At 43.8% G+C, this 42245-nt stretch carries 44 protein-coding genes and 1 other annotated feature; of the genes, 5 read left to right on the top strand and 39 right to left on the bottom strand.

All coding sequences use genetic code 11. The features are described 5' to 3' along the window. The 10 genes from Q1J64_RS13650 to gpr all read right to left on the bottom strand — a co-directional run. The coding region (locus tag Q1J64_RS13650) for a 16S rRNA (uracil(1498)-N(3))-methyltransferase (protein WP_301109642.1) at window positions 1–735 on the bottom strand (735 nt) is incomplete at its 3' end. A gap of 3 nt (window positions 736–738) precedes the next feature. Next, on the bottom strand, window positions 739–1683 hold the full coding sequence (gene prmA, locus Q1J64_RS13645) for a 50S ribosomal protein L11 methyltransferase (protein ID WP_301109640.1): 945 nt from the start codon (window positions 1681–1683) through the stop codon (window positions 739–741). A 15-nt stretch (window positions 1684–1698) separates the two neighbouring features. Continuing rightward, window positions 1699–2820, bottom strand: a complete 1122-nt coding sequence (gene dnaJ / locus Q1J64_RS13640; RefSeq protein ID WP_301109639.1) for a molecular chaperone DnaJ — start codon at window positions 2818–2820, stop codon at window positions 1699–1701. A gap of 388 nt (window positions 2821–3208) precedes the next feature. Continuing rightward, window positions 3209–5038, bottom strand: a complete 1830-nt coding sequence (dnaK, locus tag Q1J64_RS13635; RefSeq protein WP_301109638.1) for a molecular chaperone DnaK — start codon at window positions 5036–5038, stop codon at window positions 3209–3211. 38 nt (window positions 5039–5076) lie between these two features. Continuing rightward, a complete protein-coding gene (grpE, locus tag Q1J64_RS13630) occupies window positions 5077–5655 on the bottom strand; it encodes a nucleotide exchange factor GrpE (protein WP_301109636.1) in 579 nt (192 codons plus the stop codon). Further along, window positions 5652–6707, bottom strand: a complete 1056-nt coding sequence (gene hrcA, locus Q1J64_RS13625) for a heat-inducible transcriptional repressor HrcA (RefSeq protein ID WP_301109635.1) — start codon at window positions 6705–6707, stop codon at window positions 5652–5654. The genes grpE and hrcA overlap by 4 nt, the downstream gene beginning before the upstream one ends. A 90-nt stretch (window positions 6708–6797) precedes the next feature. Continuing rightward, entirely contained in the window at window positions 6798–7937 is a 1140-nt protein-coding gene (gene hemW, locus Q1J64_RS13620; RefSeq protein ID WP_301109634.1) for a radical SAM family heme chaperone HemW, read from the bottom strand. A 76-nt stretch (window positions 7938–8013) separates the two neighbouring features. Beyond that, window positions 8014–9837, bottom strand: a complete 1824-nt coding sequence (gene lepA, locus Q1J64_RS13615) for a translation elongation factor 4 (RefSeq protein ID WP_301109633.1) — start codon at window positions 9835–9837, stop codon at window positions 8014–8016. A gap of 83 nt (window positions 9838–9920) precedes the next feature. Next, window positions 9921–10721, bottom strand: coding sequence for a stage II sporulation protein P (spoIIP, locus tag Q1J64_RS13610; RefSeq protein ID WP_301109632.1), 801 nt, complete (start codon window positions 10719–10721; stop codon window positions 9921–9923). A 56-nt stretch (window positions 10722–10777) separates the two neighbouring features. Then, window positions 10778–11815: a GPR endopeptidase gene (gpr, locus tag Q1J64_RS13605; RefSeq protein WP_301109631.1), complete on the bottom strand. Its 1038-nt coding sequence runs from the start codon at window positions 11813–11815 to the stop codon at window positions 10778–10780. 195 nt (window positions 11816–12010) lie between these two features. Here gpr and rpsT point away from each other — a divergent pair, with 195 nt between their 5' ends. Beyond that, window positions 12011–12262: a 30S ribosomal protein S20 gene (gene rpsT, locus Q1J64_RS13600; protein WP_301109630.1), complete on the top strand. Its 252-nt coding sequence runs from the start codon at window positions 12011–12013 to the stop codon at window positions 12260–12262. 60 nt (window positions 12263–12322) lie between these two features. Here rpsT and holA read toward each other — a convergent pair whose 3' ends face one another. Continuing rightward, complete coding sequence (gene holA / locus Q1J64_RS13595) at window positions 12323–13330, bottom strand: DNA polymerase III subunit delta (RefSeq protein ID WP_301109629.1); 1008 nt, start codon at window positions 13328–13330, stop codon at window positions 12323–12325. A 104-nt stretch (window positions 13331–13434) separates the two neighbouring features. Between holA and Q1J64_RS13590 the strand changes: the two genes are divergently transcribed. Both Q1J64_RS13590 and Q1J64_RS13585 read left to right on the top strand, forming a co-directional pair. Then, the gene (locus Q1J64_RS13590) at window positions 13435–13596 is read left to right on the top strand and encodes a hypothetical protein (RefSeq protein ID WP_301109628.1); all 162 of its coding nucleotides are present in this window, start codon (window positions 13435–13437) and stop codon (window positions 13594–13596) included. A 145-nt stretch (window positions 13597–13741) separates the two neighbouring features. After that, complete coding sequence (locus Q1J64_RS13585) at window positions 13742–13876, top strand: YqzM family protein (RefSeq protein ID WP_153722282.1); 135 nt, start codon at window positions 13742–13744, stop codon at window positions 13874–13876. Between the two features lie 63 nt (window positions 13877–13939). Here the strand turns inward: Q1J64_RS13585 and Q1J64_RS13580 are convergent, their stop codons facing one another. From Q1J64_RS13580 to Q1J64_RS13530, 11 genes are all read right to left on the bottom strand, one after another. Next, a complete protein-coding gene (locus tag Q1J64_RS13580; RefSeq protein ID WP_301109627.1) occupies window positions 13940–16204 on the bottom strand; it encodes a DNA internalization-related competence protein ComEC/Rec2 in 2265 nt (754 codons plus the stop codon). A 17-nt stretch (window positions 16205–16221) separates the two neighbouring features. Then, window positions 16222–16785, bottom strand: coding sequence for a ComE operon protein 2 (locus Q1J64_RS13575; RefSeq protein ID WP_301109626.1), 564 nt, complete (start codon window positions 16783–16785; stop codon window positions 16222–16224). Window positions 16786–16799: 14 nt separating this feature from the next. Further along, window positions 16800–17441, bottom strand: coding sequence for a helix-hairpin-helix domain-containing protein (locus Q1J64_RS13570; protein WP_301109625.1), 642 nt, complete (start codon window positions 17439–17441; stop codon window positions 16800–16802). A gap of 72 nt (window positions 17442–17513) precedes the next feature. Continuing rightward, complete coding sequence (locus Q1J64_RS13565) at window positions 17514–18254, bottom strand: class I SAM-dependent DNA methyltransferase (protein WP_301109624.1); 741 nt, start codon at window positions 18252–18254, stop codon at window positions 17514–17516. Beyond that, on the bottom strand, window positions 18251–18595 hold the full coding sequence (gene rsfS / locus Q1J64_RS13560) for a ribosome silencing factor (protein ID WP_153722277.1): 345 nt from the start codon (window positions 18593–18595) through the stop codon (window positions 18251–18253). The genes Q1J64_RS13565 and rsfS overlap by 4 nt, the downstream gene beginning before the upstream one ends. 3 nt (window positions 18596–18598) lie before the next feature. Next, window positions 18599–19171 carry a bis(5'-nucleosyl)-tetraphosphatase (symmetrical) YqeK gene (yqeK, locus tag Q1J64_RS13555; RefSeq protein WP_301109623.1) on the bottom strand — a complete coding sequence of 191 codons (573 nt, stop codon included), beginning with the start codon at window positions 19169–19171 and terminating at the stop codon, window positions 18599–18601. Next, complete coding sequence (locus Q1J64_RS13550) at window positions 19146–19730, bottom strand: nicotinate-nucleotide adenylyltransferase (protein ID WP_301109622.1); 585 nt, start codon at window positions 19728–19730, stop codon at window positions 19146–19148. The genes yqeK and Q1J64_RS13550 overlap by 26 nt, the downstream gene beginning before the upstream one ends. Window positions 19731–19740: 10 nt before the next feature. Further along, entirely contained in the window at window positions 19741–20031 is a 291-nt protein-coding gene (gene yhbY / locus Q1J64_RS13545; RefSeq protein ID WP_301109621.1) for a ribosome assembly RNA-binding protein YhbY, read from the bottom strand. Window positions 20032–20033: 2 nt separating this feature from the next. Further along, window positions 20034–20861, bottom strand: coding sequence for a shikimate dehydrogenase (gene aroE / locus Q1J64_RS13540; protein WP_301109619.1), 828 nt, complete (start codon window positions 20859–20861; stop codon window positions 20034–20036). 25 nt (window positions 20862–20886) lie between these two features. Beyond that, window positions 20887–21987, bottom strand: a complete 1101-nt coding sequence (yqeH, locus tag Q1J64_RS13535; RefSeq protein WP_301109618.1) for a ribosome biogenesis GTPase YqeH — start codon at window positions 21985–21987, stop codon at window positions 20887–20889. Between the two features lie 2 nt (window positions 21988–21989). Next, complete coding sequence (locus Q1J64_RS13530; protein WP_301109617.1) at window positions 21990–22505, bottom strand: YqeG family HAD IIIA-type phosphatase; 516 nt, start codon at window positions 22503–22505, stop codon at window positions 21990–21992. Between the two features lie 155 nt (window positions 22506–22660). On the opposite strand from Q1J64_RS13530, the gene sigK reads away from it, so the two are divergent. Continuing rightward, window positions 22661–23362 carry an RNA polymerase sporulation sigma factor SigK gene (gene sigK / locus Q1J64_RS13525; protein ID WP_301109616.1) on the top strand — a complete coding sequence of 234 codons (702 nt, stop codon included), beginning with the start codon at window positions 22661–22663 and terminating at the stop codon, window positions 23360–23362. 221 nt (window positions 23363–23583) lie between these two features. On the opposite strand, the gene mtnN is transcribed toward sigK, so the two are convergent. From mtnN to cymR, 15 genes are all read right to left on the bottom strand, one after another. Beyond that, the gene (gene mtnN, locus Q1J64_RS13520; RefSeq protein ID WP_301109615.1) at window positions 23584–24276 is read right to left on the bottom strand and encodes a 5'-methylthioadenosine/S-adenosylhomocysteine nucleosidase; all 693 of its coding nucleotides are present in this window, start codon (window positions 24274–24276) and stop codon (window positions 23584–23586) included. A 41-nt stretch (window positions 24277–24317) separates the two neighbouring features. Beyond that, window positions 24318–25001 (bottom strand): YrrS family protein, encoded by a 684-nt coding sequence (locus Q1J64_RS13515; protein ID WP_301109614.1) that lies wholly within the window; start codon window positions 24999–25001, stop codon window positions 24318–24320. Between the two features lie 112 nt (window positions 25002–25113). After that, window positions 25114–25590 carry a transcription elongation factor GreA gene (greA, locus tag Q1J64_RS13510; protein ID WP_301109613.1) on the bottom strand — a complete coding sequence of 159 codons (477 nt, stop codon included), beginning with the start codon at window positions 25588–25590 and terminating at the stop codon, window positions 25114–25116. Between the two features lie 207 nt (window positions 25591–25797). Then, a complete protein-coding gene (gene udk, locus Q1J64_RS13505; RefSeq protein ID WP_301109612.1) occupies window positions 25798–26433 on the bottom strand; it encodes a uridine kinase in 636 nt (211 codons plus the stop codon). Between the two features lie 25 nt (window positions 26434–26458). Beyond that, complete coding sequence (locus tag Q1J64_RS13500; RefSeq protein ID WP_301109611.1) at window positions 26459–27094, bottom strand: O-methyltransferase; 636 nt, start codon at window positions 27092–27094, stop codon at window positions 26459–26461. A 274-nt stretch (window positions 27095–27368) separates the two neighbouring features. After that, complete coding sequence (gene mltG, locus Q1J64_RS13495) at window positions 27369–28505, bottom strand: endolytic transglycosylase MltG (RefSeq protein ID WP_301109610.1); 1137 nt, start codon at window positions 28503–28505, stop codon at window positions 27369–27371. Between the two features lie 97 nt (window positions 28506–28602). Beyond that, the gene (locus Q1J64_RS13490) at window positions 28603–28893 is read right to left on the bottom strand and encodes a DUF1292 domain-containing protein (RefSeq protein ID WP_301109609.1); all 291 of its coding nucleotides are present in this window, start codon (window positions 28891–28893) and stop codon (window positions 28603–28605) included. Window positions 28894–28904: 11 nt separating this feature from the next. Further along, the gene (gene ruvX, locus Q1J64_RS13485; RefSeq protein WP_301109608.1) at window positions 28905–29324 is read right to left on the bottom strand and encodes a Holliday junction resolvase RuvX; all 420 of its coding nucleotides are present in this window, start codon (window positions 29322–29324) and stop codon (window positions 28905–28907) included. Then, on the bottom strand, window positions 29321–29593 hold the full coding sequence (locus tag Q1J64_RS13480) for an IreB family regulatory phosphoprotein (protein ID WP_301109607.1): 273 nt from the start codon (window positions 29591–29593) through the stop codon (window positions 29321–29323). The genes ruvX and Q1J64_RS13480 overlap by 4 nt, the downstream gene beginning before the upstream one ends. 89 nt (window positions 29594–29682) lie before the next feature. Beyond that, a complete protein-coding gene (gene alaS, locus Q1J64_RS13475; RefSeq protein WP_301109606.1) occupies window positions 29683–32316 on the bottom strand; it encodes an alanine--tRNA ligase in 2634 nt (877 codons plus the stop codon). Between the two features lie 41 nt (window positions 32317–32357). After that, window positions 32358–32563, bottom strand: a binding site (T-box leader). A gap of 39 nt (window positions 32564–32602) precedes the next feature. Further along, complete coding sequence (recD2, locus tag Q1J64_RS13470; RefSeq protein ID WP_301109605.1) at window positions 32603–35026, bottom strand: SF1B family DNA helicase RecD2; 2424 nt, start codon at window positions 35024–35026, stop codon at window positions 32603–32605. 27 nt (window positions 35027–35053) lie between these two features. Then, entirely contained in the window at window positions 35054–35719 is a 666-nt protein-coding gene (locus tag Q1J64_RS13465; RefSeq protein ID WP_301109604.1) for a tetratricopeptide repeat protein, read from the bottom strand. Window positions 35720–35731: 12 nt separating this feature from the next. Beyond that, window positions 35732–36850: a tRNA 2-thiouridine(34) synthase MnmA gene (mnmA, locus tag Q1J64_RS13460; protein WP_301109603.1), complete on the bottom strand. Its 1119-nt coding sequence runs from the start codon at window positions 36848–36850 to the stop codon at window positions 35732–35734. Between the two features lie 22 nt (window positions 36851–36872). Continuing rightward, window positions 36873–38021, bottom strand: coding sequence for a cysteine desulfurase family protein (locus Q1J64_RS13455; RefSeq protein WP_301109602.1), 1149 nt, complete (start codon window positions 38019–38021; stop codon window positions 36873–36875). A 14-nt stretch (window positions 38022–38035) separates the two neighbouring features. Further along, a complete protein-coding gene (gene cymR / locus Q1J64_RS13450; RefSeq protein WP_301109601.1) occupies window positions 38036–38455 on the bottom strand; it encodes a cysteine metabolism transcriptional regulator CymR in 420 nt (139 codons plus the stop codon). 127 nt (window positions 38456–38582) lie between these two features. Here cymR and Q1J64_RS13445 point away from each other — a divergent pair, with 127 nt between their 5' ends. After that, window positions 38583–39878 (top strand): replication-associated recombination protein A, encoded by a 1296-nt coding sequence (locus Q1J64_RS13445; protein ID WP_301109600.1) that lies wholly within the window; start codon window positions 38583–38585, stop codon window positions 39876–39878. Window positions 39879–39901: 23 nt separating this feature from the next. Here Q1J64_RS13445 and Q1J64_RS13440 read toward each other — a convergent pair whose 3' ends face one another. Further along, window positions 39902–40744: a tyrosine-type recombinase/integrase gene (locus Q1J64_RS13440; RefSeq protein WP_301109599.1), complete on the bottom strand. Its 843-nt coding sequence runs from the start codon at window positions 40742–40744 to the stop codon at window positions 39902–39904. A gap of 317 nt (window positions 40745–41061) precedes the next feature. Next, window positions 41062–41805 (bottom strand): alpha/beta fold hydrolase, encoded by a 744-nt coding sequence (locus tag Q1J64_RS13435; protein ID WP_301109598.1) that lies wholly within the window; start codon window positions 41803–41805, stop codon window positions 41062–41064. Window positions 41806–42245 lie beyond the last annotated feature (440 nt).

Here is a 42245-nt window from a genome sequence, read left to right as displayed (position 1 = left end):
AAATTCATAAGACATAGCGGACAATAAATATAAAGGCGCCGTTTCCGTTCGTAGTATTCTAGGTCCAAGCGATACGGCAAGAAATCCTGCTTCCTGTAGCATTTCTGCTTCCTCTCTTGCCAATCCGCCCTCCGGTCCGAAAACAACTAATATCGACTGTTTATGATACACGTTTTTCAGCCGGTCTGCAATCTTATGAGGAATATCACTTTTTGCATCTTCTTCGTCTGCGAACAGTTTGACGTCAAAGTTGGCAGCTGATTCAATCAATTGTTTCAGATTGTGGACCGAATGAATTTTCGGTATGTAATTGCGATGGCACTGTTCGGCTGCTTCTTTTGCGATTTTTTGTAGACGTTCTATTTTTTTACCGCTTTTCGAAGCATCCCATTTAACGATTGAACGCCCGGCTGCAAAAGGAATTAGAGCAGTCATTCCAAGCTCTGTTCCTTTTTGCGTGATTAGATCCAGCTTATCACCTTTCGGAAGACCGCAGGCTAGCGTCACTTGAATGGGCATTTCAGCATCCTGTCCGAGCTCGCGCTGCTTTTCGACGACTACGTGGTTATCTGTGATTTCATTAATGACCGCCACAGCTGCAGTTCCGTTATAAACCGTAATGATTTCATCCCCGGGAGTCATTCGCATTACTTTGACGATATGCTTGAAATCTTCTCCGGCTACGGACAGAGTATTTTGCTCATCAAAAGAGTTTTCTATAAAATATCGCTGCAAGGTTTACTCACGCCCTTTACGCGCAATGATGGCTACCCAGTCTTCCATAAGTACCGTCTCAACGATTTCAAATCCTTTAGAAATTAAATCATCACGCACTTCATCACGTTTTTGTCCGATAATACCAGACGTAATGAATAAGCCGCCTGGTTTGACGAGATCAAATGCATCTTTTGAAAACGACATGATGATGTCTGCCAGAATGTTTGCGATAATCAGATCAGGCGGTTCTTCTATTGAATCCAAAAGATTACCTTTAAGAACAGTGATGCGGTCCTCCACATGGTTATACGCAACATTTTCCTGCGCCGCGCGGACTGCCACTTCATCTAAATCAAGTGCAGTAATTTGTTTAGCACCAAGCAATGCCGCTCCTATTGCAAGTACACCCGATCCTGTACCGACATCGACAATTGTCTGCTCGGGCTCCAGATATTTCTCCAGCGCCTGCAAGCAAAGAACAGTTGTTGGATGTGTACCCGTACCGAATGCCATGCCAGGATCTAATTCGATGATTAATTCATCCGTTTCAACAGGCGTATACTCTTCCCAAGTAGGCACAATGGTAAACCGCTGCGAAATTTTCACCGGATGGTAATATTGTTTCCATGAATTCGCCCAGTCCTCTTCATCGACCTCAGTTATGCCAATGGTAAATTTGCCTGGATCCAATGAAAATTGACGAAGTCCTTCAATTTCCAGCTCCAGTTCCTGAACAGTTTCATTAATGAAACTGTTGACAGGCAGATAGGCTTTAATGACGACTCCTTCATTTGGGAAATCGTCCCGATCCAGTGCATACATCTCTCCAAACTGATTGACACGTTCTTTATCAGGTTCTTTGGAGTCTTCAATAATGACGCCGCTTGCTCCCGCTTCGTGCAGGATATTTGCGACAGCCTCAGTTGCCTCGTGCGTAGTATGGACGGAAACTTCAGACCATTTCACAGCTCTTCAATCCTTTCATTCGCCTTTGAAAGTACGCTTGATTTTATCAAAGAATGAACTGGAGTACTCATCAGGTGTTTCTCCCTCAATAGAAGCAAACTCTCGCAGCAATTCTTTTTGTTTCTCAGTCATTTTCTTCGGTGTTACTACTTTGACAATTACGTGCTGATCACCAATTCCGTGACCGTGTACATTCGGAACTCCTTTACCGCGCAACCGGAAATTTGTGCCGTTCTGTGTACCTGCAGGAATTTTCAATTTCACTTTCCCGTGTACAGTAGGAACTTCCAATTCATCTCCGAGTGAAGCCTGCGGGAATGTCAATGAAAGCTCGAGGATAATATCGTCTTCCTCACGAATGAACTTCTTATGTGGACGTACATTAAAGACAATATATAAGTCCCCTGGAGGTCCGCCGTTAATTCCAGCTTCACCCTGTCCGCTGACACGCAGACGCTGTCCCTGGTCGACACCTGCCGGAATGGATACTTCAATTACTTTCTTTTTATTCACACGACCTTTGCCGTGACACGTCTCACATTTTTCAGGAATAATTTTACCGGTTCCCTGACAAGTAGAACATGTTCTGCGGTTGACCACTTGGCCGAACGGTGTGTTCTGTGCAACAGAAATTTCACCCGAACCCTTACATTCTGTACAAGTCTTCACACTAGTACCTTTTTTAGCGCCGGTTCCGTCACATGTATCACAAACTTCTTCACGCGGAATTTCGATTTCAGTCTTTTTGCCGAAAATCGCGTCCATAAAGTCCACTGTCATTGTATATTGCAGGTCGTTTCCTTTTTGCGGTGCGTTCGGATCGCGTCTTCTTGCGCTGCCGCCGAAAAATGTGCTGAATATGTCTTCGAAGCCAAAGCCTTCAGCACCGCCACCGCCGAAACCACCAAACCCTTGATTCGGACCTTCATGGCCGAATTGGTCGTAGTTCGCACGCTTACTCTCGTCACTCAGCACTTCAAATGCTTCAGTAACCTCTTTAAACTTCATTTCAGCATCCGCTTCTTTGTTTAAGTCTGGATGGTATTTTTTAGAAAGCGATCGATATGCTTTACGTATTTCTTCTTTTGTGGCGGATTTAGAGACACCCAACACGTCATAGTAATCTCGTTTACTCATTCATTTGCACCCCTTGTCGCATTTTATCTGTGGCCCATTGTACCACGTGGAAAATGAATTGTGTTAACAAACGAAAAAGTCAAAGCCGGAATTTCGGACTTTGACTTTTCCGTCAAGATTTATATAAGTTGAATTTCAAAACTTGTATTGCAGCAGATACTTAGTTCCGTTGATTGCCGTTCCAGACGGACGCTTTTTCGCTTCGCTCCCCTAAGTTGTCATCACTTGTCGGGCTGATCCTTCCAGAGTGCGTTTAGCTGTGGGCTGCGAAGTGAGTCCTGCAGCTATTGCCGCAGGACGCGGCAATAGCTGCTTTGCACTACAATCAACTGAGCAATATTTACAATGCATGGTTACTAGTCTAAAACGTTAATTCAACTTAAATATTTTATTTATTCTCTTTGTCGTCTACTTCTTCAAAGTCTGCGTCGACTACATCGTCTTCTGGAGTACCTTGCCCTGCACCTTCAGCTGCTTGCGCTTCTGCTGCAGCCTGCTCGTACAATTTAACAGAAAGTGCCTGAACCAAACCGTCGAGTTTTTCTTTCTTCGTACGGATTTCTTCAAGATCTCCTGATTCATTAGCAGCTTTCAACTCGTCCAATGCATCCTGAGCTTCTTTGATTTCTGCTTCGTCTACTTTACCTTCAAGATCTTTCAGCGTTTTTTCAGCCATGAACACTAACTGGTCCGCTTCGTTGCGTAATTCAGCTTCTTCTTTACGCTTCTTGTCGTCTTCAGCGTGTGCTTCAGCGTCTTTTACCATTTGTTCAATTTCTTCGTCAGATAAGCCTGATGAAGACTGGATTGTAATGTTTTGCTCTTTCTGTGTTCCAAGGTCCTTCGCTTTAACGTTTACGATACCGTTTTTGTCAATATCAAAAGTTACTTCGATTTGTGGAACACCGCGTGGTGCCGGTGGAATATCAGTCAATTGGAAACGGCCAAGCGTTTTATTGTCTGTCGCCATCGGGCGCTCACCTTGCAATACGTGAATATCTACTGCCGGCTGATTATCTGCTGCAGTCGAGAATACTTGCGACTTACTAGTAGGAATTGTTGTGTTGCGATCAATTAGTTTTGTGAAGACAGAACCCATTGTCTCAATTCCTAATGAAAGTGGTGTAACGTCAAGCAATACTACGTCTTTAACGTCACCAGTCAAGATTGAACCTTGAACTGCAGCACCCATCGCTACTACTTCGTCCGGGTTAACGCCTTTGAACGGCTCTTTTCCTGTTGCTTTTTTAATTGCTTCCTGTACAGCAGGGATGCGTGTTGATCCGCCGACAAGGATTACGCGGTCGATATCAGATGGAGAAAGATCTGCATCTTTTAACGCCTGACGTGTAGGAACCATTGAGCGTTCTACTAAACCAGCTGTTAATTCATCAAATTTACCGCGTGTCAATGTGATTTCCAAGTGAAGAGGACCTGCATCTCCAGCAGTGATAAACGGCAGTGAAATCTGAGTAGAAGTCACACCTGACAAATCTTTCTTCGCTTTTTCGGCTGCATCTTTCAAACGCTGCATTGCCATTTTGTCTTTTGAAAGGTCAATCGCATTCTCTTTACGGAATTCCTGTACCAGATAGTCGATGATGATATCATCAAAGTCGTCTCCGCCAAGTTTGTTGTCACCTGCTGTAGAACGAACCTGGAATACACCGTCGCCTAACTCAAGGATGGAAACGTCAAATGTACCGCCACCCAGGTCATATACAAGAATCGTTTGGTCTTCGTCTGTTTTATCCATACCGTAAGCAAGTCCTGCAGCTGTTGGCTCGTTAATGATACGCTCTACTTCAAGACCAGCAATAGTTCCTGCATCCTTTGTTGCCTGGCGCTGTGCATCGTTAAAGTAAGCAGGCACTGTAATAACTGCTTTCGTTACTTTTTCCCCTAAGTAGTCTTCTGCATAGCCTTTCATGTATTGAAGGATCATTGCAGAAACTTCCTGTGGTGAATACTCTTTGCCGTCTGCTTCTACTTTGAAGTCAGATCCCATATGTCTTTTAACAGACATGATTGTGTGTGGATTTGTAATGGACTGGCGCTTTGCCACTTCCCCTACTTGACGCTCGCCATTTTTAAACGCAACGACTGAAGGAGTTGTACGGTTACCTTCTGGGTTTGGAATAACTTTCGCTTCTCCGCCTTCATATACTGCTACTACTGAGTTTGTTGTACCTAAGTCAATACCGATAATTTTACTCATGTGTGATTTTCCTCCTAGTTTTCATCAAATAATGTAAGTTACTCGTTTACTCTTACCATGGAAGGCCGCAGAACGCGTTCTTTCAGCTTATACCCTTTTTGCAGTTCTTCCAAAACAATTCCAGACTCTTTTGTTTCATCGTTTCCTGTCATCACAGCCTGGTGGAAATTTGGATCAAATTCCTGATCTTTTGCTTCGATTTCTTCCAAGCCTTCTGATTTCAGTGCTTCTACTAATGAACGATAGACCATGTCCATTCCAGTAAGAATCGACTGGCTTTCTGCTTCTTTCACTTCCACAGAAAGTGCGCGTTCAAAGTTATCCAGAACAGGAAGAACGTTCACCATTACGCTTTGCGATCGATAAGTCTGAAGCGCCTGGTAATCAAGTGAAGCACGTCGTTTGACGTTCTCCATATCAGCCAGCACACGTAATTTCTTGCTTTCCTCTTCTTCAAGCGCTTTTGTCAGTTCGTCTATTTTTGCTGTAAGTAGTTCTGTTTCACTGAGTTCTTCGGCAGGTTCATTCTGCTGTTCAGTTGTTTCTTCCAGAATTTGCTCTTCATCAGAACCAGTCTCATTCTGATCGTTTGGTTGGAGTTCTTCTTTTTCAGTCACGTGTCTTGCCCCCTGTCTGCTTCTTGTCCGATCGTCAGCCGGTGTAGTGCAGAAGATAAATCACTACTTAGAATATCAAGCAAAGTGATGACTCTTCCGTAATCCATCCGTTTCGGACCAATAATTGCAATGGAACCTTCCATATTCTCACCTGCTGAATAAGTAGAAGTGATTACACTGTAATCTTCCATATCAATTACTTTGTTCTCGGAACCAATGCGAACGTGGATCCCCTGGTCGTTCTTTTGAAACAAAGCCATAGCGGGATTTCCTTTTTCCATCAGTTCAAAGAATGCCTTCATTTTTTGAAAGTCATGAAATTCAGGCTGTTTCCACATATTCAATTTACCACCGAAATAAAGTCGTTCTTCAGGCTCGACTGCAACAGCATGCTGCAGAGAACTGAATAATTTCTCGGCTTGGTGAATATGTTGCTGAAATACATGTTTTGCTTCTTGTAGCAGCTTTTGCTGAAGCTGTACAAGAGAGGTGCCTATCAGGCGTTCATTTAAAATATTGACCGTCTTTTCAATATCAGAGGCAGACAGTCCTTCTGGAACGTCGAAAATTCGATTCTCCACATGGCCATTGTCCGTTACGATAATCGCAACAGCTTTCTTCTGATCCAATGGAACAATTGAAAATTTCTTTACAGCATGCGTCGAAGTATCAGGGCCGAGCAGGATGGAAGTATAATTCGTCAGTTCAGACAAAATCGTTGCAGATTTCCGAATTAATTCTTCTGACTCTCCTACTTTTTCCTGAAATACAGTTCGCAACTGTATACTGTCTTCCAAATTCAAGGTCTGTGGCTGTAATAAATGATCCACAAAAAAACGATAACCTTTTTCAGATGGAATCCTTCCAGATGATGTGTGAGTCTTTTCTAAATAACCCATATCCTCCAGATCTGCCATGTCATTCCGTATTGTAGCTGAACTGTATGGCGCTTCCGGTTTCTTTGACAGCTGTCTGGAACCAACGGGCTGGGCAGACTCAATAAAATCTTTCACCGTCAATTGCAGTATGAGTAATTGTCTGTTTGTCAACATGATCATCACTCCTGTTAGCACTCATTAACTTCGAGTGCTAATACTACTCATAATTTATCAAATTATAATTTGCATGTCAACGAATCAAACTCAGTCTTCGAGCAAAAATTGTTCGAAGACATTATTGCCCTGAAAAATACCGTTTCTCGTTAGGTATAGCCGATCATCCTTCACTTGCAGTAATCCCTGTTTTTGCATCTTTTCAATTGGTGCGCCAAAGACTTCTTCAATAGGCTTATTAAATTTCTGTTCGAAAAGAGGAATTGAAACGCCCTGGGTTTTCCGGAGCCCGAGGAACATTTCTTCTTCCATTGATTCTTTCCGGGTCACTTCATGTGTGTTCTTGATCGGCAACTCATTCGATGCCAGTCTTTCAATATAATGTTTCAACGGACCTACATTAGCGTATCTGTGGGAACCCAGGTAACCGTGGGCCCCCGCTCCAATTCCAGCATATTGAGAGTTTTCCCAATAGATCAGGTTATGAAACGATGGATAGCCCGGAATTGCAAAATTACTAATTTCGTACTGCAGCCGGTTTGCTTCATTCATACGATCCATAACCATAGCGAACATTTCCGCTTCGGCATCTTCTCCAGGCAGAGGTAACTTTCCTTTGGTCATGCGGTTATAGAAGACCGTTTTCGGCTCCACTATTAATGAGTATGCGGAGTAATGTGGCAAATCTAGCGCCAGAGCACGATCAAGAGTTTCTTCCCATTCTTTAACGGTCTGTGTAGGTAAGGCATACATTAGATCAAGGCTAATGTTTTCAAACCCAACAGAACGCGCTGATTTAATCACACGTTCCACGTCATCTGTGGAATGCGTCCTGCCAATTTGATGCAGCAGTCTCTCATTGAATGACTGCACGCCAATCGACAGCCGGGTAACGCCTTTCTCTTTTAAAACGGCAAGCTGAGCTTCAGATAGATCGTCGGGATTCGCTTCTGTTGTGAATTCACGCAGTGACTCGACATCTACGAAGTGTGCGACGATTGTCAGTAAGCGGTCCAGTTGCTTAACATTGAGTGCAGTTGGTGTTCCGCCACCAAGAAAGACAGTTTCCACCTGTTCGAAAGAATGCCCCGCTTCCTGCATGAGACGGAACTCGTCACCAATTGACTCGATATATTGATCTACAGGCTGATTTTTTAAAAACACTTTATTGAAATCACAGTAATGGCAGATTTGCTGGCAAAATGGGATATGAATATACACACCACGCATGCTTGTAACTCCCTTTTATTTAAGTATGTAAACAGCAAAAAGAGGGCGTTTTTTTGCCCTCTTTGCAACTGTCTGTTTAGTCTTCATCCATCTTCAGAACCGCCATGAATGCCTCTTGAGGCACTTCTACCGATCCTACTTGTTTCATCTTTTTCTTTCCTTCTTTTTGTTTCTCAAGAAGTTTACGTTTACGGGAAATATCTCCACCGTAACATTTAGCCAAAACGTTCTTACCCATCGACTTGATAGTAGAACGGGCCACGATTTTTTGACCGATGGCCGCCTGTACAGGCACTTCAAACTGCTGTCTCGGAATGAGAGACTTTAACTTTTCTACGATTGCTTTTCCGCGCTCGTAGCTGAAGTCATTGTGGACAATGAAACTTAACGCATCGACATGCTCGCCGTTCAGCAAGATATCCATTTTCACGAGTTTCGAACGTTTATAGCCAATCAGCTCGTAGTCAAGAGATGCATAGCCCTTTGTACCGGACTTCAACTGGTCGAAGAAGTCGTAGACGATTTCCGCGAGTGGCAGTTCATAAATAACGTTTACACGCGTACTGTCCATATAATCCATTGTAATGAAATCACCGCGTTTGTGCTGACATAACTCCATAACAGCCCCTACATAGTCGTTAGGCACCATGATAGACGCTTTCACATAAGGCTCTTCTACAAAATCAACTTTTTGTGCAGTCGGCATCATAGACGGGTTATCAACATTCATGGTAGAACCGTCCGTTAAATTCACTTTATAAATTACGCTTGGCGCTGTTGTAATTAAATCGATTTTAAATTCACGTTCGATCCGCTCTTGAATGATCTCCATATGCAACAGACCGAGGAAACCACAACGATAGCCGAAACCAAGGGCCTGAGATGTCTCTGCTTCGTATTCCAAAGCGGAATCATTCAGTTCCAGTTTCTCCAACGCTTCACGCAAATCATTGTATTTTGATGTGTCAATCGGATACAGTCCGCAGAAAACCATTGGATTCATGCGGCGATAACCAGGTAATGGCTCGCTTGCAGAGTTTTCTACTGTTGTCACCGTATCTCCGACGCGCGTATCTCCAACGTTTTTAATAGACGCAGATAAGAAACCAACATCCCCTACAGTCAATTCATCACGCATAGATATTGTTGGGGTAAAAACACCTGTTTCAAGAACTTCAAATTCTTTTCCTGTTGCCATCATACGAATTTTGTCGCCAGGTTTTACCCTGCCTTCTACAATTCGTATATTAACAATAACGCCTTTATACTGATCATAATGCGAGTCAAATATCAGCGCTTTCAAAGGAGCATTCGGATCTCCTTCAGGGGCGGGTACTTTTTCAACAATTTGCTCTAAAATTTCTTCGATACCGATACCCGCTTTGGCAGAAGCCAGAACCGCTTCTGATGCATCAAGTCCGATGACATCTTCCACTTCTTGTCTAACCTTTTCAGGATCTGCAGCAGGAAGATCAATTTTATTGATTACCGGCAGGATCTCCAAATCATTATCCAGCGCCAGATAAACGTTTGCCAGTGTTTGAGCTTCGATCCCCTGAGCTGCGTCGACGACCAGAATAGCGCCTTCACATGCTGCGAGACTTCTTGATACTTCATACGTAAAGTCGACGTGTCCCGGTGTATCAATTAAATGAAACGTATAATCTTCACCATTTTTAGCGGTGTATGTTAATTGGACAGCATTCAGTTTAATAGTAATGCCGCGCTCGCGTTCCAAATCCATGGAATCCAATGTTTGTGATTTCAAATTACGTTTGCTTACGGTTTCAGTTTTTTCCAAAATACGATCAGCTAACGTCGATTTCCCATGATCGATATGGGCGATGATAGAAAAATTCCGTATGTTCTTCTGACGTGCTGCTCTCTGCTCTTGATTCATCCCTGTTCACTCCTACGTTTACGAACCTATTTAGACTAATTGAATTATAGCAGTGAACCTTGCAGACTTCAATATTTGAGAGGTTATTGCACAGTCAGTAACGCAGAAACGGATTCTCCAATGACCGAAATAGTCTGATTCAGCTCCGTTTCCGTATTCCCCACACCGCCAAGCTCAATTAAAATCATGCTCGTATCGAGGTCCTGATTGTATTTTCCATCAACGCCACGACCGCCTTTAATAATAATTTCCCTTGTGATTCCGGGCACACGCTGTTCCATTTGATCTTTTAGTTGTTTGGCTTTGCCTAAGTTCTTTTCGAAGAAAGGATGCTCTTTACCCACAACAAATCCGACTTTTGCATAGCGTTGGTTCTCATGGGTAATCGTCGTTCTGGAAGGACCTAAAGAATCTCGATGCAGATCAATCACAAGATCATAAGACTTCTTTTCTACTTTTTCCTTCACATACGGACGAATGGCTGCGTAGGAACGGTGATACGGGATTTTTTCCTGCTGCATTACTCGAACGATATCAAGATCGAGTTGTTCAGCTGTGACACCATTAACGTTCAGATTGTCTTTCAGTTTACTGCCAACCTTCATAATATTTTCTGAATGGTGAGACGCCGCTATTTTTCCGTCAGCTGCTTTCGTAATCGGTTCATATGCTTCATGGGAATGCGTCGTATAAATAAGCACATTCCCTTCCACTTTCGGCGCGATATCTTCTTCCAAAATATTCGACGCATAGACAATCTTGCTTGGTTCCTTCAATGAGAAGGCAGGTGGAATTGTCGGTTCTTTAGGCAGGAACTGTAGAACGACGGGGAAGATGAATAGTAGGAATATGATGCTCATCCAGATTTGCAAAGTTTTTTTCATGATGCTCCCTCCTCTATCTTCCACTGTATGCAGAAGGAAAAAGGGCCATGACTGAATTACACTTTGACTTTTCTAATCCAATTCAATAAAGAATATGAAAGGCATGATGCATATTGTGCCACCCACGAATCAATTTCCTTCGGTGAGATAAACGTCGATAATTCTTGTTGGGTCAGGACTTCTTCAAATAACTGAATTCGTTCCTCATGCGACCAGGAAGACCAGTCACCGAAGATTGGAGCCAACGCAGTACGGTCCGCATCCTTCGTTGAGCGCTGTGCAAAACGTGGAGTAGCCAATTTAGCTGACGGCATTCCTTCCTCTTCTATTTTCGCTGCTATATAGCCGAACATCGTATCAATCGCGTCTGCAACAAGTACAGGGCCGTCTACTACGGTAGGCACACCGATTGCGATAACAGGTATACCGAGGCTTTTTTCAGACAACTCCTTCCTGCTGTTCCCGACGCCCGAGCCAGGATGGATTCCTGTATCTGTTAATTGGACTGTTCGGCACAGTCGTGTACTGCTTCTGGCAGCCAATGCGTCGACAACAATCAAGACATCAGGTTTTGCTTCTTCTACAATTGCCTTAACGAATGATGCTGTCTCAAGCCCTGTCTGAATTGTCACGCCCGGTGCATAGACCAAGATCCCACTTTCATCTTCCACATAATAGTCCGGTATAATTTCTTTCACAAATCCCATCGTCACAGGACCTACCGCGTCTGGCGTGATATCCGGATTGCCAAGACCGATAAAAAGCATTTTATCTAATTTGCCATTCAACCGTTCTTTTAACAAATGATCCATTTTTTCAACGACTGTGTCACAAAGCTTTGCCAATTCATCTGTTTCATGAACCGCGAGTGTCGGGACAGTAAGCGTAATGTATGTACCTTTCGCTTTTCCGATCTCTTCCTCGCCTTCTGCTGTAACTTTAACAGTCGTCGCTTTGATTCTGCCAATCGTCTGTTCTTCTACAGATATACCCGCCATTTGCTTTAGTTTCTTTTCTTCATCGGCTCCCTGATGCCTGACAAATTCATCACTTTCATCAATTAAATCAGACCGATAATAATTAATTTCCGCCATGGTATTCACCTCTTAAGTAAAGCTTGTGCAAAAAAGCGGTGATTATTCCGAAACAGATTGCTGTAAAGCCGATATACTTTACCTTTTTTTCTTGCATTCTCCCATAAGCTTTGTTAAAATTATGCTTGTTGTAAAGAGATGTCCGGATGATAGTGGAAATACTCTTGCCTTACCTGAAAGCTGGAGGTGAATGAAATGCCAAACATTAAAGGTGCAATTAAACGCGTGAAACAAAGTGACGCGGCTAACGTGCAAAACTCACATGTGAAAGCTGCTATGCGTACAGCAATCCGTAAAGCGGACGCTGCTCTTATCAGCAATGATGAAAACGCACAAGCGCTTTTGAAGGATGCTGTGAAAAAAGTGGATACTGCTGCCCGTAAAGGTCTTATCCATAAAAACACTGCAGCTCGTCAAAAATCACGCTTAACTAAAAAAGCTCAATAAAATAAAAAAGACTGCCACTCTTATGATGGCAGTCTTTTTTTATATTATTTACGATATATCCTACAAACCATTCATCAAAAATAACTCCAGGCGCCGCTGTCGATTGCCGCTCATCGTTTTCAGCAGCAGATCAATCGTCGCCAGATCATCCAGTGCTTTCATTAAAATCGGCAACGCTGGCAGGCTTCTTTGCATCATCAATTTCACACGATACGGATGAATATGTAGAGTCGTGGCGATTTGCTGCTGCTGATATCCCTTTTTTCGCAGATTCACTACATGAATCATGAGCCTAACTTGACTCGCAATTAACGAAGCCAGCATAATCGGTTCTTCACCGTTGCGAAGCAAATCATGATAAACAGCCAGCGATTCAGCTTTACGATTGTTGACGAATGAATCCGTCAGACGAAATACATCCATTTCTGGTGTTCTTGGCACAAGCTGTTCAATAATATCCTCTGTTACCGTTCCGGAATACGACAAATATCCCGCTAACTTTTCCACTTCTGTTGACAGCGTCAGCAAATCGGAGCCAGCCATTTCAATCAAGAACGCAGCTTCCTTCTTATCGATCGTCACTCCTTTATCTCTGGCCTGCTGCATGATCCAAGTCGTCATGTCTTGACCCTGAAGTGCCACAGCTTCTACAACGACCGCATACTTCTTCATTATTTTGGTTATCTTTTTGCGTGCATCCAATTTTTCATAAGGCGCCACAAATACAACCGTTGAAGTAGGTGACGGATTTTCCAGCCACTTTTCCAGCAGTTCCAGTTGATGCGGCTGCTTTTCCTTTGAACTGTCCGTTGCTTTCAAAAACGTACAATTTTTTGCAACGATCAGCTTATGATCTACCAGAAAAGGCAATTCATCCGCTACTTCGAGCACCGTCTGCACCGGCAATTCTTCTAAATCGAAGCGATTGACCTCTGAAGAAGTCATTCCTGGCACTGCACGTATCAGCCGTTTTACTGTCTCATCTATCAAATGCTGCTCTGTGCCCGTCAATAAATAGACTGACTGCACATCGCCCTTTTCAATTTCTTTCCAAATTTTCGTCACCATGTTTTTCACCTCAACTATGCATTAGTATATCGTAAAAACCTCTGCTGCTGATACATGAATTGCTCAGGAATCAACACACTAATCAATAAAGGAGGTTTTTATAGATGAATCGAAATAAAAAAGTCGCTGCAAAAGGCTCCGGAATAAAGTCCAATGAAAAAGAAGAAATTTCATTGGAACTCGCGGAGCTCGACCACTTGCAGCCAAAACAGCAACCGATGACGCCGAACCATCGGGAAAAGGCAGAGAAAGATAAATATTATTAAGCATTTCGGCTACAAACGGCTTGTGAAACGACCTACTTTTTGAACAAATTGTGTCATCGTTCATTGCCCGTCCATTAAACTGCATTTTTTATGGATTTTTATTTCACTTTCATCTATACTTAGTATGGAATTAGGAGGTGTAGCAATGAATGAATTTGAACATGATGTACAATCAAAACGCAATGACGCGATTGATTCAGGCATCGGCTTTATCGTTTCGTTTATCGGTTTTTCTGCAATTTTTGTTGTTGCTACGATTATCGATTTCGTCGCCCGCTAATTATTATCGGATAAAATAGACACAGCCGTAAACATGCGGCTGTGTCTATTTGTTTTTCAGGTTTTAGCGCGAAGACTTTACTGAATAAGAATTCTTTTGTACGCGAATTTCTATAGTTCCCTTTTCTGCCGTCGTCAAATATGGTATACCGTAAGCTTTAAAACGATCCGTCACTTCAGCGTGCGGATGGCCGTAACGGCTGTTGCGTCCCGCAGAAATAATAGCAAGCTCAGGCATTAAATGACGAACAAATGGCTCTGTACTCGACGTCTTGCTGCCGTGATGTCCTGCTTTTAAAATTACTCGACCGAAATCTGTTCCTCTATAACTGCTCAGCAACCGCTTTTCTCCATCCGTTTCAAGATCTCCGGGAAAGATAAACGTCCAGTCTCCTGCTTTCATCAGCATTACCAATGAACTGTCATTTCCCTCGTATGCTCTTTCACCCGGAGCTACATATAGAAAATCATATGCAGCAACCCGCCAATTGACACCTTCACTGACCAGCTTTACAGCAATCTCTTGCTCATCCGCCAGCCGCAGCACATCCTTCATCGTGTTTTCCTGCTCGCTCCCCGGAGGCATATGGATTTCCCTTACTTTTAATTCTTCCAATACTTCATCCGCTCCTTCCATATGGTCCAGATCAGCATGCGTGATAATCAGGCGGTCTATTTTCGTTATTCCTTTCGCCTTCAGATAAGGAACGACGATATTACGTCCGACTTCAAATGGTTTTTCAGGTGTCTTCCAATTCTTTTCACCGAAGTGCACGACCCCGCCTGTATCAATTACATAGACCGCCTTACGAAAAGGCAGCTCAATGACTGTGCTGTCCCCTTGACCGACATCTAGATACGAAATGATCACATCACGATGAAACATAGGTTTGACCTCTATAAATACGGCTGGAAGAAGCAAGCAGACAAGACCAAACGTAACCGACTTCTTTCTTTCCACACTGACTAAAAAGAGTAAGATTCCCGCAACAGCTAATGCGCTCCCGAAACCGTCCGGCTGACCGGGCGTCCACATCTGATAGGGAAAAGAAGCCAGCCAGGACGTAAAGCTACCTATAGCGGCGCGGACCGGCTCATAAAAATTGAATAACAGCCGGGCAGCAGGCGGTATAAGGAAACTGCACGCAAGCAACAACAGATTCGCAGGCAGAATGAATACTGAATACAGAGGAACGTAGAGAAGATTGACAGCAAAGGAGGACAGAGACAGTTCATAGAAGTGATAGAGCAAAACTGGATACAGTGCCACTTGTGTAATCACTGTCACCAAAAATGATACATGCAGGCCATTTTTTGCCTGCTGAAGAATCGCGGAAGAATACAGCAATGAAAAAGCTGCCAGATAAGACAGCTGAAAACCTGGCTGAAAGACGATATGCGGTTGCAGAACGATGAAACAGGCAGCACTCAACGCAAGTGCATCATCCAGTCTCAGTCGAAGTTTGCCGGAGACAGCGAGTAGCAGAATCATCGTTACAGAGACGGCACGCCAGACAGACGGCGCTCCACCAGCAACACACGCATAGATCGGCAGAAAGCCCAGAAGGAAATACGTTACCCATTCCCTACGAAAACCCGCACGCAAAAGTATCGTTCGAATAAAAAATGTCAACAGCCCGACATGCAGACCTGAAATTGCGAATAAATGCGTGATACCAAGCGTCTGATACTGTTTCTGAAGCTCCCTGTCCATGCCGGAACGGTCGCCAATTAACAGGGCTTCCGCTTCTGTCACAAGTGATTCAGGAAAACACTCTGAAATATGCTGTTTTAATTCGTATCGGTAGTTTGATAAACGGCTACGGATTGTTAAAACTTCTTGGCCTGAATGAAGTGCCGTCACTTCCATGATCCCTGCTGCCCCGTTCATACGTAAATAGCGTGCCATATCAAATGCATAGCTGTGCGCTGCAGGCTCCATTTCCTTCCGCTCAGTATCTGCTGTAAATTGATAGGCTGCCAGATTCACTGACTGGAATTTCTTTTTTTCATGTTCCGATTGAAGTGCATACATCATATAGACTTTTGTTCCGTCAGAAAGCCGGGCAAAACCTTTTATTTTGCCACCGTCTATTTTCACTTGATCGTTCCATTGAAAGTGTACTGCAGAAGCAGTATCTGATAAAACAGGAGTCGTTTTAGAGAAATACATAAAAGAGAAACAGACGATGACCCCTGTTAACACAAGATGCACATAGTCTTTTCGCAAAAAGAGGAAAGGAATGAGGACTAACAGATTAAGTAATAAAAGCGATTCCGAGATTTCCGCTGCAAAGGCAGAAATGGCTATCGGAATCGCTACATACATCCAACGTATCGATCGGATTATTTGCCAAATAAATCGTTCACCCTTTGCTGAAGGGCATCCAATTCGTCATCGTTGGCGCCAAGTGATTGCATTTTGACCAGCATCTCGCTGAACAGAGAGAACTTGCCTTCACTAGCGAAGTCGATGGAACGTTCGTCAAACGGAATTTTTTCAACTTCTACACCCGCCTGCTTAAACAACTCCAAGGCATATTCGCTGTTGCGGTAGTCTTCTGCGTAGTTCACCCGGCGGATACCTGCCTGGATCAGCGCTTTACTGCATTGCAAACACGGAAAATGCGTCACATAAATCGTTGCATCTGTAACAGGTATTCCATACTTTGCACATTGCAGCAGGGCATTCATTTCGGAGTGTATTGTCCGCACGCAATGATTATCGACCACATAACATCCGTGCTCGATACAATGATCGCCGCCGGAAATCGATCCGTTATAGCCGCCCGCAATAATCCGCTGATCTCGCACTAAAATCGACCCGACAGACAGACGTGTGCACGTACTCCGCATCGCCAGCAGATGACTTTGCGCCATGAAGAACTGGTCCCATGTAATTCGCTCCATACGGTTGCCTCCATCTATCTAAGCGTAATTAACGCTTCTAATTTTTCAAAAGTCTTATCGCCAATCCCAGAAACTTCTTTCAAGCCGTCAAGCTGCGCAAATGCACCATGCGCTTCCCGATATTTTACGATTGCCGTCGCTTTAGACGGTCCGATACCAGGCAATTGCTGAAATTCGGTTTCATTAGCCGTATTAATATTAATCAAGATTGAATCAGAACTACCAGCCGCAACTGTTGAAGGCTCCTCGAAAGTCGGAGGCTCTTCTCCAGCGACCGGTACATAGACGACCGATTCATCCTGCAGTTTCTGAGCGTGGTTCAGCAGACGCGTGTCTGCATCCTCCATATAACCTCCTGCCTTCTCTACAGCATCGAGCAGCCTGTCTCCTTCAATCAATGAATAAAGACCCGGATGTTTCACCGCGCCTTTGACATCGACTAAAATAGGCACAGAAACAGCTTCTGCAATCATTTCAACAGGAGGTTCTACTTCTTGATCAGGTTCTTCAAGCGTTTCAAATAGGGTTTGACCTCGTTCTTCGGATATAACATCCGCTTGTTCTTGGGGAAAGAACAGAACTGAGGATAGTACAGCGATTGCTGCAATAGGAATGAGTAATTTACGCCATTGTTCGGTAATGAATGAACGGATCATTCAACCATCCTTTCTTTCGGTACCGTATGGAGTCTTCCTAACTATACCCGATTAACCAGAACTTTGGAAGAATTATTTGCGTACTTGAAAGAAAATTCTCTCACTTTCTTCCGTTGGTGGTTCATCTTCCCAATCAGCGAAAATTCGCTCGATGCGAAAACCGGACTCTTCAATCATCTGAATATAGTCAGGGATTGAAAAAGAACGCTGCATATGTACTTCGTCAAAACGCGTGAAACTGTCGTTCTCCTGACGCACAAAAAAAGCAAGCTCCGAATAGATCGAATGATCATAATCGCCGGGAGCTGTCTGCCAAATATACGTGATGCGCCCGTCGTCATAGACGAAAGGACCTTCAAGGAAAATTTCATCCATTTTGTATAGTGAATGAACGTCGAAAAGCAGCACGCCGTCTTTAGCCAGCGCATGATAGATTCTATTAAATGTCTCAACCACTTCGGTTTGAGACATTACGTAATTCAGCGAATCAATCGAAATGACTGTAGCGTCAAATTTATCCTCCACTTCCAGCTGTTGCATAGGCTGCTCCTTAAACTGAATATCCAGCCCGAGTGATTCGGCACGGTGCGCAGCCACTTCGAGCATGTCAGATGACAGATCAACACCTGTCACCTGTGCCCCTCTTTTTGCAAGCATCGCGGATAATAAGCCCGTACCGCAGCCGATATCAAGCACTTTTTTTCCGGAAACGCCAGCAGACGCCAAATCGAGAAGCTCGATATAGGCGTCATATGGAATATCATTCATTAATTCGTCATAAATATGGGCGAACTCTGTATAGGAAGAACTCATTGATCACTCGCCACGTCTAATAGCGGTGCGTCTCCCCACAGTTTCTCCAAGTTATAGAATCCGCGCTCTTCTTTATGGAAGACGTGAACCACAACATCCAAAAGATCGACCAAAATCCAGCGGCCTGAATCAAAACCTTCCATACGTTTAACTGTATAACCTGCTTTGGATGCTTGATCAGCTGCTTCGCGGGCAATTGCCTGAACCTGACGTTCAGAGTTTGCGTGGCAGATGATGAATTGATCGGCAATCAAAGAAATGCCCTCCATATTCAGCACGACGATATCCTCTGCTTTTTTACTATCTACTGCTTGATAAGCTAATTCCAATAATGTTGGCATATTTCACTGTTCCTTTCTTCTCCGTACATGTTCATTATAGCAGTCAAATGAATAAGGGAATATGACTGCATACTGATGAACAAGAAATTTTACTGTATGCTGGATGCATTCGGTCATCTGCTCTTCAAGAGACTGACCTTTTATGCGTCCCCGCAAGTCTTCAATACCAGGAAACTTTCTGCCCGGCTCAATGAGGTCGGCGATATAAATGACTTTCTCTAAATCAGTCATTCCTGCCCGCCCAGTCGTATGAAAACGGATCGCCTGAAGAATTTCCTCGTCCTCTATGCCGTATCGCTCTTTCGCAAGCAACGCTCCGACCGGCGCATGCCATAACTCAGAATGATATTGCGCGTACAATTCGTATTCTTCATCCCGTTTCAATAGTTCAAGTAACTCTTCTTTGTCCATAAATTTGGCATAATCATGGAATAAACCCGCGATTTCCGCTTTTTCTACGGGTACACCTGTTTCTTTCGCTAACTCCTTCGCCGCCTCTGTCACACGTAGGACGTGCTCATAGCGCTTCTGGGGCAGACGCTGTTCCAGATCATTTCGTACTTGTTGAAGATCCATATAATCTCTCCTCTCGAATATAAGCCTCGACAGCTGGAGGAAGCAATAGCTGTACTGTTCCTCCTTCAAGAAAGCGCTGGCGGATCAAAGTAGAAGATAAATCCAGCTGCGGAGTCTCTACCATACGCACAGGAATCTCTGAACGATTTTCGGCACCCGGACGTTTCACTCCAATAAATGTGATGATATCCAGCAAATCTGCAATCCGATACCAGCTCGGTAATTGGTCGACCATATCTCCGCCGATAATGAAATAAAAATCATGTTCCGGTTCCTCTTGGACTAATCGCGACATCGTATCGTAAGTATAAGATACACCGCCCCGTTCAATTTCAAAGGAAGACGCGGACAGACCATCAATATCAGCTGAAGCCAATTTGACCATCCGCAGCCGCTGTTCCGCTGAAGCATCACCAGGAGCTGTTTTATGTGGCGGAATAGCTGTCGGCATCAAACGTACCTCATCCAGTTGCAAAGCGTATCGAACTTCATTGGCAATCAATAGATGCCCGGTATGCGGCGGATTGAATGTACCGCCTAATATGCCGATTCGTTTCATCTGATTCTCCTTATGGCAGTTGTATGCGTTTCTTCTCTTTCGATTCTCTGTACAGAACAATCGTACTGCCGATGATCTGTACTACTTCGATTCCTTTAAATGCGCCAATTCGTTCCGCTATTTCGGTCTTATCTTCTTCACAGTTTTGTAAGACGCTAACTTTCAGCAGTTCACGCGCTTCAAGTGCCTCATCAATTTGAGCCAGTACGGCATCAGTCAAACCACTTTTACCGATTTGGAATAACGGCGTCAAATGATGAGCCTCACTCCGCAAAAATCTTTTTTGTTTACCTGTTAACATGTTTACCCGCCAACTTTCATTGTAATCGTATCTATCATTTTTTTCGTGTCTGGATATACGCCTGTCCACTTTTCAAACGCAAGTGCACCCTGGTGAACAAACATCCCGACACCGTTCATTGTTCTTGCCCCTGCCTGTCTCGCTGCTTGCAAGAACTCCGTCTCTAACGGATTGTAAATAATATCCGCCACTACTGCGTTTTCTGCAATATGCTTCGGATCGAGAGGCATGCCTGCCTGTGCAAAATTCATTCCGACAGTGGTCGTCTGAATAACTAAACCAAATTCACCCAGCTGCTGCTCAGCCTCTTCAGTTGAAATCACATGTGAATCATCTAGATGAGAAGCCAGTTCCTGTGCTTTAGAAACAGTCCGATTTGTAAAGTACAGAGGACCATAGCCTGCTTCCTGCAAAGCAAATGCAATGCCTCTTGCCGCACCACCTGCTCCAATGAGGAGTACGGGACCTGCGACATGTTTGTCTGCCGTAAACTCTTCCAGCGACTTCACAAAGCCTCTGCCGTCCGTATTCGCGCCGATCAGTCTTCCGTCATCAGAACGGTAGACCGTATTGACCGCCTCCATACGTTTTGCCGAGCTGTCTATTTCATCTAAGAAAGGAATGATGGATTGCTTATGCGGCACCGTAACATTCCAGCCTCCAGAGCCGAGTGTCCGCAAGCTTGCAATCGCCTGGTCAAGTGTTTCTGCATGGACATGAATCGGTATATAGGTAGCATTCAAACCAGCTTCTTCAAACCACTGATCATGCATAACCGGTGACATCGATTGAGCGATTGGATCGCCTAACACCGCATACCAACGTTTCATCTATATTCCCCCTTGCCCCTCGCCGTCAGATTAATGACGGTCTGATCATTACATTGACGCCTTTAGGAGCATGTACTGCAATTTGTACATTCTCATGCTGGATGGTGATCCAGCCAAGACCTGAAATTACAATATCCGTCTTCGCCTGCTTAACCGAAAACTCATGACGCACAAGCGGTGGAAGCTTTTCAAGTGAAGCTGCACTTGGTGGTGACAGCATCTCACCTAAATGCTTGGCATATAATTCATCTGCATTCTCTAACTTCGTACGGTGGATCTGCAGGCCATTTGCAACATACAGATTGAAAGAAGAACGATCACCCTGAATAAAATCAAAACGCGCCAGACCACCAATGAACAGCGTCTGTTCCGCATTAAGCTGATATACTTTCGGCTTCAGTTCTTTTTTCGGTGTGATGATTTTCAAATCTTCAGCTGCTAAATCGTGCGCAATCTGATGGTCATTAATGATTCCCGGTGTATCAATCAAGGATTTCCCGTCATCAAGCGGAATTTCCACTACATCCAGTGTTGTTCCCGGAAAATAAGAAGTCGTAATGACATCCTGCATACCCGTTGCATTCTTGATAATCCGGTTAATGAACGTAGATTTCCCTACGTTTGTACAGCCGACGACATAAACGTCTTTACCTTTACGATATTTCTCGATGGCATCTAAAGCTTCTTCCATCCCATTGCCTTTGACGGCAGAAACCAGCAAAACATCAATCGGCTTCAATCCTAATTTAGCCGCTTCAGTTTTCATCCAGTTCGTCAGACGCTTTGGATTGAGAGCTTTGGGCAGAATATCCGCCTTATTGCCAATCAATAAAATGTCTTTCTTACCAACAAATCGCTGAAGACCGTTGATCCAACTTCCATTGAAATCGAAAATATCGACCACTTTGACAATTAGACCTTCTTTTTCGCCAATTCCATTGAGGATCGCTAAAAAATCGTCTCCTGATAAAGAAACTGGCTGTAATTCATTGTAATTCCGTAACTTAAAGCAGCGCTGGCAAATGACATCTTCTTTTTCGAGTGAAGATGGAGGTGCATAGCCTTCTGCATTCTTATCTTCCGTCTGGATGGTGATGCCACATCCAATACACTTGATTGGTTCCAAATTCAGTCCTCCCACGTAATCAATCCTTTTCTTTTAAACCTTGCCAGAATTCTCCGTTCAATCGCCCGGTTAAATTTCGTAATTGGTGCATCAGAACTCGCCACGGGCACAACAAGTATTACGGGCAGACCGACACGGTTTGCGCCGAGGACGTCTGTCATAAGCTGATCGCCTATCATAACGATTTGCTCCTTCGGTAATCCAAGCGTGGCAATTGCCTGTTGAAATGATCGTTTCAGCGGCTTTCGTGCTTCACAAATATACGGGATTCCGAGTGGATCACAAAAGTGGCTCACACGCTCTATATGATTATTCGAAACGACTGTAATCTGAAGACCTGCGTCACGCATCTCTTCAAACCAGGCCATGATATCTTCGGTGGCATCTGCGCGGTCCCATTCGACTAATGTATTATCAAGATCCGTTATGATTCCTTTTACGCCATTTTCTACAAGCTGTTCCGGCTTGATATGCAGTACCGATTTAACGTACGCACTTGGCAAAAAATGTTTGAACACGTTATCCTCTCCGCCCTACAACAAATTCTTGTCTGATTATAACATAGTTGCGTATACTGCACGCAGTTCAATGACTGTTTTTGTTACTTTCCTCTCAGGTGATAGGCTTGCTGTTTTCCGCATATGGTGTAGTAACAACATTCGGAGGTGGTCATATGAGCGGGTTTTTCTTGGCCCTTATGCAAATGTGGTTAGAGATCCCCGCGTTAATCGGCTATATCAGAGGGCAGGCATTCTTGCGTCCGCTGTCAAAAAAGGAAGAAGCCGAGTGCCTAAGACGATTAGCGGAAGGCGATGAAAGCGCACGCGATGAATTGATTGAACACAACATGAGACTGGTCGCTCATATTGTAAAGAAGTTCCAACCGAAACATGAGTTGCTCGATGATTATATTTCTATTGGCGCGATCGGACTCATGAAAGCAATCAACAGTTTTACACCTGATCGGAAAACGAAGCTGGCTACGTACGCTGCCCGCTGTATTGAAAATGAAATCCTTATGTATTTGCGAACACAGAAAAAAGTCCAGAAAGATGTCTCCCTCTACGAACCAATTGGTCTGGATAAAGACGGTCAATCATTAGAAATCGCAGACCTTCTCCAAACAAATGATATAACACCCCAAACAACCGTCGAGCAAAATGAACAAAAAGAGCGATTATACAAGCATCTGGGTAAATTGGATGCTCGTGAACTGGAAATCATCCAGCGTCGTTATGGTTTGCTTGACGACCAGCCCATGACCCAAAAAGAAATTGCAGAACAACTGAACATTTCCAGAAGCTATGTTTCCCGCATAGAGAAAAGAGCGATCGTGAAATTATATCAATCTTTCAAACATGAATATCAGGGGTAATTCTAGTAAATCAAAAAGCGTTTCTGATGCGGGAGCCTCGGCCCTCGCCATCGGAAACGCTTTGTTTTCACTCTCAGTCAGCCTTTACCTCACGTAAAATCACAGCAGCCAAAATAGCTGTAACTAAAAATACTCCGCCCATTAAGAATCCCATTGATTGTCCCTCCTTTCAACAAAACTTTCCTATGCTTTGTCTACCTAATAATTTTACCATATAACAATTAGAGTTTCGAGATGACACGCAAAACTATCTGTGACGAATGTTTTGCTGCAAGTGGCAAGAATTCATCAAAACTAACTGACGATTCTTTTCCTGCTATATCAGAAAGTGCACGAATGACAACAAACTTTGTCTGGAACTGATAACATACTTGTGCAACAGCAGCCGCTTCCATTTCCACAGCGATGACACGAGGGAAACGTTCTTTCACTTGAAGGACTTTTTGAGGGTCAGACATGAAAGTATCAGCGGAAGCGATGGTTCCTACTGCGTGTTCGTATGTATCCAGCTCGACAACCGCTTCTCTAGCCAACCCAATTAATTGAGGATCGGAAGGGAATGTTGCAGGCAACTGCGGCACCTGGCCGAGTTCATAGCCGAATGCTGTGACATCAACATCGTGATGCAGGACGTAATCAGATATGACTACCGTTCCGACTTCCAAGTCCGGATGCGTCCCGCCCGCAGAACCTGTATTGAGAACAACGTCAGGCTTATAATTTTGAAGCAAGATGGCAGTAGCCATCGCCGCATTCACTTTACCGATGCCACTTTTCGTAACAATAACTTGATGTTTGCCGACTTTACCTTCAATAAATTCACAGTTTCCGATAGTCGTGATTTTTCCAAGACCAATTTCTCTGCGCAAGATTTCTACTTCTTCCTCCATTGCGCCGACGATTGCTATTTTCATTATTTTCGCTCCTTCAAAGTTCGACTTCCTAATGAATCAAGTTATTTTGTTTCAATTGTATTAAGTACATCCATTTTAACTGGTTTCCAGCCTTCGCCGTCAACCCATTCAATATAGACCTTATATTTTTCAGACTTGTCCTTGCTGGAGACAATGCCTTCTGATTTCTGAGGGCTTCCGCCGTTCTGTATGCGCCAGAAAATCATCTCGTCTTCTGACAGGCCTGTGGCATAGGCAATCGCCTGCTTTTTCTCATTCCAGTCGTCTGAACTGCCATCGTACTTTGAGACGTGTTCACCTGTTTGAGAGGTTCCGATTGGTTTCCAATCTGCGTCTACCAAAGTTTCTTTAATATTGCTGTCAGTAGATGGCGTTACGGTAACAGATTCGCCACTGGAATCTTTTTGTCCATTCGCTTCCTGATCTGTTTCATTAACGATCTGTCCGCTTTCTTCTGTATCCAAATCGTTTTCATCATCCGGATCTTTTTCAACAGGCGTATCTTCTGCTTCTTCATCATCCGGATCTTCAATAACAATCGGCTCTTTAGGTGCGTCCTCTGTCTGCTTCTCATCATTCGCTTCGTCTTTGCCATTACCTGCAATATATGTAACCCCCACGATTAGTATGAGGAGAATGACAACACCGATTAAGATATTCAATAACTTATCTTTTCTACCTTTTTTACGTGACATCCTTGAAAAATTCGGTTCTCGTTCTGCCATACAATGCATCTCCTTCTGAACGGTTTGCGCTCTTTTCCAATCAGACGTTTAAGCAGCCCGATTGGTTTCCAAAATAAGCAATACCGCCTTCAGTGAGAAGACGGTACAGTTGTCATTTTATCTCGCGTATTTCTACTGACATTTCACCGCCGGGAGTAATTATCTTGACCTTATCGCCTGTTTTTCTCCCGATTAAGCCTTTTGCAATAGGAGAATCATTGGAAATAAGTCCTTCCATCGGGTTTGCTTCTGCAGATCCGACAATTGTGTATGTTTCTTCGTCGCCATCTGGTATTTCCTTAAATGTAACCGTTTTACCTAATTGCACTTCATCTGTCTTTTGCTCATCTTCTGTAATGATCACTGCATTGCGGATCATAGATTCCAATGAAGAGATCTTACCTTCTACGAATGCCTGATCCTCTTTCGCTGAATCATACTCTGAGTTCTCTGAGAGGTCACCATAGCTACGTGCAATCTTAATGCGCTCAACAACTTCTTTACGTTTTACTGTTTTTAGGTATTCTAGTTCTTCTTCTAATTTTAGTTTACCCGCAGCTGTCATCGGGAATTTTTTCTCTGAAACCATCTAACAACACTCCTCAAAATTTCTGTTCATAAAAAATACTATGCCACACCGACAATCAGTATGTGACATAGTGCAACTATTATCGTTCACATCTTACGCTACTAACGAAAAGATTTGAACCAATGTGACTTTTGGAATTATACATAACCCAACAGCCGTCAGACATAAGCTACTGCTGAATTAATTTAAAATTATGTCATCATCATATTATACTTCTTCTGCAGAAGCAAGAATTGTTTTTATTTTGGTGACCATTAAATCAATGGCTACCGCATTTTCTCCGCCTTCAGGAATGATTATATTGGCATATTTTTTAGTCGGTTCAATAAACTGATTGTGCATCGGCCGCACGACTGACAAATATTGCTGGACCACTGATTCTACAGTACGTCCGCGATCATTAATGTCCCGTAAAATACGGCGGATAATCCGGATATCTGAATCCGTATCAACGAATAATTTTATATCCATCAATTCACGAAGACGTTCATCTTCCAGCACCAAAATTCCTTCCAGAATAATTACATCCTGAGATTCCACCGTAACTGTTTCAGTTGAGCGGGTATGAATCGTATAATCGTAAGTCGGTTTTTGAATTGACTGTCTGTTCAATAGTTCTTCAATATGATGAATTAATAACTCCGTATCAAATGCCAACGGGTGATCATAGTTCGTCTGAAGACGCTCTTCAAACTGTAAATGAGACTGATCTCTGTAGTAATCGTCCTGTTCAATTACCACAACAGAATGACCTTGGAACACTTCATGTATCTTTTTGGTGACACTTGTCTTACCGGAACCAGAACCTCCGGCAATACCGATCACAACAGGTTTTTTCTTCACAGCGATTCTCCTTTATTGCCTGCTATTACTTTTTTACCGCAATTAATATGCCATCACCGACGGGCAAAAGCGAGGTATTGTAAGCTTCATTGTCCATAGCCCATTGAGTAAATTTATGCAGATTACGGATCATTGTACGATTTCGTTTTGGCAAATCTGCATCTTCCAGCAGCACTGCGCCATGCATAAACATATTATCACAGTAAATGACACCATTTTGACAAACAAATGGACTATATTTTTCAAAAAACTTCTGGTATTGACCTTTTGCCGCATCGATAAAAAGTGCGTCAAATGGTGCGTCAGGCAATTTCCCTGTATCCAATTCCAATGCGTCTTCCTGAACAATGTCAATTCGATCAGAAAGTCCACTCCGTTCAATATGTTCCACTGCTTTTAAATAGCGTTCCTCATCACGTTCGACCGTATAAATTACCGCATCTGGAAATGCTTTGGCTAAACGAATTGCAGAATACCCAATCGCGCTGCCAATTTCAAGAATACGGGTCGGCTGCTGAATCTGAAGCAGCCCGATCAATGTGTTTAACCCGGCATCATCCATTATTGGAACGCGGTGTTCTTCGGCATAATGCTCCATCTCTTCAATCAGCGGCTCTTTTTCTCCTGCAAAACGGCAGATATAGGCATGATAATCATTCATACAAATCCCCCTTTTAACGAAGGCTCATCACCAAAACATGTACTTGACAATACAATTAGTAAGCAGGTGGGGATTAGAGCAAAAGCCGTTCTTCGTTACGGCTCTCCTTGCAGACGGTACGCTTTCCGGAGTCGACCGTCTTCCACTCCAACCCTACTCACTATGTATAAAGACTGTAGTATTCACATTAAAATATCTTTACAGCTGGCGAGTAATAAAAGTATACCCGTATAGTCAAGAACAGATTATGGTTAAGAGCCTTCACGTAAACTTCTTATTTATTCTGACTATCAATATACTCTGCTTTATTTTTCAAATGCTCATCGTAGGTTTTAGCAAAATGATTCACGCCGTCTTTATCGGCTAAGAAAAATAAATATTTCGTGTCTGATGGCTCTACCGCTGCCTGTAATGAAGCAGCCCCGGCATTCGCAATAGGTCCCGGCGGCAGTCCTTTGTTCTGATACGTATTATAAGCGTCTTCTACCTTCAAGTCCTCATGTAGAACACGGTCCTTATGTTCGCCGAGCGCGTATAAAACGGTCGGATCCGTCTGCAGCGGCATACCTTCTTCTATTCTGTTATAGAAGACACTCGCTATAGTTTCGCGATCTGCCTTACTCGTCGCTTCTTTTTCAAGCAATGAAGCAAACGTCAACAGCCAGTGGGGAGTTTTTTCATGTTCTTCTAAATAACCTTGGAACGGAATAACATTCTGCACAGTTCCGTCCACCATTGCATCAACAATAGATTCAACAGAAGGATTCTCTTCATAGAATGAATAAGTGGCCGGGAACAAATAACCTTCCAGCGCATAACGCACATTTTCTTGCTTCACTTCATCCGTTACAACATCAGGATATTTCGTGATATATCGTTGAACGGCCTCGTCACTTGTCACAAACTGCATGAATTCTTCGGCAGTCACTGACGTTTTATCTGCTGTTCTTTTAGCAATTTGATCGAGCGTTAAGCCCTCAGGGATAGTCAGAGTAAAAGTAGGTGTCCTGTACACTACACCCGTCTTTAAACTCTGGAGCAATTCGTCAGGCGTCATGGCCTGCGTCAAGCCGTAAGTTCCTGCTTGAAAATCCGATTCGTTATTTACTTTTGCATAGTATTTAAAGATCCGGGCGTTTTTAATAATGCCTTTTTCTTCAAGTCTTTCTGAGATGATATCTAATCCAGAGCCTATCGGAATCTCTACTTCTACGACCTTTTCTGAGTCTGGATCTACTGGCTTCAGTGCACTTTTTATGTATGTATAGATTGAGAAGCTGCCGATGATTCCAACAGCTAAAACGATGGAAACGATCCAAAATACAATTTTTCGAACTGTTCTCACTTCTTCCTTTTGTTCAAGCATACGTTGAAACATTACTTCCTTTTTCCGCTGGGGCTGTTTTTCCATGCGACACACCTCTTTTTCATCGAAGAATCATTTATTACTATGGAAGTGAAAAAAGACGGAACGGTCCGCACCATTCCGTCCGCCACATCATAAGTCCTTACTCTTCTTCTTCGTCAAGGAACGTATTCAGTACTTCTTCAATCATGTCCCACTCTTCATCTGATTCGATTTCCAGCAATGAGCCGCCTTCTTCGCCCTCTTCAGTTGGAATGAAAGCAGATGCGTGGATTTCAACTTCCTCGTCATCATCTACTTCTTCGCCGTCCAAAATATGATAAAGCACATAAGATCTTTCAAATTCCTTCGAATCAAATGTCAAGATCACTTCACAAACATGCTCATCGCCGTTCTCATCTACAATTGTCATTGTTTCTTGTCCATGTTCCATTCTGATCACCTCTAAAATTTTTTTGAATCCAGGTAGCCCTGTAATATCATAACAGCTGCCATCTTATCAATCACGGATTTACGCTTTTTACGACTGACATCCGCTTCAATCAGCACCCGCTCAGCTGCCATTGTTGTCAGACGCTCGTCCCACAGTATTGCAGGCAGACCAAACTTCTCGCGTAGTTTCTCCGCATATTGCTCCGAAGCCTCTCCGCGAGGGCCGATCGTATTATTCATGTTCTTTGGATAACCAACGACAAATTCGTGCACTTCGTATTCCTTCGTCAATTCTCCAATTCGCTTCAGCCCAAACATACCGGCAGCTTCATCAATCTTGATGGTTTCAATACCTTGGGCTGTCCAGCCAAAGCTGTCGCTAATTGCGATGCCGACAGTTTTCGTGCCGACATCCAATCCCATTATTCTCATTCTGTCAGGCCTCTATTCTCTCGAATGTAGAACTTCACTAATTCTTCCAAAATTTCGTCCCGTTCCAACTTACGTATCAGACTGCGAGCGTCCTCATGGCGCGGAATATAGGCAGGATCACCAGACAGCAGATAGCCTACAATCTGATTAATCGGGTTATAGCCTTTTTCCTCCAGCGCCTTGTAAACATGGAGCATGACCGACTTTACTTCTTCTTCCATTGACTCTTCCGGAAAGTTGAATTTCATCGTTTCATCAGATGAACTCATACTCGACACCCCGCTTTCCAATTACCGTTATGTGTATAGTAAACAATCGTTCTTCTGCTTTTCAAACAGAAAGCTATTGCCTGAATCAATTAAACAGATTTTACATAATCATACACGGATTGCAGTGCATCATCAAGTTTAGTTGCGTCTTTCGCTCCGGCCATTGCCATGTCCGGTCGTCCGCCGCCTTTTCCGCCGCATAAAGACGCAACGTGGCTGACGATTTTCCCAGCGTGGTAACCTGCGTCTTTCAGATCATTTGTGACACCTGCCGCCAGCATGACTTTACCGTCTGTAACCGTTCCTAATACAATGACGCCTTTGGCAGTCTTTTGTTTCAATTCGTCAATCAATTGGCGAAGACCGTTATTGTCCTTCACTTCCACATGTGCTGAAATGACCGTTACATCATCGACTTGGCGTGCAGTTTCCATGACATCTGCCAATTGACTGTTGCCCATTTTTGCAGCTAAGGATTCATTTTCACGTTGAAGATCTTTATAATCAGCCAAAATTGATTCCACTTTTGTTACTACATTTTTCGGCGTAGCTTTTGCAACTGACGCAACTTGTTCAATAGTGTGTTGATCTTCTTTGAACGATTTGAAAGCCTGTCCGCCTGTGAAAGCTTCAATTCGGCGTGTTCCTGCGCCTATACCACCTTCAGAAAGTATCTTGAAGACATTTATCTCAGCCGTGTTGCCGACGTGACAGCCTCCGCATAATTCGATGGAGTAGTCTCCGACTTGAACAACCCGGACGATATCACCGTATTTCTCGCCGAACAGTGCCATAGCACCCATCTCTTTTGCTTCTGCAATCGGAGCAAGTGACGTGTGAACAGGTGTACTAGCCCAGATTTGTTCATTGACTTGATATTCGATGCGCTCGAGCTCGTCCTTCGTGACTTGTCCGAAGTGAGAGAAGTCGAAGCGCAGACGGTCAGGACCCACATAAGATCCCGCTTGATTGACATGTTCACCAAGCACATCTTTTAGGGCGCGGTGCAATAAGTGAGTTGCTGTATGGTTTTTAATTGTCAGGCTGCGTGAATAGTGATCCACTTTCGCCGTAACTGCGGCGCCCTCATTCATCTCACCGGAATTGATATACACCGTATGAAGATTTTGTCCGTTCGGTGCTTTTTGAACATCTTGAATTTCCGCTGTAAACGATTCGTTCGTCAAAGTTCCTTTATCAGCGATCTGGCCGCCACTCTCTGCGTAGAAAGGTGTCTGATTTAAAATAACCTGTACAGTCTCTCCTTCAGACGCGTGTGAGATTAGCTGTCCTTCCTTCAGCAGAACAACAATGGAAGCGTCAGTCTGCATTTGCTGATAGCCAATGAACTCGCTTGGCTGGTGAATCTCACCAAGCACGCCGGACTGAACATGCATAGAATCGGTTTCCACTCTAGCTGCGCGTGCACGGTTCCGCTGAGCTGCCATCTCTTCATCAAAGCCGATGCGATCGACTGCCACATTTTCTTCTAATGCGAATTCTTCCGTTAGTTCAAATGGAAAACCGTATGTGTCATACAACTTGAACGCATCACTGCCTGAGACAAGCGGCACTTCGGACACTTTTGCTTTCTCGATGATCGTAGAAAGAATCGCCATTCCGTCATGCAATGTTTCGTGGAAACGATCCTCTTCATTTTTTACAACTTTCATAATAAATGCCTGCTTATCATTTACTTCCGGATAAAAGTCTTTCATGACATCTCCTACAATCGGTACAAGCATATACATGAACGGTTTCTCAATTCCAAGCTGTTTAGCGAAGCGCACTGCTCTTCTTAATAGACGGCGCAGAACATAACCGCGCCCTTCATTGGATGGCAGTGCACCGTCACCGATTGCGAATGCCACTGTACGGATATGGTCCACGATAACTTTGAATGCCGTATCTGCTTCAGTTGTCTCGCCGTACTTTCTGCCTGAAACATTTTCAACCGCTTCAATAATCGGCAGGAACAGGTCTGTATCGAAGTTCGTTGGGACATCCTGGATAACGGAAGCCATCCGCTCAAGCCCCATACCTGTATCAATGTTCTTTTTCGGTAGTGGTGTATACGTATGGTCCGGATTATGATTGAACTCAGAAAACACCAAGTTCCAGATTTCCAGATACCGATCGTTTTCTCCGCCTGGATATAGTTCAGGATCAGAAAAATCATCGCCGTATGACGGTCCGCGGTCATAGAAAATTTCAGAGTTCGGTCCGCTTGGCCCTTCTCCAATATCCCAGAAGTTCCCTTCCAGGCGTATAATTCGTTCAACCGGAATACCGATGCGATTTTTCCAGATAGTATACGCTTCTTCGTCTTCCGGATGGATTGTGACAGAAAGCAATTCAGGATCAAAACCGATCCATTGTTCATTCGTCAGAAAATCCCATGCACGAATAATCGCTTCTTCCTTGAAATAATCACCGATTGAAAAGTTCCCGAGCATTTCGAAGAACGTATGGTGACGTGCTGTGTAGCCGACATTTTCGATGTCATTCGTACGGATTGATTTCTGTGCATTTGCGATTCTTGGATTTTCCGGGATGACTCGTCCATCGAAGTACTTCTTCAATGTCGCGACACCACTGTTAATCCATAATAATGACGGGTCATCAACCGGCACTAAAGCAGCTGATGGTTCTACATTATGTCCGTGCTCTTTAAAATAGTCTAGAAATAGTTGGCGAATTTCAGATGCCGTAAGTTTTTTCATCGTATACTCCTCCTAAAAATAAAAAAACTCCCCCCCTTATACAAAGGGGCGAAAGTTTCATTGATCGCGGTACCACCCTAATTACCGTATTAAACGGTATCTCGAGTTGCTTTAACGCAGCAAGACGGCAGGGATTAGCTGCAACTTAGGAATAGCGTTCGTCAAATTTCCGTACGAGCTTTTTCAGCCTGGAAGCTCTTCTCTTTTGCACAGAATATCTGAGTACTCGTTCCTTCAACGTTTTTCGATATTTCTAAACGAATTATAGGAAAGTTCTACCGCTTTGTCAATCAGACACTTCAAGAAAGTGAAGCGGTGTCACATCCGTCATGCCGATCATCGGATCTATCGTGCGGAAGTTATCCATTGTCAGCTTAGCGGGTCCGGTTTCATTGGAAGGTTTTGACGGCTGTTCTGCGACCGTTTCTTCTCTTACTGCCGGTGTGGTTTCTTCAGTTTCTTCTATTATACCTGAAATCCGTTCTTTCAGGGTCGTTTGCCGTTCGGTTTCATCGGTCCGCTCAATACCCGCCTTGAATTCCTCGGCTTCACCACACAAAATCAAAAAGTTTTTCGCCCGTGTGATTCCTGTATAGAGCAAATTCCGACGCAGCATCTTGCGCTGGCTTCGGACAATCGGCATGACGACAATGGGAAACTCGCTTCCCTGCGATTTATGAATGGAACAGCAGTAAGCAAGTGTAATTTGATTGAGGTCGCCGCGCTCGTAGGTCACTTCGTTGCCGTCATAAGAAACGACGAGAATCGCTTTTTTATCCGTTGTTTCTTTCGCCAGCATGATCGCCACGACTTCCCCCATATCACCATTAAATACGTTGCTTTCCGGCTGATTAACGAGCTGCAGCACTTTATCTCCAACACGATAGGTCGTTTCTCCGAAGGTCATTTCTTTTCTGCCATGAGCCGGCGGATTCGTGATTTCCTGAATCATTTTATTCAGACCATCAATTCCCGCAGGTCCTTTATACATTGGCGCAAGCACTTGGATATCTTTGATTGAATGACCTTTTGATAAGGCATTTTGAATGATCTGTTTTACGGCCGGCAGGATCTGATCGCCAGAAGCCCTGATGAATGAACGGTCCGATGTCTTTTTCGAGACATCCATCGACCATTTCTTCTGCTTGATCATATGCGCCATCTCAATAATGGTGGATCCTTCGCTCTGCCGGAAAATATCAGTCAGCTCCACGACCGGTATCTCGCCGGAGTGCATGAAATCGTGCAGCACCTGTCCGGGACCGACTGAAGGTAACTGATCCTGATCACCGACGAATAAAAGCTGTGCATCATCGCGGACCGCTTTCAGCAACTGGTGCATCAGCCATGTATCGACCATAGACGTTTCATCAATAATGATGAGATTGCCGTCCACTTCGCGCTCCGTTTCTTCTTCCGACTCCTGACCGGTAAAGCCGAGCAGCCTGTGAATCGTCATCGCAGGCAGACCGGTTGCTTCCGACATGCGCTTTGCCGCTCGTCCTGTTGGTGCTGCCAGTATGATCGGAAACGGTTCTTTCTTGCGTGCATATTCTTCCAGATCAAGTGAAAGTCCATGCAGTTCAGCATAGGCTTCGACCAGTCCTCTGATGACAGTAGTTTTCCCTGTTCCCGGTCCTCCGGTCAGAACTAAAAGTGAGGAATGCAGCGCCTTTTCGATCGCTTCCACTTGCGTTTCCGCATATTGCACTTCCAGTCGCTCCTCAATCTCACCAATAGCTTTTCGGATTTCCGACGCAGGGAACTGCTCATCTACTTCATTTTCGAGTATCCGATGTACTTTTGCTGCAATCCCCAGTTCCGAATAATACAACGACGGCAAATAAAGCCGCTGTTTTTCGGCAGACAATGTCCCTTCTTCCACTAGTTCGATGACAGCCTTCGAAAGTGAATCATAGGAAATCTGATACGGCTGACTTGTCTCCAATAACTGCTTGGCCTGTGGCAAGATTGCTTCTGCTTCCACGTAAACATGCCCTGCAGACTGAACTTCACTATGTACAGAGTAATAGACGGCCGCTTTTATACGTGCGGGATGATCACCGACTAACCCTAATTGCTGAGCAAGATCATCTGCCCGCTGAAAACCGATTCCTTCGACTTCCTTAATAAGTCGATAAGGATTTTCCGAAAGAATTTCAATCGCATCATCTTGGTATAGCTGATAGATCCGCATCGCCACCTGAGGTCCAAAACCCCATTCATTAAGCTGGACCATTGTCCGCTCAAGTCCTAAGTTTTCCTGCAGAACCGCAACAAGCGTGTCTTTCCGTTCATCACTCAGCCGGGGGACCTGATCAAGCACCGACCGATCTTCTAAAATCTTCTGGATGACGTTATTCCCGAGTATCTTCACGATGTCACTAGCCGTCTTTTTGCCGATACCAGGAAACAAATCGCCCGATAAATAATGAACAAGTCCCGCTTCTGTTGCCGGTAGCTCCTTAGCAAAGGTCTGAACATCAAACTGCCGGCCATGCACCTGATGATTCACCAGTCTGCCAGTAAATTTATAGTCCTCATCCGGAATTAAAGGGGGAAACGATCCTTTAATGACAATTTCTTTATCACGGTAATCGGTATTAGTAGAAGTAACTTTCATTTTCACAATGGAAAACAAATTCGTCGCGTTATGGAAAATCGTTACGACCGGTCTGCCAATCAAATACTGTTCTTCCTCATTCGTCACAAGGTGCTCCCCCTCTCTTTGTTATTATTATTCCTGCTCGTTTCCAAGCTGAATCATGTCATATAAATAGCGTGCCTGCGTGTGATCCGGTTCAATCGTAAACGCCTTTTCGAGATGCGCTTGTGCACTGTCCTTATCCTCTGTCGACACTGCATAGAGAACGCCTAAATTATAGTGAGCATCGGCATGTTCAGGATCTTTTTCTAAAATCATCTCGAAAACTGGCCGCGCTTCAGGAAACAATTCAAGCTTCGCCAATAAAATCCCGTAGGACAGTAGTACTTCGAGATCTTCTTCAGCCAATTCGACAGCCCGCTGCAAATAAGGCAAGGCTAAACGATCGCTGCCTGCCTGTTCCAAACTTTTTCCCAGCATGAAATAAGCGTCAGCGGACTCGAGGCCTGCCTGCACCGCTTTTTCATAAAGCTTGGCCGCTTCTTCAAAACGCTCTTGATTGTAATAGAGATTCGCCAGACCGTAAAACGCCGTGCCTGCCTGGTCGTCAAGCGTCAGTGCCTTTTGAAAGAAAGGCTCTGCACGCTCAGCGTCTCCGAGGGATGCAAAAATATTGCCAATATTAATATAACCCGTCGCATCGTCCGGATTCTCTTCAATTGATTTCATGAACAGTTCGACTGCTTTTTCGTAATTACCTTCTTGCATTTCTTTGATTGCTTCATTCTGAACGGACATATTTCCGCCTCCTTACCCTACATATGTGAGCTTGTTACCGTCTTTAAATACTTCGTCAATTGTGCCTCCGCCTAAACATTCTTCTCCGTCATATAAGACGACCGCCTGTCCGGGAGTCACTGCACGCACGGGCTCAGCAAACGTAACGATAGCTTGATCGCCTAAGAGTGTGACGGTTACCTGTGTATCCGGCTGACGATAGCGGAATTTAGCTGAACACTCAAATGTCTCAGGTAACTCCTTTGTCGTAATAATATTCATATCAGTCGCTTTTAAGCTCGTCGAATACAGTGCATCATGATGGAAACCTTGTTCAACTAGCAGTACATTGCGTTCCAAGTCTTTGCCGACCGCAAACCAAGGTTCACCTTCTCCGCCAATGCCCAGGCCATGACGCTGACCGATAGTATGGTACATCAAACCGTCATGCTTACCCATTACTTTGCCATCCATAGTCTGCATCTCACCTGGAATAGCAGGCAGGTATTCACTAAGGAATTCTTTAAAATTTCGTTCCCCAATGAAACAGATTCCTGTTGAATCCTTTTTCTTTGCTGTCGCAAGTCCTGCTTCTTCTGCTATTTCACGGACACTGGATTTCTCTAAATGTCCTAACGGGAACATTACTTGCTGCAGCTGCTCCTGTGACAGTTGATTAAGGAAATAAGTTTGATCTTTGTTATTGTCAACGCCTCTTAGCATCGCAACACCGTCTTCTCTCTCAACCACTTGTGCATAGTGCCCGGTCGCGAGGAAGTCCGCACCCAAACTTTTTGCATGTTCAAGAAACGCATTGAATTTGATTTCTTTATTGCACATAACATCCGGATTTGGCGTGCGTCCGGCTTTATATTCTTCAAGGAAATAAGTGAAAACCTTATCCCAATATTGTTTTTCAAAATTTACAGAGTAGTACGGTATGCCGATCTGATCACATACACTGCGGACATCTTCAAAATCTTCTGTTGCAGTACAATGTCCCGATTCATCGGTATCATCCCAGTTTTTCATGAAGATCCCTATCACTTCATAACCTTGCTGCTTCAACAGTAAAGCTGCTACCGAAGAATCCACTCCGCCAGACATGCCAACAACTATACGTGTATCTGCAGGCGCTTTTGTCGTTCTCATTTCCACTTCATCCTTTACTGGTTCATTTCACTAGACGCTTTACGACAGTGGATATTCTTTGTGCTGCTTCTTCGATTATTGCCTGGTCTAAACCATAGCCAAAACTGATCCGAATGGAGTTACGTGCTCTATCCGATTCATTACCGAACATAGACAAGATGACGTGTGATGGTTCAAAAGAGCCGGCTGAACAAGCAGAACCGCTTGATACCGCTACACCTTCTAAGTCAAGGCTCATCAAAAACGTCTCCACATCTGTTCCTGGAAACGACACATGGAATACGTGCGGCAACTGAGGAACATATTCAGTCAGCGTCGGTTCAAATTCTAAACCGTTTTGTCCAAAGATCGCAAGCATCGTCTGTTTGTACGAGGTATAAACCGCTGACTTTTCATCTTTCGTCTGTTCCGCTATTTTCACAGCTTCCGCAAATGCAGCAACTGCCGGCACACTCTCTGTTCCTGCGCGGCGATTCTTCTCCTGGCCGCCCCCCACAGATTGCGAGTCCAGCTGCGTACCATTTCGCTGATAAAGGAAACCAATACCTTTTGGACCGTTCAGTTTATGGGCAGAGACAGATAGCAGGTCAAGGTTCAGTTCATCGACGTTAATATGGGATAAACCGTAGGCTTGTACCGCGTCAGTATGGAAAACCGCCTGGTGTGACTGAAGAATTTCACCTATTTCCTTAATCGGCTGAATCGTCCCAACTTCATTATTTCCGTACATGACGGTAACGAGAATCGTTTTATCCGTCAATGCATCCTGTACTTGTTGAGCAGTTACTGTTCCGTATCGGTCTGGTTCCAAGTAAGTAACGTTAAAGCCTTGTGACTCCAGTCGTTTACAAGGATTTAACACGGCATGGTGTTCAATTTGGGTTGTGATAATATGATTTCCGATATGCTTCATCGCCTGTGCTGTACCGAAAATGGCTAGGTTATCTGCTTCTGTTCCTCCTGAAGTCAAGATAATCTCTTTTGAGTCTGCACCAATTGAATTGGCAAGTATGCTGCGGGATTCTTCCAGCAGTTTTTTTGATTTTCTACCGAACTGATGTGTACTTGACGGATTGCCGAATGTTTCTGCAAGCGAAGCTGTGAATTTCTCGAGAACAGCCGGATGCATTGGCGTGGTGGCAGCATAGTCTAAATAAATAGCTTCTTTCATTCCGGTTAACTCCTTTAAATATAAAACATGTATTCATCTTTAGATGGTGAATCTTCGAACTCAATTAAATCTTTGATTGTTGTATAATCCAGTACGCCGCGAATGGCATCGCCGATCCGGCTCCATAATTCTCTTTGGGGAATATTGTCGTCGTCAAGACCTTCAACTAGCTGAATCGGCCCTTCCAGCAAACGAATAACATCTCCAGCTGTAATTTGGGAAGGATCTTTTGCAAGTTTATAGCCCCCGTATGCTCCGCGCACACTTTTAACGAGACCGCTATTGCGAAGCGGCGGTATCAACTGCTCCAAATAAGCTTCAGAAAGGCTTTGCTCTTCTGCGATTTTACGCAACGGCACAGGTCCTTCACCATATTTTCTTCCTAATTCTACAATGACTGTCAGTCCGTATCGACCTTTAGTGGAAATTTTCATTTTGGCATCGTCCTTTACTAAAATAGCTGAAATTAGTATAGCATAATTTTATCAGTGATTCTTTGAAATGACATCATTCTCCTATTACGTTATACTTAAGGAACAAACGTACGGAGGATTGATATAGATGCATAACGAACCTTTGGCCTTCCGCATGCGCCCTGAAACGATCGACGAAGTCATCGGACAGGAACATGTCATCGGCAAGGACACCCCTCTCTATCGGATGATCAAGAAGGGGCATGTCCCCTCTCTTTTATTATACGGAGAACCCGGAATCGGCAAGACTTCCCTTGCCTATGCAATTGCGGGGACCTCAAAACTTCCGTTCATTGCACTTAATGCGACAGTGGCCGGAAAGAAAGATGTTGAAGATGTAGTGAAAGAAGCAAGAATGACCGGAAAAGTCCTGCTGTTTCTGGATGAAATACACCGTTTCAATAAACTGCAGCAGGATACGCTTCTGCCTCACGTCGAGAGCGGATCCATCGTCCTTATTGGCGCGACAACTGAAAATCCATTTCATGACGTCAATCCGGCGATCCGTTCCCGATGCGGAGAGATCGTACAATTAAAGCGGCTGCAGCCTGAAGACTTATTGGATTTATTGGAACGGACATTGAAAGATTCGAAAAAAGGGCTCGGACAGGATAATATTGAAATTACAACTGAACAACTGGAGAAAATCGCAGAAGGTGTTAACGGAGATGCACGAAAATCCCTGACGTTCCTTGAGTCACTGCTCGCAGCAAGTGATGAGGAAGACGGCAAGATTATCGTGGAAGACGACTTATTAAACCAGTTACTGCAGCGCGTCAGTCTGCTCGGCGATAAAAAAGGATCTCATCATTATAATTTGCTGTCTGCGCTGCAAAAGAGCGTGCGCGGAAGTGATGTCAATGCAGCACTCTATTATTTAGCACAACTTCTAGAGATTGGCGATCTGACAGCCGTCACGCGCCGTCTGCTCGTCATGAGCTACGAAGATGTCGGACTGGCAGCGCCTGATGTCGGAGCGCATGTGACGGCAGCTGTGGATGCAGCCCTGCGTCTCGGCATGCCGGAAGCGCGGATACCCCTCTCAGTTGCTACGGTGGAAATGTGTCTCGCCTCTAAGTCAAATTCCGCTTATAAAGCGATTGACGCAGCGACGAGAAAACTTCATACACAGCAGACAGGTGAAATTCCGATGCATTTGCGTGACACGCATTATGGAGGCTCTGCTGAACTCGGACACGGCGGCTACGTCTATCCGCATGATACGCCTGTCGGTACATTCGGCGGCTGGACCGATCAGCAGTATCTGCCGGACAGTTTGGTGGGAACCGAATTTTATTCGCCCGTCGAAGCAGGAGACGAGACACGGATGGCTGCGATTTATAAACGATTGCTTTCTTTTAAAGGCAAAAAAAATCCACGATAGATTCGTGGATTTTTTGTTCACTACTAAAAGTACCTTTTATAAAAGTCTTGTCTTATTTTCCCGCTCAAATGGGCATAAATTCGCGTAGTTTCACTTTTCTCGTGCCCCAGTAAGCTTTGAATCATTTCGAGCGGTGCTCCGTTATCTACCAAATGAGTTGCATAACTATGACGCAATTGATGGGGATGTATAGTTTTACTTAATCCAACACGCTTCGAAATCCGTTTAATCGTATACCTCAGCGTATCAACGCTCATTCGTTTCTTAGGATGGCGCTCCGTCACAAATAAACAAGCTTCTTCATCTCCCCGCTCACCCAAATATCTTTTTAACCAAATCGAGCACTTGATATCAAAATAAACTTCTCTTTCCTTATCTCCTTTCCCCAGTACAATGACCGAGTTATCGATAAAATTAATATCACTGCGGTTTAATTTTGCAATTTCTCCAATACGGCAGCCTGTGGAATAAAAAAATTCAAATAATGCTTTCTCTAACGTAGTATGGCATCCTTCTCTCAGATACTCGATTTCTCGTTTTGTCAAGTATTTAGGAATTCTTTTACCAGACTTTGGTTCTTTCAGTTTTGAAGCTGGATTTTTCCGAATAAAGCCTTCTTCATGTGTCCATCTGAATAAAGATCTGATGAAACGAACCCGATGGCCAAGACTCGACGGTTTCAAGTGACTGCCTTCTTCGATAAGATATTGTTTCAGCTGATCTGTTGTCACATCGTCCATGTGAACTTCACCTAGATATCGAAGTAATAGCTGATGCTGAAATCCATATGTTTTCAGCGTGAGCGGGGAAAACCCCTCAATCGTTTTGTCCATCTGATATTTCTCCCAAGCTTGTGTTAATAACATCTGCTCACTCTCCTGTAATATATTCAAATTTCAATGAAAATATCATGTGACAGTACAGCAAAATCAATATTTATTTAATGATTAGTCGGAAATATCAAGTGGACATACCTCCCTCTATTACCTTTTATTTGATCATCTCCTGCTTCATTTACCCTCTTTATTCATGTGTAATACAAAATTCACAATTCTCTTATTACCTTTTTCAAATAAACTCCCAATTCTCGATTAATACTTATTTTGAAACTTCGTGCCACGAGTTTTGTATCTACAAAAAAAGCTGTTTTCAAAGCGATATAAATCACTTTAAAAACAGCTGCTTATGAAGACGGTTGGATGGTTTCCACAATTTTACTCATGAAGGTTTCTGCGGTTTTTTTGAAAACATTTAAATCTGGTTCAAAGATATTATGAGCAGAAGCTTCAAATACAATCAATTCAAGTTGACGAATCTGTTCTTGATATTCAGTTTTACTCTCTCGCGACAATGCCGATCCTTCTTTTCCTCCCTGTATTACTAAAACAGGGCAATCTATATGCGCTAACTGATCGCGAAAAGAGACTTGAGAAGATTCTTTTTGAATTCCATGGATCGCATGCGCTTTCATTCTTTCTGACAGTAACTTTTCTCTCCATGGCGGTAATGCAGTAAAATACTCTATCCATTCCAGAGGTAGTTTAGTATGCTGCGCAGGATAATCTCCTATTATCAAGCCTTTAATCGACCCCGTGTTTCTAAAATAATAGCCAATCGCGTACGAAACACCTCTTGAAAAACCCATAAGTACAAACGAATCCAATTCGAGATGTCTAATCACTGAGTCAATGTCACTGATATGATCTTCTAATGTATAGCCGGTAACAGGGGCAGCACTTCCACCTCTACCGCGTAATGAAATAGTAATACATCGGAAAGAGATGGAATTCATAAGTGGTATATAATCCTCTGCAGATTCAGAAAGGCCAGGAACTATAACCAAAGGTAGTTGATTGCATAAATTGTCAGTTTGACTATCGATAAATTCAATAGCCGTCCCTTGATTACTAATACGATTACTTTCCATTAACTGACAACCCTCTTCTGAGTTAGAGTTATTTGTTCATCCTCCTCAATCGCTCCCGTTACTTAGATAGCGGTTTAAAACCGTTGATCTGCGCTGCAGCCAAGCGAACAGCGCAGGGTTCGCTTTGTCGTATTTCTGAGTCTTTTTGCAGAAATTAAGGCAGGACTTTATGGTGCTTTCAAATCCAGTTCATCCTCCCAGAGTCGCCGGCTTCTGCTCCGCCCAACTAAGTATTTACCCAAAAAACTTGTTCAACAATAGCCCCCGATTGCAGTAACTTTTTTCTACTAGTTTATTATAAGTGTTTAGTGGAGTATTGCGTATTCACCCTGAATCACTTTCAACCTGACTTCCTGATGCAATACATCTTCAAACAATATCTTTCTAAACTTCTTCTCTATCTTCTTGTTTATTTCTAAGAGGTATACTTCAAGAACATT

It is taken from the genome of Sporosarcina sp. (assembly GCF_029257255.1).
Taxonomy (GTDB): Bacteria; Bacillota; Bacilli; order Bacillales_A; family Planococcaceae; genus Sporosarcina.
This window is presented reverse-complemented; position numbering and strand designations above follow the sequence as displayed.

What these genes read in the sequence shown, in the direction of transcription:
- dnaJ (WP_301109639.1), bottom strand. Translation starts at nt 2,820, where the DNA reads ATGAGTAAACGAGATTACTATGACGTGTTGGGTGTCTCTAAATCCGCC.
- dnaK (WP_301109638.1), bottom strand. Translation starts at nt 5,038, where the DNA reads ATGAGTAAAATTATCGGTATTGACTTAGGTACAACAAACTCAGTAGTA.
- hrcA (WP_301109635.1), bottom strand. Translation starts at nt 6,707, where the DNA reads ATGTTGACAAACAGACAATTACTCATACTGCAATTGACGGTGAAAGAT.
- hemW (WP_301109634.1), bottom strand. Translation starts at nt 7,937, where the DNA reads ATGCGTGGTGTGTATATTCATATCCCATTTTGCCAGCAAATCTGCCAT.
- lepA (WP_301109633.1), bottom strand. Translation starts at nt 9,837, where the DNA reads ATGAATCAAGAGCAGAGAGCAGCACGTCAGAAGAACATACGGAATTTT.
- spoIIP (WP_301109632.1), bottom strand. Translation starts at nt 10,721, where the DNA reads ATGAAAAAAACTTTGCAAATCTGGATGAGCATCATATTCCTACTATTC.
- gpr (WP_301109631.1), bottom strand. Translation starts at nt 11,815, where the DNA reads ATGGCGGAAATTAATTATTATCGGTCTGATTTAATTGATGAAAGTGAT.
- rpsT (WP_301109630.1), top strand. Translation starts at nt 12,011, where the DNA reads ATGCCAAACATTAAAGGTGCAATTAAACGCGTGAAACAAAGTGACGCG.
- holA (WP_301109629.1), bottom strand. Translation starts at nt 13,330, where the DNA reads ATGGTGACGAAAATTTGGAAAGAAATTGAAAAGGGCGATGTGCAGTCA.
- Q1J64_RS13590 (WP_301109628.1), top strand. Translation starts at nt 13,435, where the DNA reads ATGAATCGAAATAAAAAAGTCGCTGCAAAAGGCTCCGGAATAAAGTCC.
- Q1J64_RS13585 (WP_153722282.1), top strand. Translation starts at nt 13,742, where the DNA reads ATGAATGAATTTGAACATGATGTACAATCAAAACGCAATGACGCGATT.
- Q1J64_RS13580 (WP_301109627.1), bottom strand. Translation starts at nt 16,204, where the DNA reads ATGTATGTAGCGATTCCGATAGCCATTTCTGCCTTTGCAGCGGAAATC.
- Q1J64_RS13575 (WP_301109626.1), bottom strand. Translation starts at nt 16,785, where the DNA reads ATGGAGCGAATTACATGGGACCAGTTCTTCATGGCGCAAAGTCATCTG.
- Q1J64_RS13570 (WP_301109625.1), bottom strand. Translation starts at nt 17,441, where the DNA reads ATGATCCGTTCATTCATTACCGAACAATGGCGTAAATTACTCATTCCT.
- Q1J64_RS13565 (WP_301109624.1), bottom strand. Translation starts at nt 18,254, where the DNA reads ATGAGTTCTTCCTATACAGAGTTCGCCCATATTTATGACGAATTAATG.
- rsfS (WP_153722277.1), bottom strand. Translation starts at nt 18,595, where the DNA reads ATGCCAACATTATTGGAATTAGCTTATCAAGCAGTAGATAGTAAAAAA.
- yqeK (WP_301109623.1), bottom strand. Translation starts at nt 19,171, where the DNA reads ATGGATCTTCAACAAGTACGAAATGATCTGGAACAGCGTCTGCCCCAG.
- Q1J64_RS13550 (WP_301109622.1), bottom strand. Translation starts at nt 19,730, where the DNA reads ATGAAACGAATCGGCATATTAGGCGGTACATTCAATCCGCCGCATACC.
- yhbY (WP_301109621.1), bottom strand. Translation starts at nt 20,031, where the DNA reads ATGTTAACAGGTAAACAAAAAAGATTTTTGCGGAGTGAGGCTCATCAT.
- aroE (WP_301109619.1), bottom strand. Translation starts at nt 20,861, where the DNA reads ATGAAACGTTGGTATGCGGTGTTAGGCGATCCAATCGCTCAATCGATG.
- sigK (WP_301109616.1), top strand. Translation starts at nt 22,661, where the DNA reads ATGAGCGGGTTTTTCTTGGCCCTTATGCAAATGTGGTTAGAGATCCCC.
- mtnN (WP_301109615.1), bottom strand. Translation starts at nt 24,276, where the DNA reads ATGAAAATAGCAATCGTCGGCGCAATGGAGGAAGAAGTAGAAATCTTG.
- Q1J64_RS13515 (WP_301109614.1), bottom strand. Translation starts at nt 25,001, where the DNA reads ATGGCAGAACGAGAACCGAATTTTTCAAGGATGTCACGTAAAAAAGGT.
- greA (WP_301109613.1), bottom strand. Translation starts at nt 25,590, where the DNA reads ATGGTTTCAGAGAAAAAATTCCCGATGACAGCTGCGGGTAAACTAAAA.
- Q1J64_RS13500 (WP_301109611.1), bottom strand. Translation starts at nt 27,094, where the DNA reads ATGAATGATTATCATGCCTATATCTGCCGTTTTGCAGGAGAAAAAGAG.
- mltG (WP_301109610.1), bottom strand. Translation starts at nt 28,505, where the DNA reads ATGGAAAAACAGCCCCAGCGGAAAAAGGAAGTAATGTTTCAACGTATG.
- Q1J64_RS13490 (WP_301109609.1), bottom strand. Translation starts at nt 28,893, where the DNA reads ATGGAACATGGACAAGAAACAATGACAATTGTAGATGAGAACGGCGAT.
- ruvX (WP_301109608.1), bottom strand. Translation starts at nt 29,324, where the DNA reads ATGAGAATAATGGGATTGGATGTCGGCACGAAAACTGTCGGCATCGCA.
- Q1J64_RS13480 (WP_301109607.1), bottom strand. Translation starts at nt 29,593, where the DNA reads ATGAGTTCATCTGATGAAACGATGAAATTCAACTTTCCGGAAGAGTCA.
- alaS (WP_301109606.1), bottom strand. Translation starts at nt 32,316, where the DNA reads ATGAAAAAACTTACGGCATCTGAAATTCGCCAACTATTTCTAGACTAT.
- Q1J64_RS13465 (WP_301109604.1), bottom strand. Translation starts at nt 35,719, where the DNA reads ATGTCCGTTCAGAATGAAGCAATCAAAGAAATGCAAGAAGGTAATTAC.
- mnmA (WP_301109603.1), bottom strand. Translation starts at nt 36,850, where the DNA reads ATGAGAACGACAAAAGCGCCTGCAGATACACGTATAGTTGTTGGCATG.
- Q1J64_RS13455 (WP_301109602.1), bottom strand. Translation starts at nt 38,021, where the DNA reads ATGAAAGAAGCTATTTATTTAGACTATGCTGCCACCACGCCAATGCAT.
- cymR (WP_301109601.1), bottom strand. Translation starts at nt 38,455, where the DNA reads ATGAAAATTTCCACTAAAGGTCGATACGGACTGACAGTCATTGTAGAA.
- Q1J64_RS13445 (WP_301109600.1), top strand. Translation starts at nt 38,583, where the DNA reads ATGCATAACGAACCTTTGGCCTTCCGCATGCGCCCTGAAACGATCGAC.
- Q1J64_RS13440 (WP_301109599.1), bottom strand. Translation starts at nt 40,744, where the DNA reads ATGTTATTAACACAAGCTTGGGAGAAATATCAGATGGACAAAACGATT.
- Q1J64_RS13435 (WP_301109598.1), bottom strand. Translation starts at nt 41,805, where the DNA reads ATGGAAAGTAATCGTATTAGTAATCAAGGGACGGCTATTGAATTTATC.